At 70.9% G+C, this 53,836-nt stretch carries 63 protein-coding genes and 1 tRNA gene (1 of these 64 cut by a window edge); 29 read left to right on the top strand and 35 right to left on the bottom strand.

The window, feature by feature from the left end; translation table 11 throughout:
• The 10 genes from GN153_RS02185 to GN153_RS02230 form a co-directional block, all read right to left on the bottom strand.
• On the bottom strand, window positions 1-601 hold the 5' portion of the coding sequence (locus tag GN153_RS02185) for an ATP-binding cassette domain-containing protein (RefSeq protein ID WP_159899320.1). It extends 428 nt beyond the left edge of the window; 601 of the gene's 1,029 nt are visible here — the first part of the coding sequence; it begins with the start codon at window positions 599-601; its stop codon lies off the left edge, out of view.
• A gap of 2 nt (window positions 602-603) precedes the next feature.
• On the bottom strand, window positions 604-1,560 hold the full coding sequence (locus tag GN153_RS02190) for an oxidoreductase (RefSeq protein WP_159899322.1): 957 nt from the start codon (window positions 1,558-1,560) through the stop codon (window positions 604-606).
• Window positions 1,561-1,608: 48 nt separating this feature from the next.
• Window positions 1,609-2,592, bottom strand: coding sequence for a hypothetical protein (locus GN153_RS02195; protein WP_201287792.1), 984 nt, complete (start codon window positions 2,590-2,592; stop codon window positions 1,609-1,611).
• A 69-nt stretch (window positions 2,593-2,661) separates the two neighbouring features.
• Complete coding sequence (locus GN153_RS02200; RefSeq protein ID WP_159899324.1) at window positions 2,662-3,210, bottom strand: hypothetical protein; 549 nt, start codon at window positions 3,208-3,210, stop codon at window positions 2,662-2,664.
• A 33-nt stretch (window positions 3,211-3,243) separates the two neighbouring features.
• Window positions 3,244-3,789, bottom strand: a complete 546-nt coding sequence (locus GN153_RS02205) for a mechanosensitive ion channel domain-containing protein (RefSeq protein ID WP_159899326.1) — start codon at window positions 3,787-3,789, stop codon at window positions 3,244-3,246.
• Window positions 3,790-3,857: 68 nt separating this feature from the next.
• Entirely contained in the window at window positions 3,858-4,109 is a 252-nt protein-coding gene (locus tag GN153_RS02210; protein ID WP_159899328.1) for a hypothetical protein, read from the bottom strand.
• 134 nt (window positions 4,110-4,243) lie between these two features.
• A complete protein-coding gene (locus GN153_RS02215; RefSeq protein ID WP_159899330.1) occupies window positions 4,244-4,882 on the bottom strand; it encodes a class I SAM-dependent methyltransferase in 639 nt (212 codons plus the stop codon).
• Window positions 4,883-4,956: 74 nt separating this feature from the next.
• A complete protein-coding gene (locus GN153_RS02220; RefSeq protein ID WP_159899332.1) occupies window positions 4,957-6,594 on the bottom strand; it encodes an FAD-binding oxidoreductase in 1,638 nt (545 codons plus the stop codon).
• 128 nt (window positions 6,595-6,722) lie between these two features.
• Complete coding sequence (locus GN153_RS02225; RefSeq protein ID WP_159899334.1) at window positions 6,723-7,955, bottom strand: ABC transporter permease; 1,233 nt, start codon at window positions 7,953-7,955, stop codon at window positions 6,723-6,725.
• 1 nt (window position 7,956) lies between these two features.
• Entirely contained in the window at window positions 7,957-8,700 is a 744-nt protein-coding gene (locus GN153_RS02230) for an ABC transporter ATP-binding protein (RefSeq protein ID WP_394350871.1), read from the bottom strand.
• 137 nt (window positions 8,701-8,837) lie between these two features.
• Here GN153_RS02230 and GN153_RS02235 point away from each other — a divergent pair, with 137 nt between their 5' ends.
• Window positions 8,838-9,896, top strand: a complete 1,059-nt coding sequence (locus GN153_RS02235; RefSeq protein ID WP_159899338.1) for a LolA family protein — start codon at window positions 8,838-8,840, stop codon at window positions 9,894-9,896.
• The gene (locus tag GN153_RS02240) at window positions 9,893-10,132 is read left to right on the top strand and encodes a hypothetical protein (RefSeq protein WP_159899340.1); all 240 of its coding nucleotides are present in this window, start codon (window positions 9,893-9,895) and stop codon (window positions 10,130-10,132) included. The genes GN153_RS02235 and GN153_RS02240 overlap by 4 nt, the downstream gene beginning before the upstream one ends.
• 19 nt (window positions 10,133-10,151) lie before the next feature.
• Here the strand turns inward: GN153_RS02240 and GN153_RS17620 are convergent, their stop codons facing one another.
• From GN153_RS17620 to GN153_RS02260, 5 genes are all read right to left on the bottom strand, one after another.
• A complete protein-coding gene (locus GN153_RS17620) occupies window positions 10,152-10,271 on the bottom strand; it encodes a C2H2-type zinc finger protein (RefSeq protein ID WP_236544734.1) in 120 nt (39 codons plus the stop codon).
• Between the two features lie 115 nt (window positions 10,272-10,386).
• On the bottom strand, window positions 10,387-10,623 hold the full coding sequence (locus GN153_RS02245) for a hypothetical protein (protein ID WP_159899342.1): 237 nt from the start codon (window positions 10,621-10,623) through the stop codon (window positions 10,387-10,389).
• A gap of 44 nt (window positions 10,624-10,667) precedes the next feature.
• Window positions 10,668-13,076, bottom strand: a complete 2,409-nt coding sequence (locus tag GN153_RS02250; RefSeq protein WP_159899344.1) for a heavy metal translocating P-type ATPase — start codon at window positions 13,074-13,076, stop codon at window positions 10,668-10,670.
• 2 nt (window positions 13,077-13,078) lie between these two features.
• Complete coding sequence (locus tag GN153_RS02255) at window positions 13,079-13,894, bottom strand: sulfite exporter TauE/SafE family protein (RefSeq protein ID WP_159899346.1); 816 nt, start codon at window positions 13,892-13,894, stop codon at window positions 13,079-13,081.
• A gap of 7 nt (window positions 13,895-13,901) precedes the next feature.
• On the bottom strand, window positions 13,902-14,093 hold the full coding sequence (locus tag GN153_RS02260) for a hypothetical protein (RefSeq protein WP_159899348.1): 192 nt from the start codon (window positions 14,091-14,093) through the stop codon (window positions 13,902-13,904).
• 101 nt (window positions 14,094-14,194) lie between these two features.
• Here GN153_RS02260 and GN153_RS02265 point away from each other — a divergent pair, with 101 nt between their 5' ends.
• From GN153_RS02265 to GN153_RS02285, 5 genes are read left to right on the top strand one after another with little or no spacing between them, the layout of a single operon-like run.
• Window positions 14,195-14,443 carry a hypothetical protein gene (locus tag GN153_RS02265; protein WP_236544735.1) on the top strand — a complete coding sequence of 83 codons (249 nt, stop codon included), beginning with the start codon at window positions 14,195-14,197 and terminating at the stop codon, window positions 14,441-14,443.
• Window positions 14,444-14,449: 6 nt separating this feature from the next.
• Window positions 14,450-14,998, top strand: coding sequence for a cytochrome c oxidase subunit II (locus GN153_RS02270; protein ID WP_159899350.1), 549 nt, complete (start codon window positions 14,450-14,452; stop codon window positions 14,996-14,998).
• A complete protein-coding gene (locus GN153_RS02275; protein WP_159899352.1) occupies window positions 14,998-16,767 on the top strand; it encodes a b(o/a)3-type cytochrome-c oxidase subunit 1 in 1,770 nt (589 codons plus the stop codon). The genes GN153_RS02270 and GN153_RS02275 overlap by 1 nt, the downstream gene beginning before the upstream one ends.
• Window positions 16,764-16,979, top strand: a complete 216-nt coding sequence (locus GN153_RS02280; protein ID WP_159899354.1) for a hypothetical protein — start codon at window positions 16,764-16,766, stop codon at window positions 16,977-16,979. Before GN153_RS02275 ends, GN153_RS02280 begins: the two co-directional genes overlap by 4 nt.
• A 4-nt stretch (window positions 16,980-16,983) precedes the next feature.
• Window positions 16,984-17,616, top strand: a complete 633-nt coding sequence (locus GN153_RS02285; RefSeq protein ID WP_159899356.1) for a DUF7546 family protein — start codon at window positions 16,984-16,986, stop codon at window positions 17,614-17,616.
• A 10-nt stretch (window positions 17,617-17,626) separates the two neighbouring features.
• Here the strand turns inward: GN153_RS02285 and GN153_RS02290 are convergent, their stop codons facing one another.
• The 8 genes from GN153_RS02290 to GN153_RS02325 all read right to left on the bottom strand — a co-directional run bounded on the left by GN153_RS02290 (window position 17,627) and on the right by GN153_RS02325 (window position 22,374).
• A complete protein-coding gene (locus tag GN153_RS02290) occupies window positions 17,627-19,246 on the bottom strand; it encodes a molybdopterin-dependent oxidoreductase (RefSeq protein ID WP_159899358.1) in 1,620 nt (539 codons plus the stop codon).
• A 186-nt stretch (window positions 19,247-19,432) separates the two neighbouring features.
• Window positions 19,433-19,507: transfer RNA gene (locus GN153_RS02295), tRNA-Val, on the bottom strand.
• Window positions 19,508-19,536: 29 nt separating this feature from the next.
• On the bottom strand, window positions 19,537-19,800 hold the full coding sequence (locus tag GN153_RS02300) for a DUF7553 family protein (RefSeq protein ID WP_159899360.1): 264 nt from the start codon (window positions 19,798-19,800) through the stop codon (window positions 19,537-19,539).
• A gap of 84 nt (window positions 19,801-19,884) precedes the next feature.
• Window positions 19,885-20,421 (bottom strand): cob(I)yrinic acid a,c-diamide adenosyltransferase, encoded by a 537-nt coding sequence (locus GN153_RS02305; protein WP_159899362.1) that lies wholly within the window; start codon window positions 20,419-20,421, stop codon window positions 19,885-19,887.
• Window positions 20,422-20,453: 32 nt separating this feature from the next.
• Window positions 20,454-20,792, bottom strand: coding sequence for a DUF7521 family protein (locus GN153_RS02310; RefSeq protein ID WP_159899364.1), 339 nt, complete (start codon window positions 20,790-20,792; stop codon window positions 20,454-20,456).
• Window positions 20,793-20,870: 78 nt separating this feature from the next.
• Window positions 20,871-21,158 carry a DUF7521 family protein gene (locus GN153_RS02315; protein ID WP_159899366.1) on the bottom strand — a complete coding sequence of 96 codons (288 nt, stop codon included), beginning with the start codon at window positions 21,156-21,158 and terminating at the stop codon, window positions 20,871-20,873.
• Window positions 21,155-21,532, bottom strand: a complete 378-nt coding sequence (locus tag GN153_RS02320) for a winged helix-turn-helix domain-containing protein (protein ID WP_159899368.1) — start codon at window positions 21,530-21,532, stop codon at window positions 21,155-21,157. The genes GN153_RS02315 and GN153_RS02320 overlap by 4 nt, the downstream gene beginning before the upstream one ends.
• A gap of 122 nt (window positions 21,533-21,654) precedes the next feature.
• A complete protein-coding gene (locus GN153_RS02325) occupies window positions 21,655-22,374 on the bottom strand; it encodes a halocyanin domain-containing protein (RefSeq protein WP_159899370.1) in 720 nt (239 codons plus the stop codon).
• A gap of 191 nt (window positions 22,375-22,565) precedes the next feature.
• Between GN153_RS02325 and nirK the strand changes: the two genes are divergently transcribed.
• The 3 genes from nirK (at window position 22,566) to GN153_RS02340 (ending at window position 25,515) form a co-directional block, all read left to right on the top strand.
• Window positions 22,566-23,684 carry a copper-containing nitrite reductase gene (nirK, locus tag GN153_RS02330; RefSeq protein ID WP_159899372.1) on the top strand — a complete coding sequence of 373 codons (1,119 nt, stop codon included), beginning with the start codon at window positions 22,566-22,568 and terminating at the stop codon, window positions 23,682-23,684.
• Window positions 23,685-23,746: 62 nt separating this feature from the next.
• Complete coding sequence (locus GN153_RS02335; RefSeq protein ID WP_159899374.1) at window positions 23,747-24,433, top strand: CehA/McbA family metallohydrolase; 687 nt, start codon at window positions 23,747-23,749, stop codon at window positions 24,431-24,433.
• Window positions 24,433-25,515 carry an asparagine synthase C-terminal domain-containing protein gene (locus GN153_RS02340; protein ID WP_159899376.1) on the top strand — a complete coding sequence of 361 codons (1,083 nt, stop codon included), beginning with the start codon at window positions 24,433-24,435 and terminating at the stop codon, window positions 25,513-25,515. The genes GN153_RS02335 and GN153_RS02340 overlap by 1 nt, the downstream gene beginning before the upstream one ends.
• A gap of 637 nt (window positions 25,516-26,152) precedes the next feature.
• On the opposite strand, the gene GN153_RS02345 is transcribed toward GN153_RS02340, so the two are convergent.
• Both GN153_RS02345 and GN153_RS02350 read right to left on the bottom strand, forming a co-directional pair.
• Window positions 26,153-26,626, bottom strand: coding sequence for an NUDIX hydrolase (locus GN153_RS02345; RefSeq protein WP_159899378.1), 474 nt, complete (start codon window positions 26,624-26,626; stop codon window positions 26,153-26,155).
• A 44-nt stretch (window positions 26,627-26,670) separates the two neighbouring features.
• Window positions 26,671-26,898 carry a DUF2061 domain-containing protein gene (locus tag GN153_RS02350; RefSeq protein WP_236544736.1) on the bottom strand — a complete coding sequence of 76 codons (228 nt, stop codon included), beginning with the start codon at window positions 26,896-26,898 and terminating at the stop codon, window positions 26,671-26,673.
• Between the two features lie 149 nt (window positions 26,899-27,047).
• On the opposite strand from GN153_RS02350, the gene glyA reads away from it, so the two are divergent.
• The 3 genes from glyA (at window position 27,048) to GN153_RS02365 (ending at window position 30,544) form a co-directional block, all read left to right on the top strand.
• On the top strand, window positions 27,048-28,295 hold the full coding sequence (gene glyA / locus GN153_RS02355) for a serine hydroxymethyltransferase (protein WP_159899382.1): 1,248 nt from the start codon (window positions 27,048-27,050) through the stop codon (window positions 28,293-28,295).
• A gap of 188 nt (window positions 28,296-28,483) precedes the next feature.
• A complete protein-coding gene (locus GN153_RS02360) occupies window positions 28,484-29,944 on the top strand; it encodes a halocyanin domain-containing protein (protein WP_236544737.1) in 1,461 nt (486 codons plus the stop codon).
• Between the two features lie 42 nt (window positions 29,945-29,986).
• A complete protein-coding gene (locus tag GN153_RS02365) occupies window positions 29,987-30,544 on the top strand; it encodes a hypothetical protein (protein ID WP_159899385.1) in 558 nt (185 codons plus the stop codon).
• 346 nt (window positions 30,545-30,890) lie between these two features.
• On the opposite strand, the gene GN153_RS02370 is transcribed toward GN153_RS02365, so the two are convergent.
• Together GN153_RS02370 and GN153_RS17420 are read right to left on the bottom strand one after the other, a co-directional pair.
• Window positions 30,891-33,131, bottom strand: coding sequence for a bacterio-opsin activator domain-containing protein (locus GN153_RS02370; protein WP_159899387.1), 2,241 nt, complete (start codon window positions 33,129-33,131; stop codon window positions 30,891-30,893).
• A gap of 126 nt (window positions 33,132-33,257) precedes the next feature.
• Window positions 33,258-33,407 carry a hypothetical protein gene (locus GN153_RS17420; RefSeq protein WP_201287794.1) on the bottom strand — a complete coding sequence of 50 codons (150 nt, stop codon included), beginning with the start codon at window positions 33,405-33,407 and terminating at the stop codon, window positions 33,258-33,260.
• Window positions 33,408-33,548: 141 nt separating this feature from the next.
• Between GN153_RS17420 and GN153_RS02375 the strand changes: the two genes are divergently transcribed.
• Window positions 33,549-34,442, top strand: coding sequence for a tetrahydrofolate dehydrogenase/cyclohydrolase catalytic domain-containing protein (locus tag GN153_RS02375; RefSeq protein WP_159899389.1), 894 nt, complete (start codon window positions 33,549-33,551; stop codon window positions 34,440-34,442).
• Window positions 34,443-34,479: 37 nt separating this feature from the next.
• Here GN153_RS02375 and GN153_RS02380 read toward each other — a convergent pair whose 3' ends face one another.
• A complete protein-coding gene (locus GN153_RS02380; RefSeq protein WP_159899391.1) occupies window positions 34,480-35,175 on the bottom strand; it encodes a DUF7117 family protein in 696 nt (231 codons plus the stop codon).
• 629 nt (window positions 35,176-35,804) lie between these two features.
• Here GN153_RS02380 and GN153_RS02385 point away from each other — a divergent pair.
• The 3 genes from GN153_RS02385 (at window position 35,805) to GN153_RS02395 (ending at window position 36,684) form a co-directional block, all read left to right on the top strand.
• Window positions 35,805-36,080, top strand: coding sequence for a PadR family transcriptional regulator (locus tag GN153_RS02385; RefSeq protein WP_159899393.1), 276 nt, complete (start codon window positions 35,805-35,807; stop codon window positions 36,078-36,080).
• 58 nt (window positions 36,081-36,138) lie between these two features.
• Complete coding sequence (locus GN153_RS02390; RefSeq protein ID WP_159899395.1) at window positions 36,139-36,378, top strand: hypothetical protein; 240 nt, start codon at window positions 36,139-36,141, stop codon at window positions 36,376-36,378.
• A gap of 69 nt (window positions 36,379-36,447) precedes the next feature.
• The gene (locus tag GN153_RS02395; protein ID WP_159899397.1) at window positions 36,448-36,684 is read left to right on the top strand and encodes a hypothetical protein; all 237 of its coding nucleotides are present in this window, start codon (window positions 36,448-36,450) and stop codon (window positions 36,682-36,684) included.
• 91 nt (window positions 36,685-36,775) lie between these two features.
• Here GN153_RS02395 and GN153_RS02400 read toward each other — a convergent pair whose 3' ends face one another.
• Window positions 36,776-37,099, bottom strand: coding sequence for a hypothetical protein (locus tag GN153_RS02400; protein ID WP_159899399.1), 324 nt, complete (start codon window positions 37,097-37,099; stop codon window positions 36,776-36,778).
• Between the two features lie 68 nt (window positions 37,100-37,167).
• On the bottom strand, window positions 37,168-37,623 hold the full coding sequence (locus GN153_RS02405) for a hypothetical protein (RefSeq protein WP_159899401.1): 456 nt from the start codon (window positions 37,621-37,623) through the stop codon (window positions 37,168-37,170).
• Between the two features lie 221 nt (window positions 37,624-37,844).
• On the opposite strand from GN153_RS02405, the gene GN153_RS02410 reads away from it, so the two are divergent.
• The 5 genes from GN153_RS02410 to GN153_RS02430 all read left to right on the top strand — a co-directional run bounded on the left by GN153_RS02410 (window position 37,845) and on the right by GN153_RS02430 (window position 43,503).
• The gene (locus tag GN153_RS02410) at window positions 37,845-39,359 is read left to right on the top strand and encodes a TraB/GumN family protein (protein WP_201287800.1); all 1,515 of its coding nucleotides are present in this window, start codon (window positions 37,845-37,847) and stop codon (window positions 39,357-39,359) included.
• Window positions 39,360-39,379: 20 nt separating this feature from the next.
• A complete protein-coding gene (locus GN153_RS02415; RefSeq protein WP_159899776.1) occupies window positions 39,380-40,000 on the top strand; it encodes a metalloprotease in 621 nt (206 codons plus the stop codon).
• A 292-nt stretch (window positions 40,001-40,292) separates the two neighbouring features.
• Window positions 40,293-41,372 carry a hypothetical protein gene (locus tag GN153_RS02420; RefSeq protein WP_159899405.1) on the top strand — a complete coding sequence of 360 codons (1,080 nt, stop codon included), beginning with the start codon at window positions 40,293-40,295 and terminating at the stop codon, window positions 41,370-41,372.
• Window positions 41,373-41,424: 52 nt separating this feature from the next.
• A complete protein-coding gene (gene purM, locus GN153_RS02425; protein ID WP_159899407.1) occupies window positions 41,425-42,450 on the top strand; it encodes a phosphoribosylformylglycinamidine cyclo-ligase in 1,026 nt (341 codons plus the stop codon).
• A gap of 108 nt (window positions 42,451-42,558) precedes the next feature.
• A complete protein-coding gene (locus tag GN153_RS02430) occupies window positions 42,559-43,503 on the top strand; it encodes a metallophosphoesterase (protein ID WP_159899409.1) in 945 nt (314 codons plus the stop codon).
• A gap of 13 nt (window positions 43,504-43,516) precedes the next feature.
• On the opposite strand, the gene GN153_RS02435 is transcribed toward GN153_RS02430, so the two are convergent.
• Both GN153_RS02435 and GN153_RS02440 read right to left on the bottom strand, forming a co-directional pair.
• Window positions 43,517-44,059 (bottom strand): CBS domain-containing protein, encoded by a 543-nt coding sequence (locus tag GN153_RS02435; protein WP_159899411.1) that lies wholly within the window; start codon window positions 44,057-44,059, stop codon window positions 43,517-43,519.
• A 62-nt stretch (window positions 44,060-44,121) separates the two neighbouring features.
• Complete coding sequence (locus tag GN153_RS02440) at window positions 44,122-44,475, bottom strand: DUF555 domain-containing protein (RefSeq protein ID WP_159899413.1); 354 nt, start codon at window positions 44,473-44,475, stop codon at window positions 44,122-44,124.
• 309 nt (window positions 44,476-44,784) lie between these two features.
• Here GN153_RS02440 and GN153_RS17425 point away from each other — a divergent pair, with 309 nt between their 5' ends.
• The 3 genes from GN153_RS17425 (at window position 44,785) to GN153_RS02450 (ending at window position 47,231) form a co-directional block, all read left to right on the top strand.
• Window positions 44,785-44,952, top strand: coding sequence for a hypothetical protein (locus GN153_RS17425; protein ID WP_201287795.1), 168 nt, complete (start codon window positions 44,785-44,787; stop codon window positions 44,950-44,952).
• Window positions 44,953-45,030: 78 nt separating this feature from the next.
• A complete protein-coding gene (gene psmB / locus GN153_RS02445; protein ID WP_159899415.1) occupies window positions 45,031-45,759 on the top strand; it encodes an archaeal proteasome endopeptidase complex subunit beta in 729 nt (242 codons plus the stop codon).
• Window positions 45,760-45,887: 128 nt separating this feature from the next.
• Window positions 45,888-47,231, top strand: coding sequence for a phosphomannomutase (locus GN153_RS02450; protein WP_159899417.1), 1,344 nt, complete (start codon window positions 45,888-45,890; stop codon window positions 47,229-47,231).
• 3 nt (window positions 47,232-47,234) lie between these two features.
• On the opposite strand, the gene GN153_RS02455 is transcribed toward GN153_RS02450, so the two are convergent.
• The gene (locus GN153_RS02455) at window positions 47,235-48,287 is read right to left on the bottom strand and encodes a molybdopterin-dependent oxidoreductase (protein ID WP_159899419.1); all 1,053 of its coding nucleotides are present in this window, start codon (window positions 48,285-48,287) and stop codon (window positions 47,235-47,237) included.
• Window positions 48,288-48,428: 141 nt separating this feature from the next.
• Between GN153_RS02455 and cdd the strand changes: the two genes are divergently transcribed.
• Window positions 48,429-48,815, top strand: a complete 387-nt coding sequence (gene cdd, locus GN153_RS02460) for a cytidine deaminase (protein WP_159899421.1) — start codon at window positions 48,429-48,431, stop codon at window positions 48,813-48,815.
• Window positions 48,812-49,675: a nucleoside phosphorylase gene (locus tag GN153_RS02465; RefSeq protein WP_159899423.1), complete on the top strand. Its 864-nt coding sequence runs from the start codon at window positions 48,812-48,814 to the stop codon at window positions 49,673-49,675. The genes cdd and GN153_RS02465 overlap by 4 nt, the downstream gene beginning before the upstream one ends.
• 199 nt (window positions 49,676-49,874) lie before the next feature.
• Here the strand turns inward: GN153_RS02465 and GN153_RS02470 are convergent, their stop codons facing one another.
• Together GN153_RS02470 and GN153_RS02475 are read right to left on the bottom strand one after the other, a co-directional pair.
• Window positions 49,875-51,041 (bottom strand): NAD(P)/FAD-dependent oxidoreductase, encoded by a 1,167-nt coding sequence (locus GN153_RS02470; RefSeq protein ID WP_159899425.1) that lies wholly within the window; start codon window positions 51,039-51,041, stop codon window positions 49,875-49,877.
• A 108-nt stretch (window positions 51,042-51,149) separates the two neighbouring features.
• On the bottom strand, window positions 51,150-51,683 hold the full coding sequence (locus GN153_RS02475; RefSeq protein WP_159899427.1) for an HTH domain-containing protein: 534 nt from the start codon (window positions 51,681-51,683) through the stop codon (window positions 51,150-51,152).
• A gap of 219 nt (window positions 51,684-51,902) precedes the next feature.
• Here GN153_RS02475 and GN153_RS02480 point away from each other — a divergent pair, with 219 nt between their 5' ends.
• Both GN153_RS02480 and rocF read left to right on the top strand, forming a co-directional pair.
• Entirely contained in the window at window positions 51,903-52,820 is a 918-nt protein-coding gene (locus tag GN153_RS02480) for an NAD-dependent epimerase/dehydratase family protein (protein WP_159899429.1), read from the top strand.
• Between the two features lie 68 nt (window positions 52,821-52,888).
• Entirely contained in the window at window positions 52,889-53,803 is a 915-nt protein-coding gene (gene rocF / locus GN153_RS02485) for an arginase (RefSeq protein ID WP_159899431.1), read from the top strand.
• The last annotated feature ends 33 nt before the right edge of the window (window positions 53,804-53,836 follow it).

Consider the following 53,836-nt stretch of genomic DNA (forward strand, 5'->3'; position numbering starts at 1 on the left):
AGAGCGCGTCGGCCTCCTCCATGTAGTGGGTGGTCATGACGACGGTGACGCCGCGGTCGTTGAGCGCGCGGATGTACTCCCAAGTGTCCCGACGGGTCCCGGCATCCAGACCGAGCGTCGGCTCGTCGAGGAAGAGCACCGCCGGCTCGTGGAGAAAGCCCCGCGCGATCTCCAGGCGGCGTTTCATCCCGCCCGAGTAGGTGTCGACGGTGTCGTCGGCGACGTCGGCCAGGTCGACCAGCCCGAGCACCTCGGCCACGCGCTCGCGACGGCGGGCCCGCGAGAGCCCGTAGAGGCGGGCGTGAAAGACGAGGTTCTCGACCCCCGTGAGTTCCTCGTCGAGCGCGGGCTCCTGGAAGACGACCCCGATCGAGCCCCGGACGGCGTCGCGCTCGGTCCGGATGTCGTGGCCGTTCACCGCCGCGGTCCCGGCTGTCGGCCGGACCAGCGTACAGCACATACCGATCAGCGTCGACTTGCCGGCCCCGTTGGGTCCCAGCAGGCCGAACAGCTCACCCTCCTCGACGGCAAACGAGAGGTCGTCGACAGCGACGGTGTCACCGAACTCCCGGCGGAGCCCCTCGACGCTGATCGCCGCCATCGTCAGGCCGGCCGCGGGGCCAGCGCCTCGAAGTCGTAGCCCACCCCGGTCAGCTCCTCGGAAACCGCCCAGAGCCGTTCGGCGGTACCCTCGTCGTAGGAGGCGTCGCTCGACTCCTGTTTCTCGGGCGGGCCGCGCATCCCCAGGAGACCGCCGGGGCCGTAGTAGTCCCCGCCCTCGACGCCCTCGGCGGCCGCGGCGTACAGCATCGGGAGCGCTCCCTTCGCTGCTGACTGGGCGAACACGGTGTTGGCGACTTTCATCAGGCCGTAGCGGACTCGCGAGCCCGACGCTTCCGGGCCCCGGTACTGGAGGTTCGTGTCGGCGTAGCCGGGGTGGCAGGCGACGCTTACGGTTCGCTCGACGCCCGCCTCCTCGAGGCGGCGCTGGAGTTCGTAGGCGAAGAGGAGGTTGGCGAGCTTGGACTGGCCGTAGGCCTCCCACTTGCCATACGAGCCCTCGCGGTGGAGGTCCTCGAAGTCCACCTCGCCCATCTCGTGGGCGCCGCTGGACTGGGTGACGACGCGGCTCTCGCCCGCCGTCCCGACCAGCCGGCCGAGCAGGTGCCCCGTCAGCGCGAAGTGGCCCAGGTGGTTCACGCCGAGCTGGGTCTCGAAGCCGTCTGCGGTCTCCGAGCGGGGGACCGCCATCACGCCGGCGTTGTTACAGAGGACGTGCAGTTCGTCGTAGGTGCCCCGAACTCCCGCGGCGAAGTCCCGCACGGAGTCCAGGTCCGCCAGGTCACACCGCCGCACGTCCAGCGCCGCCCCGGGAACCGCCTCGCGTATCTCGTCGGCGGCCCGCTCGCCGCGCTCGGCGCTCCGGCAGGCCATCACGACGGTCGCACCGGCCCCGGCGAAGGCCCTGGTTCCCTCGAAGCCGACCCCGCTGTTTGCACCCGTCACGACCACTCGCTTGCCGTCCATCGACGGCATGTCCTCGACGCTCCAGTCCGTCATTACCACATCCAGGGGTCGTACGCGTACAAAGCCGTCGCCCCGGCACCCTCACCCCGGCCGGACGGACGTGACGACCGACGGCAGGCTGTCGACCGCTGCGAGGAACGCACGGGCACCCAGACAGGCTGTGAACGCGACCGTGCCGAGCTTGCCGCCGAACCCGCCGAAGTACGGCGTCACGGCAACGAACAGCACGCCACAGAGAACTCCCGTCCCCAGCATGACCCGCTCGTCGGGGAGCCGGTCCGGGCGCGCCATCCCCGCGAAGGAGGCACAGAAGGCGACGGCGGCGACCGCCTCCCCCGCCCCGAGCAGCGGCGGGGCGACCAGCCCGGCGGTCAGGCCGACGACCCCCGACCCGACGACCGGGCCGTGCCCGAGCCGGACGCTCGCCACGAAGGTCGCGACCGCTGCGGCGCCGGCGCTCCCGACGAGCAGGGTCGCTGTCTCCAGCGGCGGGATCGGTGCCGGCGCCGCCGGGGCGGAGCCGGTCGCGAGCACGACGGCCCCGCAGCCGACGAACGCGGTCGTCCCCAGCTTGCCGCCGAAGCCGTCGAACAGCCCGGCGGCGAGGACGAACACCGCGCCGGCGGCGAACCCGGCGGCCGCGACCGCGGCGTAGGACCCGAGCACCTCCGTCCCGGCCATCCCGACGAAGGAGCCACAGTAGACCGGCACCCCGTACTCGGGGAGGGCCAGCCCGGCGACGAGCCCGACGAGCGCCGAGGCCACAACGACGCCGAGGCCGGCCTCGACCGCGAGCCAGCGGGTCACCGGCGCCCCGGCGGCGACGGCGAGCGCGTTCGCCGCGTCCCCCGCGCCCGGCGCGGTCCGGTCGCCGGTCACCACCTGCCGGGTCTCCCGGACGGCGAGATACGCCACCGACGAGAGCACGGCGACGGCCGGAATCACCGACGCGACGAGCGGGGACCCGACGGCCGGCGCTGTCAGTCCGTAGACGCCGGCGACGCCCATCGCGACGGCCGCAGCCGCCAGCAGGCCCGCACCGGCGACCCGAGCGACGGTCCACACGGGAAGGGCTGAGGGACCCTCGTCGAACTGGTTCGTGCCGCACTGTTTTGGGGTTTCACGGGCGAGTGGTCAGCCGCGGGCCGCCGCCAGCTCCCACCGGACGGCGTAGAGCCAGGCGGCGACTCCGAGGGCGCCCGGAACGAGGCGGACGCCGCCGTCGACCAGCAGGAACCCGACCGTCCCGGCCACACAGCCCGCGACCGCACCCACAGCCGCCCACCGCGAGACCCGCGGGTGCGAGCGCCCCGGCTCGAGCAGGTCCGCGACCTCCACGGCTCCCCAGGCGACCATCGCGACCGCGAGACCGGACCCCGCGGTCAACCGGCCGAACGGCCCGCCGGCGCCGGCCGCGCCAGCCACCCAGCCGACGGCGACTGCGGCCGCCAGCCCGCCGGCGACCGCCCCGAGCAGTTGCTCGCCGCGGGTGTGGTCGACGAGCGACACCGCCGCCCCCGCGAGCACCGCAGCGGCGACGACCGCGTCCGCGTCGACACTCCCGACCGGGAGCGCGAGAACGACTGGGTCGCCGCCGACCCGGAGGTACGGAAGCGGTATCGAGGCGACCGCGAGCGCCGCGCCGGTGCCGGCGGCCAGCCGCTCGCCGCCCGGGTACTCCATCGGCTCAGCTCCTCCCGGCCGCCGGCCGTCCCCTCACTCCCCCGACCCGGTCCGGAGTGTCCACTTCGACTCCACGTCGCGGTTGGCGACGACGACGGTGTCGCCTTCTACCTCGAAGCGGCTCTTGCGGAGCCCGATGCTCGTGACGGTTCCGGTGACCGAGCCGGCGGTGACGGTGTCGCCGGGGTTGAAATCGGGGTCCCGGAGCAGGTAGATCCCGGCGACGGTGTCGGCGATCATGTTCGAGAGGGCGTAGGAGACCCCGAGCGCGATGAAGCCGGCGGCGGTGCCGAGGCTGGCGGCGATGTCGCCCAGACCGACGATGTCCAGAAGCGTCAGCGCCGCCCCGAACCACATGAAGAGGCCGACGACGAGCACGCCGAAGTCGGCGATGAGCTGCTGGTCGCCGGGGTAAGCGCGTTCGAGCGCGGCCCGGACCAGCCGCTGGACGACCCGGACCACCACGTACGCCAGGACCAGAAAGATGAGTCCGGAGAGAACCTCCGGCAGGGCGTCGACGACGCCGTCGACGAACTCTGTACCGGTCTCGCGGATCAGTGACGCACCGTCGGCTGCCATCGTCTCCCGGGTCGGACGGGACGGATAAAACAGTCGGGGGTCGGGGAACGAGGGGTCGACGCGCCCGCTCAGGGGTCGAACCGCCACTCCTCGTCGTCCTCGCCCCACTCCCCCTCCGCGCGGTAGTAGATGAAGATGGCTGCCATCGCCAGGGCACAGCCCAGCTCGATGAGGCCGATGACGATGACGAACCCGACTCCCTCGACCCCGACGGCCTCGCCCACCGACGGCGGGATGAAGAAGGCGAGCATGGCGACGGCGGCCAGCCCGAACAGTGCCGCCCAGGCGTGTGTCGGGAGGAAGTCGCGCAGTCCGGCCATGGCTCCGGCGTCGGTCAGGCTCCCGCTCCGGGCTCGGCTGCGGGCCCGCTCGGCCCCGCGACGGCCCGCCCGCGCAGCGGTTCCCCGCCGGTTCCGGTGTCGTTCCCAGCCATGCTGTGTCGTTGGGGTGCGTCTCAGGTGGGCTTTTTGGGTCCGCCGGAGCGGCGTGCGACGACGGCGTAGAACGGGTCGGCGCCAGGCCCGGGCTGCTCGCGGACCACCTCGACGGTTCCGAAGCCGCCCGCCGCATCGACGTACTCGCAGACGAGGTCGGCACGTCCGTCCATCGAGCGCGTCCGCCAGGCCCTGACCGCCTTCGTGGGGAACATCCGGTCCGAGAAGCTCACCACCAGCACGCCGCCGGGGGCGAGCACGCGCCGGAACTCCGCGAACACCGCCGCCGGGTACTGGAGATACTGGACGGAGACTGCACAGAGCACGGCGTCGAAGGCTCCGTCGGAAAGCGGCAGGGACTGGTCGGCGTTGAGGTCCTGGAGGAACCACTCGTCGAGGGCGGGGTTGGCCGCCAGTTCTGTCCGGTTGAGGCCGTGTCCGACGACCCGCTCGAACTCGGCGTCGGGGAGGTGGGAGACGTGACTGCTCATGGCGTCGAAGACCCGGTCGCCCGGCGAGAGCAGGTCCGCGTACAGCGCGGTCAGCCGCTCCAGGAAGGCGTCGTCGACGTGGGTGACGAAGCGGGGCCGGTCGTAGAAGGCCGGGTCCGGGCTGGTGTCGACCTTCTCGCGGTCGGTCTCTGAGAGGACCATACCCACCCCAGGGTCCGAAGCCGATTGAAGCCTGCGCCGGGCAGGCACGACGGCGCTCGGGCCTCGCTGGGCCGGGCGGCTCAGGAGTGCCCGGGCGGGTCGACCAGCACGCCGGGGTTCATCACGTCCGCCGGGTCGAGCACCCCCTTGACCGCCTGCAGGGTCTCCCCGTAGTTGTCGGGGATCTGCTGGGCGTACCACTCCTTGTGGTCACGGCCGACGGCGTGGTGGTGGGTCGGGGTGAGGTCGTACTCCATCACCGTATCGAGGCCGGCGCGCTTGACCGCCCGCCACTGCTCGATACGGCGGTCGGGGTCGCGGTCGGCCGGCGCCATGAAGGTGTAGTATGGGGCGGGCCCGTCCGGGTAGACGTGGGTGAAGCGGGTGGAGACGTGGCCCATCCCGCACTCCTCCTCGACGGCCGCGGTCATCGACTCCAGCATCGCGTCGTGGAAGTCGGGGAAGGCGTCCCAGGTGACCGCCGTTTCGACGGTCCCGCGGACGACAGCAAGCGGGATGTTCGCGCTCGGGGCGCCGCTCATCTGGAAGGCCGCACCCCACCGCGCCACGTCAGAATCCTCCGGGCGTTCGCTGCCGAAGCCGGGGCCGTAGTGGTCCGGTCCGTCCGGACACTCCCCGCCGACCTCCGCACAGAGCTCCAGGGCACGGTCGAGGTCGCCGTCGGTCGGGTGGTCGGCGGACTCGAAGCCCAGCACCACGAGCTCGCGCTCGATGTCCGAGAGGCCGTACATGCTCGTCTCGACGCGGTCGTGCAGCCGGCAGTTGGCCGGCGCCAGCCCCGCCTGGACGACCCGGCGGATCCCCTCCGCCGCTTCGGGGACGCCGTCGAAGTAGACCGCGGCGTCCGAACGGTAGGTGGGGCGGGGCTGGACCTGCATCCAGGCCTCCGTCACCACGCCCAGGGTCCCCTCCGAGCCACAGACGAGCCGGTCGGCGTCCGGGCCGGCGCCGTGGGCGGGCAGGCGCTGGGTCTCGAAGACGCCCGCCGGCGCGACCATCCGCACGCTCTCGACGAGTTCGTCGATGTGGGTGTAGCGGGTGGCGTAGTGCCCCCCCGAGCGGGTGGCGATCCACCCGCCCAGTCCCGACAGCGGGTACGACTGGGGGTAGTGACGGAGGTGGAGGTCGTGCTCGGAGAGCTGGTCGTTCAGGTCCGGCCCGAGCGCACCCCCCTGGATGCGGGCGGCCCGCGAGTCCTCGTCGACCTCCAGCACCCGGTCGAGTTCCCGGAGGTTCAGCGCGAGCGTCCCGTCGTAGGCCGCGCGCAGCTCGCCCTCCGGGGGGCCGCTCCCGCCGACGACGCCGGTGCCGCCGGTGACGGGCGTGACTGCGACGTTCGCCTCTGACGCCCACGCCAGCGTCTCGGCGACCTCGTCTTCGGTCCGCGGGCGCGCGACGAGGTCCGGCGCCGGCGAGAAGTCGCCGTGGAACGCGCGGATGTTCTCCGGCTCGGCCATCCCGTAGGTGTGGCGCATCCGCGGGCCCCGGTCGGCGGTACAGAAGTCGGCCAGGCGGTCGGGGACGCCGACTGTCGGCTCCGGAACCGTCGCCTCCTCCACGGGGACCGGCTCCAGCACCGGCAGCTCCGGGAAACCGAGTTCCTCCTCCATGAACGCCTTCTGCTCGCGGAGGGTCTCTCCGGCTGGCATCTCGCCCTCGAACCCCCACCCCCACCGGCTGCGGGCTTTCGCGCTCATGGTTCGCTCGCTCCTGTCGACCGGGTCGTGTGGCGATTCTGTGTCGTGGTAGCACTCTCCATACCTCGGCTGTCGACGGCGGCCGGAATAAAGGTATGCGGAGCCGGCGGTGTCTCCGGCCCTGCGGGTCACTCCCGTCTGAGCGCGTCGATGGGGTCGACCCGGGCGGCCCGCCAGGCGGGGTACAGCCCCGAGAGCGCCCCGACCAGCAGGCCGACGGCGATGGCGACGGCGACCCATCCCAGGGGGACGGTCAGCCCGATGTCGGCGTACCCGGTGGCCACCCAGGCGCCCGCGAGCCCGACCGGGACGGCGACGAGCGCGCCGACGGCGCCAAGCAGCGTCGCCTCGGTCAGAAAGAGCACGAGCACGTCGCGGTTGCGCCCGCCGACGGCCTTCATGATCCCGATCTCCCGGGTGCGCTCGGTGACGCTGACCAGCATGATGTTGGCGATGCCGATGGCGCCGACCAGCAGCGAGAGCACCGCGAGCCCGGTCACGAAGCGGGTCAGCCGGTTCACGAGGTCCTCGAGGCTGTCGGCGATGTCGCCGCTGGTCCGCGCCGAGAGGTCGTAGCCCGAGGGCTGGAGGGCCGCGGCGTCGGACCCCTCCAGGTACTCGCGGACCGCCGCCTGCGTGGCAGTCAGGCCGCCGGGGTCGGCGACGACGGTCACCTGGAGGTAGACCCGCTGGTTCACACCCAGTGCGGGGCTCTCGACGACGGTGTCGTAGAACGGCTCCGTCGGGAAGTAAAAGCGGGACTGCGAGACGAAGGACTGGAAGGGGAGTTCGGTCCCCGTGCTGTTGACGACACCGACGACGGTCACGTTGGTCGCGTCGCCGTCCCGGCGGGTCACCCGGAGCTCGTCGCCGACCGAGAGGTTCCGGTCGAAGGCCGTCCGGGCGCGCTCGTTGACGACCACCTCCCGGGCCCCGGACTCGAAGGCCCGGCCCGCGAGGAAGGTCGCTCCCTCGAAGGCCGCCGGCGTGGTGGCGGTCACCTGCTGGCGGCCGACGGTGTCGTTGCCGTAGGTCAGCGCACTGACCGGGAGGCTCCCCTGCGGGACCACCCTGACCGCGCCGTCGACCTCGCGGAGCTGGGAGACGTCGTGTTCGGTGAACACGGGACGGGGAGCATCGGGCGGCCCCCCGTCGTCGGCCGGTGTCGAGAGCAGGTAGATGTTGTTGGCACTCGACCCCTCGACCTCCCCGACGATGTCGGCTCTCAGGCTGGCGCCGACGGTCACGAAGGTGACCACCGCAGCGATGCCGACCACGACCCCCAGGACGGTCAGCGCCGAGCGGAGCCTGTGCGAGCGCAGCGACCGGACCGCGATGCTGAGTGTCTCCCGGAAGTCCATCTCAGCCCTCCCCGGGGGGAGTCGGGTCGCCGTCCTCGAGGTCCTCGATGCGTTCGACGACGCCGTCCCGGACGTGGACGACCCGGTCGGCGTGCTCGGCGATGCGGCGTTCGTGGGTCACCAGCAGGATGGTGTTCCCCGCGGCGTGGAGGTCGTCGAGCAGCCCCATCACCCGCGCGCCGGTGTCGGTGTCGACGTTGCCGGTCGGCTCGTCGGCCAGGAGGACGGCGGGGCCCGGCGCGAGTGCGCGGGCGATGGCCACCCGCTGGCGCTGGCCGCCGCTGAGTTCGGTCGGCCGGTGGTTCAGCCGGTCGTCCAGCCCGACGTCGGCCAGCAGCTTCTCGGCGCGGGCGGTGCGCTCGTCTCTGTCCCACCCCTGGAAGACCAGCGGCAGCGCGACGTTCTCGACGGCGGTCAGCCGGGGCATGAGGTTGAACGTCTGGAAGACGAACCCGACCTCGCCGCCGCGGACCGCAGCCCGCTCGCGCTCGGAGAGCGACCCGAGTTCGCGCCCGCCGACGGTCACCGTCCCCTCGCCGGGGGTGTCGAGCCCGCCGACGAGGTTCAGGAGCGTCGACTTGCCCGAGCCGCTGGGTCCCATGACCGCAGTGTAAGACCCCGCCGGGAGCGACAGCGAGACGTCGGCCAGCGCCTCGACGGTCTCGCCGCCGAGCTCGTAGGTCTTCGAGACGCCCTCGAGCGCGACGACTGGCTCCGGTGTGTGTACCGTCTCTGCCACACCCACAGTAGGTGCCGTGGGCGGATATACCTGTATGCCGGCGTCGCTCCCGCCGCATGTCCGCCGGGGCCACGGCCCCACCACAGCCTCCCGCGACTGGCGCCGACAAAGGGTCTATACTCCTGGCGCCCTACCTTGAACTAATGAAGGACGTCCGGGGTTCGGTCAGACGGTACTTCCCGCTCCTGCTCGCGGCGGTGCTGGTCGTGGCGACCGGCGTGGTGGGCGCGAGCCTGTTCGGGTCCGCCGGGGAGCAACTCTCCGGGGAGGACGTTCTGGAGAACGTCGAGCAGCGTTACGACGGCGCGGAGACCGTCGTCGGGACCGCGGAGGTGCTCGCGACCAACGGCTCCGACCGGTACGCCGCGACCGTCGAGTACGCCGTCGCCGAGGGGAACAACAGCCGGGTGACCGTCCACGCCGACGGCAGTACGGTCGTCGCGGGGACCAACGGCACCCACGCCTGGGTGTACGACCCGGCGACCGGGCTGGCACGCGTCTACGACGAGGGGGAACTCGAGCAGCGCCACGCCGAGTACGAGGCCGAGTACGGCAGTTACGAGCAGTTCCGGGAGCGCTACGGCGACAACGTCACCGCCACCCGGGTCGGGACGGAGACCGTCGGCGGCCAGGAGGCCCACGTCCTCAGGGTCGTCTCGACCAACGAGAGCATCGACACGGAGGGCAGGCTGTGGGTCGACCGCGAGGAGTACACGGTGCTGAAGGCCCAGGCGACCGGCGAGAACGGGACGGTCACGGTCCGGTTCAGCGACACGCGCTTCGGCGTGAGCGTCCACGAGAGCACCTACCGGCCGCCGACCGACGGCGGCAGGGAGGTCCCGGACGCCGACCGCGAGACCTACGACTCCTTCGGGGCGGCCCAGTCCGCGACCGCCCTCGACCTGCCGGACCTCCGTGACAGCTACGGCTTCGAGGAGGTGGTCGTCGCGAACTACGACGGCGAGACCACGGCCACGGCGGCCTACGACACCGAGTACGGCACCGCCTACGTCGCGGTGACGACGGCCGACCGCGTCCCCGGGGAGGGCGAGACCCGCCGCGTCGCGGACCGGTCGGTGACCGTCGCCAGCGCCCAGGGGGGCGCGGCGGCCTACTGGACCGACGGCGACGTGACCACGGCAGTGGTCGTCCGCGGTCCCGAATCGTCGGCGCTCGCGGTCGCGGAGACGCTGCTCGAATGAGGCTCGCGACCCCGATCGAACTCGGCGGCGGCCGGTACCTCGAGGCCGTCTCGGTCGGCCGGGACCCGGACTCGGCGACCGTCCGGGACTGCCCGGGCTGTTCGGGTCACTGCTACGAGGACGAGTGGCACCTCGAAGCGACGGTACTCGACCGAACGAGCGGGTCCCGGGCACGGTTTCACTGGTGTAGCGGGGCGTGTCTGCGGGGCTGGCTCCGGCTGTTCCCGGCCACCTGAGCCGCCGTCCCGTTCCCCGCTACCCAACGAACAGTCCGTGGTCCTCCCGGGCGTGCTCCAGAAGTTCCTCGGTCGACTCGAAAGTCTCCCCACAGCCACACCTGTGCGAGGCCGGCGACGGGTCCTCCCGTGTCGCCATACCGCGCGGTAGGACCCGCGATTATAATTGTTTTACGCCCCTTATTTCCGTTGTAGGTTCTGGCAGTCGAGAGGGATGATCGAATGGGCAAAAATGTGGGGCTCGGGGCCACCCTTCACGCGTCGGGGCGGCGCTTCCCGCGGCGGCTGAGCACCGAGGCCACCGCGAGCAACAGCAGCGTGAAGACGGCGGGTGCGAGCAGCTGGGCGGACGGCGCCGGGACTGCCGGCAGGAGGGTGAGCGCGACGACCAGCAGCGCCAGCCCCACCGCGATGACGATGCCCGCGGCGCCGGCGTACTTGAGGAACTGCTCGCCACGCGTGGGCGCGTCGGTCTCGTTGTCCCCTGGCATACGTGCAGATCCGGTCTCTCCCTTCAAAATTACTGGTCCCGTTCTCAGTCGCCGGGAACGACCGCCCGGCTGGAGTTGAGGACCACGAGCAGGCTGCTCGTTCCCATCGCCAGCGCCGCGAACAGGGGGTTCAGCATGCCCGTCGCCGCCAGCGGCACGGCGACGGCGTTGTACCCGAAGGCCCACGCGAGGTTCCCGCGCACCCGCTGGCGGGTCCGGCTGGCGACCTCGAACAGTGTCGGGACGGCTCCGAGCCGCCCGTCGGTCACCACGGCGTCGGCGGCGTCGGTCGCGAGTTCCGTCCCGCGGGCGAGCGCGACGCCGACGTCCGCGGCCGCCAGCGCGGGCGCGTCGTTGACCCCGTCCCCGACCATCGCCACCCGGCCGTCCTCGCGGAGCCGCTGGACGGCGGCCACCTTCCCGTCCGGGGGGACGCCGCTGAACACCTCGTCGACGGCGCCGTGGTCGGCGAAGCGCTCGGCCGCGGCGCTGTCGTCGCCGGTGAGCACGACCACACGGCGGTCCTCGCCCAGCGTCTCGACCACCGCGTCCCAGTCCGCCCGGGGCCGGTCTGCGACGACCAGCACGCCCCGACACCGGCCGTCCCACCCGACGAGCACGGGGACGGCACCCGCCTCGCGGGCCTCGGCCGCCCGCTCGCGGTGGCGCTCCGGGACCGTCCAGCCCCGCTCCTCGAAGAGGTCGGGGTGGCCGACGACCGTCTCGGCGCCCTCCACCGGGCCGGCGACACCCTTGGGCTCGACGTCGACGCTTGCGCCGTCGGCCGCCGGGGCCGCCATCCCGCCGTCCGCGCTCGCGGCCCCGCCGGGGCCGTCGGCACCGTCGACGGTGGGTCGGCTGGCGTCTCCGCCCTCTTCGGCCCCTGCCGCCCCGGCGGCGGAGACGACGGCGTCGGCGACCGGGTGGCTGGAGTACCGCTCCAGGGCCGCGGCGCGGGCCAGCACCTCCGGCTCGCCGACCGTGTCGACGACGGTCATGGCGCCGCTGGTCAGCGTCCCGGTCTTGTCGACGGCGACCGTCTCCACGTCCGGCAGCGTCTCGAAGACGGTCTCCGAGGCCACGACGACCCCCTCCTCGGCGGCCCGGCGGGTCCCCGCCGCCACCGCCAGCGGCGTCGCGAGCCCGAGCGCACACGGGCAGGAGACCACCAGCACCGTCAGTCCGACGAGGACGGCCGCGGTCACGGACCCGCCGAGGACGAGCGTTCCGGCCGCGACGACGACCGCGAGTACCGACACCAGCGGCACGAACACCGTCGCCAGCTTGTCCGCCAGCTGCTGGACGCCCGGGCGCGCGCTCTGGATCTCCCACATCAGGCCGACGATCCGGTCGAGCGTGCTCGCCGCCTCCTCGCCGACCGCGACGACCAGCGGCGCGTCCGTGACGACCGCCCCGCCGACGACCTCGTCGCCGGGCCGTTTTGTGACCGGCAGCGACTCCCCGGTCACCAGCGCCTCGTCGACGGCCGCCACCCCTTCCGTGACCGTCCCGTCAAGGGGGACGCGCTCGCCCGGTCGCACGAGCAGCTCCGCTCCCGGAGTCACGTCCTCGATGTCGAGCGTCTCGCCGTCGGGCGTGCGGGCGGTCTCGACGCGGTCGGCAGTCAGGTCGGCGAGCAGGCCGACCGCCCGCCTTTTGACCCGCTGTTCGTAGTGGGTGCCCGCCGTCACGACCATCACGACGGCGATAGTGACGTCGAAGTAGACGTCGAGCCCGCCGCCGACTGCGACGGCCGTGCTGTAGAGGTACGCCGAGGTGGCGGCCAGCGCCACCAGCAGGTCCATGTTCGGCTGCCCGGCCCGCAGGCTGACGTAGGCCCCGCGCAACAGCGGATACCCCGTGTAGAAGAGCACGACGCTCGCGAACAGCCACACCTGTCCGAGCAGGTAACCCCGCCCGAAGACACCGAAGTCGACGACGGGGTCGAACCCGAAGTGCTGGGGGTAGATGAACAGCGCGTAGGAGACCATCGCCATCATCGCGAAGAAGCCGCCCACGAGCAGCCTGGCGACCCGGGGGTCGCTCTCTTCCTCGCGCTCGACGGCCCGCTCGCGGGCCTCGTAGCCCGTCCCCGAGACCAGCTCCGGCAGCCGCTCGCCGGCCAGCCGGTCGGGGTCGTAGACCACCTTCATCGTCTCCGTCGCGTAGCTGGCGGCGGCGGCTTCGACCCCCTCGTGGTCGGTGGCCGTCGACTCCAGAAAGAGCTCGCAGGTCGCACAGTGCATCCCGTCGACAGAGAGGTAGGCCACCTCCCCCTCCGCGTCGTCCGCGCCGGTCTCGAGCAGGTCCTCCGGCGTCTCGCTCTCGACGTCCCCGACGTCACCCAGCGAGCGGGCGACCTCGAGACAGCCCCGACAGCAGTACTCGCCGTCGACCTCGGGGTCGGTCACGGGCTCGGCCGGCACGTCCAGGTCACAGAGGGTACAGGACATGGTCACAGGGGCTGGTAGAAGGGGACGTCCGGGTACGGGAGGCCGACGCCGAGCAACATCAGCCCGTGGGCCAGCGGCAGGTAGCCCAAAAGCAGGAAGGCGGCGCCCATCGCGCGGTGCAGTACCCGCCGGTGGCCGACAGACAGCGACCCGACCGCGAGCCCGTAGGCAAGCAGCGTGGGAATGGTCCCGACCCCGAGTGCTCCGAGCGCGAGCGCCCCCCGGACCGGGTCACCGACCGCGAAGGCGTAGAGGTACGCGGGATAGAGGATCGGGCAGGGGAGCAGGGCGTGGACGGTCCCGAGGCCGACGATGCCGGCCGAGCCGGCCAGCCGGTCGACCCGCGCGGTCAGGAAGCCCGACACCCGCCGGAACGCCCCGCCGACCAGGGGGGCGTCGGTGAGCGCGCCAGCGCTGCCGGTCCCGCGGGCGAGATATCCCACGCCCGCGGCGACGATGAACAGGCCGACGACGACCCCCACGACCCCTCGAACCGTGGCCGCGACAGGGGTCACCGCCGCGGCCGTCCCGACCACGACGCTCCCGACCAGCCCCAGCAGCGCCCCGACCGCGACGTAGCCGACCGTCCGTCCGAGGTTGAACAGGCCGTGCTGTCGGACGTCGAACAGGGTGACCCGCTCCCGGGTACCCGCCGGGCGCTGGGCGGTTACCCGGTCGGCGTAGGTCGCCACGAGCGGGCCACACATCCCCAGGCAGTGTGCACCCCCGAGCGCGCCCACGACCAGAAACAGCAGGAGGTCGACGTTCCCGCTGAGTCCCTCCCCCACGAGGGCGAGCACCCCGGCTGACAGCCCCATCGTCCGCTTACACCCCGCCCGGGTCCTCCGGGTGGTCCTCGTCGTGGGGGGAGAGCGCGACCGCCAGGCTCCCGGCGATCAGAACGACGTTGACGAGCGTGACGGCCGCGAGCCACTCCGCGCGCACGACGACGAAGGCCGCCGCAGGGACCAGCGCGACCAGCGCGAGCAGGCCGACCAGGCGTGGCGTGATTTCCATACTGTGGTCTATGCAGAACCGCTCTATATTTCAGTTCCCCCCGTTCCAAGCATCTGGGAATCCGCGGCCGTATTAATACACCGAACAGGTGAGGCAGGAGTATGAACGGCGGTTCAGAGACACCAGTCGATACCGTCGACACCACCGACGGGGAGATCGCGCCGGATGCGGAACGGAGCATCTCCGCTCCGGTCACGCAGGAAGGGAACCAGCGGAGCATCTCCTACGAGGAGTTCGACCCCAAGGGGACGCTCGCGCTCATCCTCGCCTACCTCGTCGTCCTCGGCGTGATGTGGGTGTTCATGTACTTCGTCGAGTTTCTCGGCAACGAGCTGGTGGTCGTGGGGTGACCACACATGCACATCCACACCTACGAGAAACTCTGGCTCGGGCTGTCGCTGCTTCTGATCACGGGCTTTGTCGCGACCATTACCTACGGTGCCCTGGGGGCGGGTGTCGAGATGGTCGACGACAGCGGGGAGACCGTCGACCCGGACGCGCTCGGGGAGCACCCCGACTTCGCTGACCCCGGCGTCGAGCAGGTCGGCCCCAACGAGTACGACGTCTACGTCGTCGCCCACCGATTTTACTTCGAACCCGGCTCCTCGACCCAGGGCTTTGCCCCGATCACGGTGCCGGCAAACAGCACGGTCAACTTCTACATCACCTCCGCCGACGTCGTCCACGGCTTCGGCGTGGCCGGCACGAACGCGAACACGATGGTGATCCCGGGAGAGGTGAGCGAGCTGACCGTCGAGGTCGGCGAGCCCGCCGAGTACGGCATCGTCTGCAACGAGTACTGCGGTAGCGGCCACCACACCATGGAAGGACTGATGCAGGTCGTCCCGCCCGAGGAGTACAACGGCACGGGCAGTCAGACTGAGCGTCTGGGGGGTGACAGCTGATGGCGACCGAAGAGGGGACGCCGACGTTCGCGACCAGGTATCCCGAGGAGGCGTCGGTCGTCCGGCGGGCCTTCCTCGTGGCCTTCGTGGCGCTCGGGATCGGCGCGCTGGCGGGGATCATCCAGGCGCTTCACCGCACGAACATCCTCCGGCTCATCCCCTCGGCGGACTACTACACGGTGCTGACGCTGCACGGCGTGTTGCTCGTGATCGTCTTCACGATCTTCTTTCTGGTCGGGGTCTTCCAGTGGGCGATCACCCGCAGTCTCGACCGCTCGCCCCCGAACATCACCTTCACGAAGACCTGGCTGGCCCTGATGTCGCTGGGGTCGCTTCTGACCGGGGCGGCGATCATCTCCGGCGTGATCAGCGAGGTCGACGCCAGCGCGGACGTGCTCTTTACCTTCTACGCGCCGCTGCAGGCCCACCCGCTGTTCTACGCGGGGCTCGCGGTGTTCCTCGTCGGGACGTGGCTCGCCGGGGTGGACTGGTTCCGCACCTGGCTCGGCTGGCGCCGCGAGCACCCCGACGAGCGGATCCCGCTGCAGGCCTTTATGGTGCTGACGACGATGATCATGTGGTATATCGCCACGATCGGCGTGGCCGTCTCGGTGCTGTTTTTCCTGTTGCCGTGGTCGCTCGGGTTCATCGACCAGGTCAACCCGCTTCTCACCCGGACGCTGTTCTGGTTTTTCGGCCACCCGGTCGTCTACTTCTGGCTGCTGCCGGCCTACCTGCTGTGGTACACGGTGATGCCGAAGATCGCCGGCGGCCGGCTGTTCAGCGACCCGCTCGCGCGCGTGGTCTTCGTCCTCTTCGTCCTCCTGTCGACGCCGGTGGGGATCCACCACCAGTACATGGACCCCGGGATCGCACAGGGGTTCAAGTTCATCGCGATGACCAACACGATGTTCCTGCTGTTGCCCAGCCTGCTGACGGCCTTTACCGTCGTCGCCAGCATCGAGCACGGCGCCCGCCAGCGCGGCGGGACCGGCCTGCTGGGCTGGCTGCGGGCGCTCCCGTGGCGCGACCCCGCATTCACCGGGATGGCGCTCGCGGGGCTGATGTTCGCCGCCGGCGGCTTCTCCGGGATGGTCAACGCCGGCATGAACATCAACTACCTCGTCCACAACACGCTGTGGGTGCCCGGCCACTTCCACCTCACCGTCGGGACCGCCGTCGCGCTCACGTTCATGGCCGGCACCTACTGGCTGTGGCCACAGCTGACCAACCGCCGGCTCTACTCCCGGCCGATCGCCCTCGCGCAGGTCGTGCTCTGGTTCGGCGGGATGGCGCTGATGTCAAACGCCATGCACGTCGCCGGCCTGTTCGGGATCCCCCGGCGGACCGCCGAGCCCCAGTACCAGGGCTTCGAGTTCGCGACGACCTTCGGTGGCGTCAGCGAGCTGAACATCCAGCTCGCCCTCGGGGGTACGCTGCTGTTCGTCTCGACGCTGCTGTTCCTGTCGAACCTGGCGCTCTCGCTGGCCCAGCCGACCCGCTCCGGGCTCGGCCAGCGGCTGCCGGCCGCGCTGTCCGGCCCCGAGGACAGCCCCCGGGTGCTCGACAACCTCGCGCTCTGGTCGGGGATCGCGGTCGTGCTGGTCGTGCTGGCCTACGCGCTCCCGCTCGGGTCGATCATCGCCGACAGCGGCCTGCTCGGCCCCGGCGGGGCGGCGTATCCCGCGGCGCTCACCCCCGACTCGCTCGCCGGGCTCCAGGCGGCTGTCGCCGACCCCGTGGTGCGCGCACTGGAGGTGGTCGCATGAGCGACCGCCGGCCACCCGTCCGCACCCGCGGCGGGCTGCTCGTCGCGGTGGTCGTCGGCCTCGTCCTCTGGTTCGAGGCCCGGACCGTCGCCGGGATGTTCTTCGGCGTCACGCTCCCGCCGGTCCCGTACATGCTGGCCGGGGTGGTGGTGGTCGGGGCGCTGGCCATCCTCGCCGACGTCACCCGGACGAGCCACAACGCCCGCTCGTAGGACGATGTACGGACACCGGACTCCCACGCCGCCGCTGCGCTGGGTCGGCGTCGCGGTCGTCGCCGGCCTCGCGCTCGGCTACACCCTCGCCGTCGAGCCGACGGTCGCCTCCGCCGAGCAGGTCGTCTACCCCGTCGTCTGGCTGCTCGCCAGCGCGCTCGCGCTCTGGCGGGTCCGCGACCGCCTCCCCGGCCTCGGCCGCCGGGCGCTCGCTGCCGGCGCCGCGTACACGCTCGTGCTCCTGTTTTCGGCCGGACTCGTCGGCTCCCCCACCGCGAGCCCCGGGGTGGAGGTGTATCTCGCTGCGCCCGGCTGGGGTCCCGCGCTCGTCTACGGCGGCCCGCTTGTGCGGGTGGTCCTGGTCCCCTTCCTCGTCGTCGGCTACGTGACGCTGGGGGTGCTGGGGGCGCTGGCGGTCCAGCGAACCCTCCGGGCGACGGCGCCGGGCGTGCTCGGCCTCTTCGCCTGCGTGAGCTGTACGGCCCCGCTCCTGGCCGGCCTGTTCGGCTCGCTGGGCTCTGGCTCGGTCGCTGCGACGCTGATGCGCGCGCAGTACCCGGTCGCGACGGCGGTCTTTCTCCTCTCAGTGGGGCTCTTCCTGACTGTCCTCCGGCGGCCGCGCCCAGCGGACGGGTAGGCTGCCCGACCTACAGGTCGACGGTCTTGCGGTGCCAGCCGGTCGACCCGGCGGGGTGGGGCTGGCTCGGGATCTTGGTCTGCACCTCGCCGGTCCCGTCGGTCGCGCGGGTCCGGATGGACATCTCGCCGGGGGCGCGCTCGACCACCGCCCGCCAGCGGTGCCAGGCGAACTCCCCCGGCGGCTCCTCGAGGTCGGCGTCCACCCAGGTGTCGCCGCCGTCGAGACTCACCTCGACCCGGTCGACCCCGCGGAAGCCGGCGTAGGCGACGCCGCCGACGGCCACCCGACCCCCGCGGCGCTGGACCGCCCGGATGTACGAGAGCGTGTTGACGACCGCCTCCTCGTCCCAGCCCCGCTCCTCCCAGTAGGCCACGTGGTCGGCCGTGCTGAGTTCGATGTCGGTGAGCCACTTCGTCGAGCGCATCCCGTACCGCCCGGGGACCAGCAACCGCGCGGGGGCGCCGTGTTCCGTCGAGAGGGTCCGGCCGTTCAGCCCGTAGGCGACCAGCACCTCCGGGTGGTCGCGGACGTACGACCAGGGGAGCGCCTCGGTGTAGCCGTCCGCGGATTTGGTGACGACGTCCACGACCTCGCCGTCGGGCACGGCCTGTTCGACCAGCGCCCGCAGCGGGACCCCTCGCCACCGACCCGTGCTGATGAGGTCGCCGCCCACCTGGTTCGAGATGCAGACCATCGTCACCACCTGGCTGGTGCTCTCGGGGTGGTCGAGCAGGTCCTCGAAGGTCAGCTCGTAGGTGTCGCCGGCTGCCCCGCCGACCGACAGCGACCAGTTCTCGTCGTCGATCTCCGGGTCGTCGATGGTCTTGTCGACCACGTAGTGCGAGCCAAGCGGCGTCACCGGCCTGGGCATCCCCTCGAAGCCGAACCCGAACTCCGCGTCGGTCTCGGCCGTCGAGAGCGTCACCTGGCCGTCCCGCTCGGAACGGCTCACCTCCGGCGTCGCGGTCACCGTCGCCCCGGCTCCGGCCCCGTCGGTCGTTCCGGCCTCCTTGGCCGCCTGTGCGTCCTCGCCGTCGAGCGCGGGCAGCGGCTCGGTCTCCCCATCCTCTCCCCCGCTCGCGCCCGGGAACAGCACCGTCCGGGCGCCGGAGACGGCCCCGACGCCCACCAGCCCGAGCACCGCCGCTCCCAGGCTCCCGAGGAAGGGCCGCCGGTCGTCGTCGGCACCCGGCGCGCCGGGAGACACCGCCCCGCCGAGGGCAAGCCCGTAGACCACGAGCGGGAGCGCCCCGAACAGCGTCGCCGCGAGGAGTCCCGGCAGGGGGCCAGCGACCGTCGCGACCGCGGCCGCCGTCCCGGCGAGTGCGACCGGCACCAGCACCGCCGGCCGCCGGAGGCTCCCCGGGACCCGCGACCAGTACGCGCCGAGGGCGGCACCGGCTGCGAGGGCGCCGATGCCCAGGCCCGCGACCAGCGCCGGCTGTGCGCCCTCGCCGAGTGCCTCTATCGCCGTCGTCGAGACGGCCCCCGGACTGGCCTCGATGACGAACTGCGCCACCCCTACCAGCGGGACGCCGCCGGCGAGCGGCGCCACGAGCGCCGTCCCGGCGACCCACAGCAGCGCGCCCACCGCTCCCCGGAACGCGCCACGGAAGTCTGCAGCCATACCTCCTCCATCGGTCTGTTAGCATATAACGGATCCGTCGGAATCCCGGCACCCTCGCACGACCCACCGGGGTTCGAGGCGGATCTGAACTCGATTGCGAGACTCACTCCGTTCGTCTCGCGCGGTTCAAATCCGCCAGCCGCCTCGCACACGCGCCGCTCGAAGGCGAGCGGCGCGAGAACTCAGTGGGCCGGGGCGGATTTGAACCGCCGGCTTCCTCCGTGTGAAGGAGGTATCATAACCGAACTAGATCACCGGCCCTGCCGGTTTCCGATACCGTGGGGCCGGACTTAAGAATTATCTTCGCCTTCGCCCCGCCCGAGTCGCTCGCGGGCCTTGCCGATGGCCTTCTCCGCCTCGCCCTCGGCGCGACCCTGAAGCTCCTTCAGGTCCGCTCTGACCTCCTCGAGCCGGCTCGGCTCCGGCTCCTCCTCGCCGCCGGTCAGCTCCGCGACCCGCTCCTGAAGGGGCTCGAGCTCTTCGCTGATGCCCCGCTTTGCCGTCTCGCCCGCGCGCTTGAGGTAGTACCGGGTGTCCTCGAAGTGTTTGTTCATATCTGTCCGTACGCGAAGGACAGATATATCCCTTGTGGGCGGGAGGCTGCCGCGTCGTACGGCAGTTCGCGGGGCGGGACGCGCTCAGTACTCGGGGTTCTCCTCCCGGACACCCTCGCGCTTGTTGACCACGCGGGCGAGGGTAAACAGCGCATCGGAGAGGCGGTTGAGGTAGACGATGGCGGTCTCGTTGACGGCGGCCTCCTCGGAGGCGAAGGCGACCGCGCGGCGCTCGGCGCGGCGACAGACCGCGCGGGCGTGGTGCAGCCGCGACCCGGGGCCCGAGCCGCTGGGGAGGATGAAGGACTCGAGGGGGTCGAGTTCGTCGTCGTAGCCGTCGATCCACCCCTCGACCTGGTCGACGTGCTCCTCGCGGACGGCGGGGTCGTCCTCGTCGGGCTCGGGGTTGGCGAAGTCAGCCTGGACGATGTGGAGGTGATTCTGGGCCTCCCGGAGCTGGGCGTCGACGTCGTCGTGGCCGGTCGGCCGGACCGTCCCCACTAGGGCGTTGAGTTCGTCGACGGTGCCGTAGGCCTCGATGCGTCCGCTGGCCTTCGAGACGCGGTCCATGTTCCGCAGGTCGGTCATCCCCTCGTCGCCGCGGCCGGTGTAGACCTTCATATACCCTCCTCGGGCGGCACGGACTTAGGCGTTCAGTCGCCGGCCGCGCCGCCGGCTTCCTCGCGGTCGCGGGAGCTGTCGCGGCCGGCGCCCTCGGCGTACAGCGAGTAGGTCATCACGCCGAGGCCGAGGGCGGTGAACACGCTCTGTGCGGTGACGCTGGCGTCCAGCGAGAGCCCGAGATACTGGTGTCCGAGTCCGCCGGCCAGCGCTCCGGCGGTGAGCAGGCCGATCCCGAGCGCAAGCGCGCGCAGGGCGGGCGAGTCAGTCCGTCGTGCGGCCCGGGCGGCGAGCAACGTGAGCGCACCGCCACAGACCAGCGTGACGGTCTTGGCCGCTACGAGGAGGACGCTGACCTCGCCGGCTACCATGACTGCCCCTCCATGCCAGGCTGTCTCCCGGGCTCGTACTTATACTCCGGCGCGCGTTCCTGCGGCCTGAAAATCTGCCTACTCGGTGTACAGCGAGTAGACGATGACCGCGAAGCCGACGGTGACGAGGGCGCTCTCGACCAGCAGACCGACCTGGATCCGGAACTGGAGGACCTGGTCGAGCACCCCCGCAAGCAACGTGCCGAGGGTCACCACCCCGAACCCGATCGACAGCGCCCGCAGGGCGGGGGCGCCGGTCCGCCGGTAGGCCTTGTAGGAGAGGTAGGTGATGAGTGCGCCCAGCAGCAACGTCAGCGTCTTCAGCGCGACGATGGCGACCGGCGTGGTGATCTGGTGTGGACTCATGTTTCCTTGCGCACCTCCGACCAGAGGTCAGCGAGCCGTTCGTCGGCCGACCGGGGCCGGCGCGCGATGTCGGCCTCGAACTCCCGGCTCTCCGAGAGCCCGATGACCACCTCCTCGAACGCGACGGCGTACCGGCTGGCGTGCTGGCCGTCCGGCCGGACCGCGACCCCCTCGTCGAGCAGCGACGCCTCCGTCAGCAGGTCGAGCTTCCGGTAGGTCGTCGAGAGGGGGACGTCCGCGGCCTCGGCGATCTCGTCCGCGGTCATCGGTTCCTCCAGTGCCCGCACGATGGCCCGACAGTCCGGGTCGTCCAGCGCGTCCAGCACCGCTTGCAGGTCCGGCGTATCGTCGTCCGCGAACGGGTCACGGACCATCCTACCCCGCACTCCCCGCGCCACGGATAAAACCGCTCCGACATCGGGGCGGGGCGGAACGGCGACGGGACGCGCGGACGGCGCGGTCGGCCGTCTGTCTCGACCCGCGGTGGTCCACGGTGTCACCGCGTGTAGCGTCTCCGCCGGTCGGACTGCTCGCGCTGCCGGCGGCGCAGGAGGACGAGAAACAGCAGCGGCGAAAGTAACCCGAGCACGATCATCGCAGCCAGGGTCTGGAGCGCGGTGTCGTTCGCGGAGTTGGGCGGGCCGGAATCGCCGCCACCACCCTCGCCGCCGTTACCGCCGCCGCCCTCGCCACCGCTACCGCCACCGTCGCCGCCGCCCTCGCCACTGCCACCGCCGCCGTCCTCGCCGCCGGTGTCGGGCAGGTCGCCGACGACGACGACCCCTTTCATCCCGAGTCCGCGGTGGGGTCGACAGAAGTACTTCACCACGCCCGCGGAGTCGAAGGTTCGCTCGTAGGTGAACCCCTCCTCCGAGGTGAGGTCGCTCTCGAAGTTCCCGGCCTCGTCGACGACGTTGTGCTGCTGGCCCTCGCCGGTCCACTCCCAGCGGACCGTCGTCCCGGGGTCGACCTGGACGGCGGCGGGACCGAAGCCGTAGGCGCCGCCGTTGGCCTCGACGCCGACCTCAACGGTCGCCTCCTCCTGTCCGGTCGCGTCGACGACCGTCCCGTCGTAGTTGCCCACGTCCGAGAGCCAGCCGTCGAAGTCGGTCTGTGCGGCGGCCGGTCCGGCCGCCGAGGCGACGGCGACCGCCGCTGTCGCCCCGCCGGCGGCTCTCAGCAACCCCCGCCGCGTGTACGCGCTCTCTCCGTCCATACCTGTGTCTGCCACGGTCGCCACTCATAAAACCGATTATTCGTCACGGGCTCGCAGACCCGCCCCGCCCCCAGTGTTGCTCCGGGGGTCCTTCGACGCGCGAACATGTTCACGCCCGTTCTCGACGCCTTATACTCCTGATTCTCCTTAAGATGTTCCTCCGCACACGTCCACACGCAAGGTGACCACCAATGTTCGATACTTCGCGGCGGCGGATGCTCCAGGCGCTCGGGATCGGGGGCGTGGCGTCGGTCGCCGGCTGTGCCGGCGCCCCGCAGACTGAGAGTGACCCGCCGTCGACTGGCTCCGCCCCGGTCCAGACGGACACGGGCACGCCTGCGCCCAAACAGACCGACGTGGACTCGGTCGCGGCGGACCCCGCGGACCTGCCAGACCCGGTCGACCGGGACAGCACGGCGACGGTCGAGGTCGACCTCGAGGTCCGGGAGGTGACCGCCGAGGTCGAGCCCGGCGTCACGTTCGACTACATGACCTTCAACGGGACCGTGCCCGGCCCGATGGTCCGCGTGCGGCGCGGTGACACCGTCGAACTCACCATCCGCAACCCCGAGGGCAACGGGATGCCCCACAACGTCGACTTCCACGCCGCCTACGGGACCGGCGGGGGTGCGGAGGCGACCGGCGTCAACCCCGGCGAGCAGAACAAGCTGAAGTTCCAGGCCCGCTACCCCGGCGCGTTCATCTACCACTGTGCGGTCCCGAACCTCGACTACCACATCTCCGCAGGGATGTTCGGGATGATCCTCGTCGAGCCCGAGGACGGGATGCCCGAGGTCGACCGGGAGTTCTACCTCGGCCAGCACGAGCTCTACACGGACAAGGCGACCGGCGAGGAGGGCCACCACGGCTTCGACTTCCAGGCGATGGCCGCCGAGGAGCCGACCTACGTCCTCCTGAACGGCGAAAAGTACGCCTACGCCGCGGCCCGGTACGGCCCGCTCGAGGCCGAAGTCGGCGAGACCGTCCGGGTGTTCCTGGTCGACGGGGGGCCGAACGTCACCTCGAATTTCCACCCGATCGGAAACGTCTGGACGAAGGCCTGGCCGAACGGCGCGGTCGCGGGCGACCCCGACCGGTTCGCCCAGACGATGAAGGTCGCGCCCGGTAGCTGTTTCGTCGGCGACATGGAGCTTCCGGTGACCGAGCGGATCAAGCTGGTCGACCACGCGCTCAGCCGCGTGGCCAGGAAGGGACTGCTCGCCGAGATCGACGTCGCCGGGCCGGAAAACGAAGAGATCTACGACCCCGACTTCGGCGGCTCGCGCCACGACGACCCGATGTACAGCTAAGAACGGACGGTTTCCCCCCGGTGACCCGGGAACCTTTTTTAACTCCCTGCACAAGAGCCGGTGTGCTCTCGGTCGAACTGCACGCCCACTCCGAGGCCTCGTACGACGGCCGTGACCCCGTCGAGCGGCTGCTCGAGCGGGCCCAAACTGTCGGCCTCGACGGCCTCGCGGTCACCGACCACGACGCCATCCAGGCCAGCCTGGAAGCCGCCGACCTGGCCCCGGAGTACGACCTCGTCGGGATCCCGGGGATGGAGGTCACCAGCGCCGCCGGCCACGTGCTCGCGCTGGGCGTGCGCGAACTGGTCCCCGAGGGGCTGTCCTTCGCGGAGACGCTCGACCGGATCCACGACCTCGGCGGCGTGGCGGTGGTCCCCCATCCCTTCCAGACCTCCCGCAGCGGCGTCCTCGCCAACATCTCGGAGGACGAACTAGCGGAGGCTGACGCCATCGAGATCTACAACTCCCGGCTGCTGACCGGGCGAGCCAACCGCCGGGCCGAGCGCTTCGCCCGCCGACGTGGGCTCCCGATGACGGCCGGCAGCGACGCCCACATCGCCGAGATGGTCGGCCAGGCGGTCACCCACGTCGACACCGACGAACGGAGCGCCGCGGCCATCCTTGAGGCGGTCCGCGAGGGCCGGACGACCGTCGAGGGCCGGCGCACTCCCTTCTACATCAGCTTCCGGCAGGCCGCCGGCGGCGTCAAACGCCGGGCGGTCAGCCGCGTCCAGCGCCTGCTCGACTGATGCGCGGCGCCGACCCCGACCTCGTCCGCCGGGCGCTCGCCGACCGCGACCCCCTACCCGGCACGACCGGCTTCGCCGGCGCTCTCGACGGCCGGCTCGTCCGCGACGTGCTCGGCCGGGAACCGCTGTACACCGACCCGGGGAACGGGGACTGGAGTCACGACCCCGCCGACCTCGACGAGCCGGTCCCGGTCCCGGCCGGGCACGTCCGCGAAGGGGTGGAGACCGAGCGCGTCTGGCGCCTTCCCGACCCGGATCCGGTCGGGGACCGGGGAGCGGTCGAGGCGGTCCGGCGGGCGCTCGGTGCGGCACTGGACGGGGTTGCCGCCCGCGGGACCGACGGGCTCGCCGTCGCCTTTTCGGGGGGTGTTGACTCGGCGCTGCTGGCCGCCCGGCTGGACGCGCCGCTGTACGTCGCGGGCTTTTCGGACAGCGCGGACGTGGCCGCCGCCCGCGAGGGGGCGCGCCTGCTCGGGCGCGAGGCGGACCTGCGGGTCGTGAAACTCGACCACGACCGGCTGGTGGCGGCGGTGCCCGAGGTGGTGGCGGCGACGGGCCGGACGGACCCGATGGACGTCGGGATCGCTCTCCCGCTGTTTCTGGTCGCCCGCCGGGCGGCCGCCGACGGCCACGACCGGCTGGCGCTCGGCCAGGGTGCCGACGAGCTGTTCGGCGGCTACGACAAAGTCGCCGGCGCGCCCACCGATTCCCGGGTGGAGGCCACGACCGTCCGTGGGGCGCGCCGCGAGGTGCTGGGGTCGCTGCCCGGGCAGCTCCCGCGGGACGTGCTCGCCTTGCGGGCTGCGGGTGTCGAACCCGTCACGCCGCTGTTGCACGACCGCGTGGTTCGGGCGGCGCTGGCGCTCGACGGCGAGGCGCTCGCGGGCGGCAGCGAGCGCAAGCGCGCGCTCCGGCTTGCGGCCCGTGCGTGGCTCCCCGACCGGCTGGCCTTCCGGAAAAAGCGGGCTGTCCAGTACGGCAGCCACGTCGACCGCGAACTCGCCCGGCTGGCCCGACGGAACGGCTTCAAGCCCCGGATGGAGGACAACGTCCAGCGGTACGTCGAATCGCTGGTGGTATAGTCGCCTCGTTCGTGATACAATCGCCTCATCTCCGTTTCGGCGCGCGCTGTCGCGGCTCCTGCCGCGACAACACTGTGCGAGGGGCGAGTAGCGCAGGAGCGAACGGAGTGAGCGACGAGCAACGCAGTCGGCTGGGGAGGTGTGTGGCGTCGGGCGGGGTCGAGAGGGGCGAGCCGCTGGACGAGCGAGACGACGTAAGCACCGCAACGAGCGACGCGAGTGAGGAGCGCAGCGAGTCGCAGCCGTCCAGCGGCTCGGGGCTCTCTCCGTCAGTAGGCGGAGACCAGAGAAAGCCCCCGCGTTCTCGACTCGCGCGGCTCGCTGCGCTCCTCGTCGTTCCCTCCGGTCACTCCTGTGGTGCTTGCGTCACCGGGAGAGCGAAGCTCTCCCGAGCTCACGGCGGCTCCGCCGCCGTGAACGCCGTGCTTCGTCGAGAACGCGGCCCCTTTCAGTCCCACCCATGCTCGCGGTTACACCGCTCGCACTCGTTGCGCTCACTTCGTTCGCGCAACGCACGCCACACACCTCCCCAGCCGATTCGCTCGTTCGGTCGCATAGCTCCCTCACTCGCTCACCCCTCGCGCGGCATCGTCGCAGCACGAGGCTGCGACAGCGCGCGCCGAAGTGCAATCGCAGTCTACACCGACTCCACGGCCTCGATAGCCCGTTGCCCGACCTCGACCACGTCCGCCTCGAGTTCGTCGGCCCGGTCACGCAGGTCCCCCGGCGTGAGCCACTCCCAGTCGGCGGCGGGCTGCTCGCCCGGTCCGGGGGTGATGTCGCGGCTTTCGACCTGCCCGTAGAAGACGAAGTCGATATGCTGGTGGCCGACCTCGCCGCCGCAGGTGTTGATGTCCTCCAGCAGGAAGTGCTGGGGCTTGGGGATGCTCTCGGCGGTCGGCGAGTCGACCCCGTCCTGCGGCGCGACCAGCTCGACATCCATCCCGAGCTCCTCCCGCACCTCCCGCCGGGCGGCCCCGTGGGGGGTCTCGTCGCGGTCGATGTGGCCACCGGGCGGAAGCCACATGTCGAGCTTGTCGTGGCGGTGCAGCGCGGTCGCGCCGTCGTTGACGACGTAGACCGTCGCGACGAAGTGACGCGTCGTCTCCATGCCTTCCCCTCGGCTGCCGGCGGTTTCAGCGTTGGCCTTGCCACTCAGCGCCGGCCTTGTCCCCCGACCCGTGGCGGCGGCAGGACCGCCGCCCAGGCGCGCTCGTGGGCGTAGTAGACGCCCATCTTCACGAGGCTCGCACCGAGCCCGATGCCCAGCGCCGCCCCGCCGTCACCCACCACGAGGTAGGCGACCGTCACCGTCACCGCCAGGCTCGTCAGCCGGTAGGTGAGGGTCTTGGCAAGAAACCGCCGGCGTGCGACGAATGACAACATAGAACAACATAGAGGTATATATCCTATATATTTAACGGAGCCGCGGACCGCGCGGGCGGTCGCTGCTCCGGCGGGGCCGGTGCCGCCTGGTCCCGGGTGCGCGGGCGGAAAGGCAGATTCTTACCCCCGACGGCCGTGGGTCGGGTATGAGCTACGACAGGGTCAGGGAGACCGACCCCGCGGTCGCGGACGCACTCGCGAGCGAGCGCGAGCGCCAGAACGACACGCTGGCGATGATCGCCAGCGAGAACCACGCCAGCGAGGCCGTCATGGAGGCCCAGGGCTCGGAACTCACCAACAAGTACGCCGAGGGCTACCCCGGCGAGCGCTACTACGCGGGCTGCGAGCACGCCGACACCGTCGAGGAACTCGCCCGCGAGCGCGCGAAGGAACTGTGGGGGGCCGACCACGTCAACGTCCAGCCACACTCCGGTACCCAGGCCAACATGGGCGTCTACCTCGCGATGCTCGAGCCCGGGGACAAGATCCTCTCGATGGAACTCGAGCACGGCGGCCACCTCTCGCACGGCCACCCCGCCAACTTCACCGGCAAGACCTACGAGGTCGAACAGTACGGCGTCGACCCCGAGACGGGCTACATCGACTACGAGGACCTCGCAGCGACCGCCGCCGAGTTCGAGCCCGACATCGTCGTCTCGGGCTACTCCGCGTACCCCCGCGACATCGACTTCGAGCGCATCCAGGGCGTCGCCGACGACGTGGGCGCCTACCACCTCGCCGACATCGCCCACACCACGGGCCTGGTCGCCGCGGGCGTCCACTCCTCGCCGGTCGGCGTCGCCGACTTCGTCACCGGCTCGACACACAAGACGATCCGCTCGGGCCGCGGTGGCATCATCATGTGTGAGGAGGAGTACGCCGACGACGTCGACGCGGCGGTGTTCCCGGGCGCGCAGGGCGGCCCGCTGATGCACAACATCGCGGGCAAGGCAGTCGGGTTCAAGGAAGCGCTGGAACCGGAGTTCGAGGAGTACGCCCAGCAGGTCGTCGACAACGCCCGCGCGCTCGGCGAGCGACTCCAGGAACACGGCTTCTCGCTGGTGTCGGGCGGGACCGACACCCACCTCGTGCTGGTCGACTTGCGCGAGTCCCACCCCGAGACGACCGGCAAGGACGCCGAGACGGCCCTGGAGGAAGTCGGCATCGTCCTCAACGCCAACACCGTCCCCGGCGAGACCCGCTCGGCCTTTAACCCCTCGGGGATCCGCGCCGGCACGCCCGCGCTCACCACCCGCGGCTTCGGCGAGGAGGCCTGCCGCGAGGTCGCCGACCTCATCTCCCGCGTCGTCGACGACTACGACGACGAGAGCGTGAAAGCCGAGGTCGCCGACCGCGTCGACGAGCTCACCGACGAGTACACGCTGTACGACTGACGGCACGAGGAAGTGACAAAATTAAAGACGGCGCTCTCGGTTGGCGTGCCATGGACAGGCGCCGCCGTCGCCTCATTAGCGGTCTCGCAGGGAGTGTCGGGCTATTCGCCGGTTGTTCGAGCGCCTCCGACCTCGTTGGACCGGATGCTACGGGGGGGACCACGACACGAGGTTCTGCCGACGCCCCCGTGGCTATCGACTGGCTTCCTGCTCCCGACTCGGTAACGACGGCGACCGACCCGCCAGCCTTCACCGTCGCCCCACGACGCGTTGCCGCCGTCGATGACGAACTCGAGAATCAGGTGTACCGTTTCTTCGAAACGCTGGTCAGGTACAAACTCCCTGACATCGACTTCCGCCGGCTTGATGCTGTAGCCAGCGGTCCGCAAACGACTGCTGTGGTCGGGCCATACGACAGAGACAACGCTGTCGACGACGACGACCCGGCCCCGGACCCGCCAGGCGGGGCCGACTGGTTCATCAGCGGCGACCCGACGAACAGCCGGACAGAGCTGACCGGCCTCCGCGACTCGACCGTCGTCGTCGCCGAACCGAGCCTTTCGGCGGACCGGGCGACTGTCGGCGAACGCTCCATAGCCGCTGGCACCAGTGAGGCCAACGGCTACCGCGACCAGCCCGGGATGGACGAGGTCCTCACCGGGCTCGCGGACGCCGACTTCCGGCGGCTCCAGCCGGTCGGGTCGACGGTGGACCGGCGGCCGGAGCGGGGCCTGTTTCCCGACGAACTGGCGTACGGCCTCGGTCTCCGGTTCGACGGGGAATCGACTACCGTGACGGTCGTCAGGGTGTTCGACTCGACGCCCCCCGAACAGGACCTGGAGGCGTGGCTGGCGGCCAACGATTCGCCAGGCCTCGACGGCCCGGAGTTACTGGACCAACGCGCGGTGTTCAGCAGAGAACTACCGACCGACGAGGTGACGTTGCGAACGCTTGCCACGCCGGTCAGGCGTATCGAGACGGCTGACCCCGCCGTTGTCCCGTCAGACTCGAAAACGACGGTCTACACGACCGCTAGCCAGTTCTTTTACAAGCCGTTCTACCAGGACGGTCTGACGGTCCCGTCCGACCGCCCGGTGGAGTTCGTCCTCCGGTCGGAGGATGTCGTCCATGGATTCGAGATAACCGGGACGCCAGTTGACCGGACACTCGTTCCCGGCGAGCGCGCACGCGTGTCGCTCTCCCTGGATGCAGGGGAGTACACCGTCCTGACGAGCCGCTACAACGGCGAAGGCACGGACGCGACGAGGGCTCGGTTGACCGTCGAGGGGGTCGGACAGCGGGGTCGTCTCGAGGAGTGGCTGGCGGAGACAAACAACTTCGACGGCAGCGTCACCGACGCAACCGATCGAGACGAAGTCACCGTTCGTGTCGGTGCGGAGGGTAATGGCGGTCCGTTCGCGTTCGACCCGCCCGCGGTCCGCGTCGAGTCCGGCACGACCGTGCGCTGGGAGTGGTCGAGTGAGGGAGCCCAGCACAGTGTCACTCACACCGACGAGGCGTTCGGGACTGGCGTCAAGGAAGCCCCTTTCAGCTACGAGCACGTCTTCGACGAAGCCGGGATGTACCGGTACTACTGTCTACCACACAGGGGGCTGGGGATGAAAGGCGCTATCCTCGTCGGCGGATAGGTCCAGCAACGCCTTTGTGACCCCGTAACCCGTGTCCCTGGTATGGCAAGTACCGGTGACGGATCGCCTGTACTCCGGAGTCGACGGAGGTACCTCGTCGCGGGTGCGACTGTAGTCCTCGCTCTGGCCGGCTGTACCACCTCGGGGTCGGAGACGGACACTCCCCCCGGCGGTGCGACCGACGACGGGGATGCAGACGCGACAGACACCGACCCCGGGACAGGGGACCTCGACCTCCGAGAGGCCAACGTCGTCGGCGTCGACGTCACGACCGACGGCGGTCGCTACACCTTCGACGTGACGCTGCACCACGACGACGAGGGCGAGGAGGGCTACGCGAACTGGTGGCAGGTCGAACGACTCGACGGTACCCGGCTCGGCCGGCGCGAGCTACTCCACCCCCATGCACAGCAGCCCTTCACCCGCTCGGACAGCTACGACCTGCCCGCGGACGTCTCCTGTGTCGTCGTTCGGGGCCACGACGAGACCCACGGTTACGGCGGACGGGCGATGCTCGTCGACCTGGAGTCGGGAGCGGTCCGGGAGATCGACCAGGGGCGTGACCGGCAGCCGATATCGGCGTCGGCCTGCCCGTCCTGACGCCGGACTCGACGGCCCGCCACAGACGGGGTGTCTCACTGCGGGACGGGCGCTGTCTGTGGCACGGAAAGCGAGGACGGCGGTGGTGGCGGGACAACCAGTTGCGATGCCAGACCGTTCCTGTCGCCCAGTCTTCCGCCGTCCAGGGTGGGTGTGGGGTGGTAAGACGGCGACAGCCGGACCGTCCGACGTGCCTCTGACATTCGACCGGTCGTCGTCCTTCTGTCGCCACTCTCCCGTCGGGGCCGGTCGGGTATGGATTCGTTCGCTAGCATTCCAACGGCCGCCCGCGACGGGGGGCTAATTACTGAAACGCCGGCCGCGACGGCCGGAGCCCGTGACCCTCTCAGCGCGCCGTCCCGGCCGGGTCGTCGAACAGGAGCGCGAACACGCGGCGCTGGCCCTCCCGGAGGTGTCGGGTGACCGTCGGCTGCGAGACCCCGAGCAGCTCGGCCAGCTCCGAACCCGTCGTCTCGCGGGGCGACTCGAAGAAGCCACTCTCGTATGCGGTTCTCAGGACCTCGAGCTGGCGGTCGGTCAGCGCGGCGTCGACGTCGGTCCCGAAGCTACGGCGCGTCCGGGCCGGGCCGTCGACCTCCTGGCGCGCGAGTAGCTCCGTCCCGGGGTAGTGGTCGCTCACCCGGGCGACAAACTCCCGGATATCCCGCTCCTGTGGGAGTCTGACGGTCGCCGTGGTCTCCCCGGGGTGAGCGACCACGTCCTCGGGGATGGCGCCACAGGAGAGGAGTGTCGCCGCCACGCTCCCCTCGGCGACGGTCACCCGGAACACGTACTCCGCCCCACTGTTCACCTCGGTCAGTGACTCGACGGCGACGGAGCCGGCCTCGAGGGCGTGAAGCTCCTCGACCGGCGGGTCGGTCAGCGCGAAGACGAGCCGGGTCGACCCAGTCGCATCCGGCGTCAGCTCGTAGTAGCTCACCGGCTCGCCGGCCGTCGCCGCCACGAGATTCATGAACCCCTCCCCGCCCGGGATCCGCAACTCCAGCTCCGTGCTCCGGTCGGCGAGGACACCCTGCCGGGCCTCGGCGACGTTGATCCCGTAGCCGACGGTCTCGCCGAGGTTCACGAGCGTCTCCCCCATCTCGGCGAAGGCGCCGGGGTCGGTCGCGTAGACAGCCAACGCGCCGTACTGGACCCCGCGGTCGGTCAGCGGGACCGCACACGCCGACTGGAACCCCCGCTCGGCCGCCGCCCGCGCCCACTCGCTGCGCTGGAGGTGGTCGGTCACGTCGACGCAGGTCGCTTCCCCGCCTGCCGCCCGCGCGGCCGGTTCACCGACCCCCCCGTTCAGCTCAAGCGGAGCGTCGTCGAGGTAGCCGGCGCCGTCACCGGCCCAGGCCCGGGGTTCGACCCGGTCGCCGTCGGGCGGGACCGAGCCGATCCAGGCGAACGCGAAGGCCTCGTCGGTCAGCCGCCGGCAGACCATCTCCTCCAGTTCGGCGCGCGAGCGGGCGCGGACGAGAACCCGGTTCACCTCCCGGACGAGCCGGCCGGCCACCTCGACCCGCTCCAGACGGCTCGCCTGCCGGGAGAGTGTCGCCTCCCGCTCGCGCGCGGCCCGCTCGTGTGCCACCCGCTCCAGCGCACTCGTCGCGGTCGAGGCGAGCAGGTCCACCAGCGTCCGCTCGCGGGTGTTGAAGGTACCAGGGGTCCGCGAGGCAGCGACGAGGACGCCGTGCTCGTTGAGCGGCACGAAGACGGCGCTCCGGGCGTCGGTGTCGGGGTTCGCGAGCCGGTCGGCCTCCGCGAGGTAGTCGAACGTCCGGGTCTCGCCGGTCGCGTAGGCCTGCCAGACCTGAGCGTCGCCGTTCCCCGGACCGAACGTCAGCGTGTCGCCGTAAAACTCCCTGAGGAGGGCGGTGACGGTCGCCGGTTCGAGGACGTTCTTTTCGGGGTCGAACCGGAAGACGCCGACGGCCTCGACGTCCAGCACGTCCGTCGCGACTTCGACCGCCGTCTCGTAGACTGTCCCGGCGGTCTCCGCACTTTCGAGCCGCTCGGCGGCCGCCTGCAGGAACTCGAGCGTTCGCTCGCGTTTGCGGTGCTGGAGCGAGCCGATGGTCCGTCCGACCGCCGCCCCGAGCCCGTCGAGCGCGTCCCGCTCGTGGACTCCGTAGGCGTCCCGGCGGGCGTCGCCGACGACCAGGAGGCGGTAGACTTCGCCCCGGTGGGCGACGGGGACGAACGCGAGGGTTCCGACCCCGCGTTCCTCGGCGAGACTCCGCCAGGCTGTGGGGGAGTTCTCCCCGCGGGGGTCGGCGACCTGCGTGCGCTCGCGCCCGACCGCGAGCAGGCCGGGGCTGGGACCCTCGGTGGGCACGAGGCTCGTGGCAGTCTCCTCGTCGACCCCCGCCGCCGTCCGGAACGTGAACTCGCGGTCGTCGTAGCAGAAGACGGCCACGAATTCGACGGGTCCGGCGCTTCCGACGGTGTCACGGACCGTCCGGTCGACTCCTGCCCGACTCGTCGCGTCCACGAGCCGTTCCTCGACCCGCTCTGCGAGCAACTCCAGGCGCTCGACCGACGAGACCGTCCGGTCGCCGGCGTCGCCTACGTCTGCTGGCATCGGCCCCCCCGTCGCGCTGCGGTGCGCGCCTCTCTGGAGTGCATGCTACGTGTGACGGCATTGTCGTTATAGAGGGATGATAGTTTGCCATGAGAGCCAAACGTCGCCGGCCGGGTGGGTGCTCTCTCAGCGCTCGACCGGGACCGTCAGCGAGGACTGGACCCAGGCGTACTCGTTGTGCGGATCCGAGACCATCGCCACCGTCGTGTCCCGGAGTTCGAACTCCTCGTACGTCTCGCGGACCGCGGCCCCGCCCGTCGTGTCGACTTCGCTCATACCCTCAGGTGGCGTCACACCGGCATAGCCGTACTTTCAAACATGTGACGCGGCCCGTTCGGCCGACGCTAACTATTGAACCCGGCGGCGACAGACGGGGATTCCGGGACGTTCAAGAGCGGCCGTCCCCCTCCCCCTGACATGACGGAGATACTTGACGGCGAGGCGCTCGCCGCGGAGGTCAGGGAGGGGCTCGTGGCGGCCATCGAGCGCCTGGCCGACGCCGGGGCCCGGCCGACGCTTGCGACGGTGCTGATGAGCGAGGACCCCGCCAGCGAGACCTACGTCTCGATGAAACAGGACGACTGCGCGGAGGTGGGGATCGAGGCCCGCGACATCGGGATCGACCCCGACGCGCCCGCCGCGGAGCTATACGATACCATCGACGACCTGAACGCAGACCCCGAAGTGAACGGGATTCTCGTCCAGATGCCCGTCCCCGACCACGTCGACAAGCGCCGCGTCCTCCGTCGGATCGACCCCGCGAAGGACGTCGACGGCTTCCACCCCGAGAACGTCGGCCGGCTGGTCGCGGGCGACGCCCGGTTCAAGCCCTGTACGCCCCACGGCATCCAGAAGCTGCTGGCAGCGGCCGGCGTCGACCCCGAGGGGAAAGACGCCGTCGTCGTCGGGCGCTCTGACATCGTCGGCAAGCCGATGGCGAACCTCCTGATGCAGAAGACCGCCGGCGGCAACGCCACGGTGACCGTCTGTCACTCCCGGACCGACGACCTGGCCGCGAAGACCCGCGGTGCGGACATCCTCGTCGCTGCCGCCGGCGCCCCGGAGATGATAGACGGCGACATGCTCAGCGAAGGGGTCGTGGTGGTCGACGTCGGCGTCAACCGCGTCGATGCCGACACCGAGAAGGGGTACGAACTCGTCGGGGACGTCGACTTCGAGAGCGCACGTGAGAAAGCGCGCGCCATCACGCCCGTCCCGGGCGGCGTGGGGCCGATGACCCGCGCGATGCTGCTGTACAACACGGTGAAGGCGACCGCCCAGGACGCGGGCGTCGAGGTCGACCTGCCCTGACCTGCCGGCCAACCACTCCGCTGTCGGCCTGTTCGACTCAGACCCGTTCCTGCGCCCGCGCGAGGGCCGTCTCGTCGTCCGCCTCGAGGTAAGCGTGCAGGTCACGGAGCGCACGGACGACCCGCTCCGCACGCTCGGGCTCGACGTCGCCGTCGAGCGCCTCGACACGCTTGCGCTCGGCGCGGACTCCCGAGAGCACCCGGCTCACCTCGCGGTCCGGGTCGTCGTACACCCGCCGGAGGTCGCTCACGTAGGCGTCCGCCGCGGCCGCGACCGCCAGCCCGCGCCCGGCGCGCAGCCCCGCGGGCACCTCCTCCGGGTCGGGGCGCTCGCCGCTGTCGGCGGTCCGCAGCAGCTCCAGCAGGTACAGCTCCGCCGCGTCGTCGACCCGCATCCGGCGCGCGAGTTCGGCCCCGACCCGCCGCAGCTCCGCCGCCGCCAGATACGTGTCGTCGAGCGGCTCCAGCCGGCCGGCGTGGACGAACCCCGCCCGACGGACGTACTCGGCAGACGCCTCGCCGGCTCGCCGTGCCAGCTCGTCGGTCGAGGCGGTGTCGACCGCGTTTCGCACCTCACTCAGGTCGAGTTCGACCGCGCCGCCGGTGTGCTCGGCGCGCTCGCCGACGCCGACGCTTCTGACCGAGCCACACGCCGGACACTGTATCTCCCCGGTCTCGTAGTACGACCAGCGCTCGCCACAGTCGGTACACTCGCGCTCGCCGCGTATCTCCATACGCCACCTACGCGCCAGCCGGGCATAAGCGCCGGCCATCGCTGCCGGCGGCGCCGGGGCTCCCGTCGGCCCGGTCGACACGGCAGACTCCCGGGGGCCCGGTTCGTGTCAACCGAGCGGCCGACATGTTTAAGTTCATCAACCCGGTTGTATCAGGTGACGCTTCGCTTGGAGGGCCGAAGCGTCAGCGGGGACCAATTCAGGGCGGCAAGCGTTCACGCGGGCCTTTTTCCGCCCGCGTGACTTGCTTTCCTTTCGCTGCACGCTCGCGAGCCACAGCCGCGTCTGTCTGCCGACAGCTGCCAGGACAGCTCCGCCACCCGGCCGCCGCGCGCCGCTCCGTCGTCTAGTATTCTGACCCGTCCGTCCGGCTACGCTTGCCCTCTCGTATAATATCGTGTACATGACTGGGTCGGTCGGCCGCCGCAGCTGGCGTCTCCCGTAGATATTCAGTTACCGTGTCACGTCGGTGTATTTACCCCGCTCAGAACTCCTCGGCCGTACTCTCGATATCCAGTCACGCCGGACGACTCCTGGCTTCCTTGCTCGACCCGAGTGACGGCCTGGTTACGTATTTGAAACGCCATATTTAAGATAATCAGACACGTACGGATCGGCAGAGCTCACCGATGTACGACCTGACAGGCTTCCAGCGCGACCTGCTGTACGTCATCGCCGGGAAGGAGGAGCCCCACGGGCTGGCGATCAAGGACGAACTCGAGGAGTACTACGAGAAGGAGATCCACCACGGGCGGCTGTATCCCAACCTCGACACGCTGGTCGACAAGGGGCTCGTGGAGAAGGGCCAGCGCGACCGACGAACCAACTTCTACAGCCTGACGCGCCGGGGCACCCGCGAGATCGAGGCCCGCCGCGAGTGGGAAGACCAGTACGTCGAGATGTAGTCCCGGCGGTGTCGTGGACTCCCTGTGGCTCCCGTTTCCCTCCACCCGTCCCCCACCGATGGACAGCCGCCTGCTGACCGCTGCCGTCGGCGTCGCCGCGAGCCTGCTCGTCAGCGCCCTCGCCTGGGTCGCCCTCGACACCCTCTTTCTGTTCTTTTTCGTCCCGTTCGTCCCCTTCCTGTTCCGACGCGGTGCCGACCGCACCGAGCCGACGGTCCGGCACTGCCCGGTCTGTGACTACCGGACGACCGACGACCGTCACGAGTACTGCCCCCGGGACGGCCACCGCCTGGAGTGAGGTCCCGGGACCGCTACTCCGGCCCGGAAACCGGTGGATACATTTTCCAGGCGTCCGCGCCCGGTTTCAATGGGAGTCGAACAGCTACTCATCGACTTTCTGCTCGGACCGCTCTCGCTGATCGACGTCGTTCTCAATCTCGGGGCTCTCGTCAACGAGATCGAGTTCACGCTGCGCCTGTTCGAGGTCGGACAGGGGGGGAGGTTTTTCGACGCGCTGATCAACGGCCGAACCTTCATCGGCAAGGCTATCACGGGTTTCTTCGGGACGATGTTCTGGCTGGGCGTGCTGGGCTCGGCCGCCTGAGCGGGTCCGGGTCGCGCCGACGCCGCCGGATCCGTGCCGCGGGCATCCGTGCCGCGGGAATCCGTGCCGCGGGGATTCCCTGGTCGCCGGCTCAGAACTGGTAGCGGCGGTCGTCGTTTTGCCCCTGCTGGGGAAAACTCGCCCCCATCTCGTCGAAGGTCATTCCGGAGAGGTATTCGTCGTAGGTGACGTCGTAGCCGCTCCGGAGGTGGAAATCGAGCGTGCCGGTCTCGACGGCGGTCTGGAAGAGCATGTGGACCGCCCGCCGAACCAGCTCGTCGGGGTCTTCGGGCTCCATGGCGGCGACGAGCATCGCCAGCTCGTTGCGGGTCTCGCGGTCCAGGTCCACCGGTAGCTCCTCGCCCAGGTCGCCGTACGTCGACTCGATATCCCCGGTCAGCTCCTCGAGGCTCATACCCCGGACACGGCGACCCCGCCGGAAACCCCTTTCGGGCTTGACGCACCCTCGGTCCACAGAGTCGCTCAGAAGTCCGGCAGGTCGTCGGGGGCCTCGTAGTCTGTCTCCCAGTCGATGTAGTCGGCCTTGAGCACGTCACACACCACCTGGCCGAGTTCGGTCAGGCCGGCGTTGATCGCCGAGACGGTCCCCCAGGAGTCGATGTCGGGGTGGATCTCCCGTTCCTTCCAGTCTTCCGGCAGGCCGGGGGCGTGATATCCCACCCGGTCGGCGTGGGAATCCCAGAAGAAATCGAAGCGCCCGAGCAGGTCCAGGTCGCGCACGACCGCGAAATCCTCCTCGGTCATGCCCGTGTCGGCGGCCCATTCGGCGAACGCTTCCTCCCAGGCCCCCTCACGGAGGAAGGACTCGATCTCCTCGCGTCGGTAGTCGGTGTCGCCGACGACCTCCGCGTCCTCGTACTCGTTGGGGTCCATCGCCTCCAGCTCCGGCGGGTCGGGCACTGCGACGTCGAGGGCCATACCGGAGTCACGGCGGCCACGACTAAGTCCCTTCGGCGGCCGATGCCGTTACGTGTAAACCCGCCGGCCCGCTACACCGGGCAATGACAGACAGCGGGCCGGACGGCGACCCGGCCGACGGGTCGTCCGGCGGGCCGGTCGACGACGGGAACGCCGCTGGCGGGCCGCCCGGAAACACCGCCGGGACCGGCGACGTCGAGGTCGTCGACCCCGCGTCGCCGATGCGGCCGCCCGGCGACGGGAAGGGGTCGGTGACGGTCGTCGGCACCGCCCACGTCTCCGAGGAGAGCGTCCGGGAGGTCGAGGAGACCATCGATCGCGAGCGGCCGGACGTCGTCGCAGTGGAACTCGACGAGTCCCGCTACCGCCGGCTGAAAGGCGGCGAGCCCGACGACATCGACCCGAAAGACCTCATCCGCGGCCGGACCGTCTTCCAGTTCATCGCCTACTGGCTGCTCTCCTACATCCAGGCGAAACTCGGCGAGCGCTTCGACGTCGAGCCCGGCGCGGACATGATGGCCGCCGTCGACACCGCCGAGCGGCTGGGGCTGGGGGTCGCGCTCGTCGACCGCGACATCCAGCTGACCGTCAGGCGGTTCTGGTCACGACTGCGCTTTCGCGAGAAGGCCGGCCTGTTCGCGACCCTCCTGGTCGGCACTGTCGGCCCCGTCACCGCCGGGCTGGGTGTCGGGTTCGCGGTCGGGACCTTCCTCGCACTCCCCGCGGAGATCCTGGCCGGGCCGCTGCTCGTTCCGCCGCTGAGTGTCGGCGTTCCGGTGGTCGGCGGGCTCGTCGGACTGGGCGCGACCGTCGTCGACCTGTTGCTGGTCGCCGGCGTGGTCGCCGCCGTCGTCGGGGTTCCGCTGGTGCTCGTCTTCTCTGCGCTCGGCGACACGGGCACCGACTACGGCGAACTGGAGATGGAGGAGCTGACCGACACTGATGTGGTGTCGGCGATGATGGAGGAGTTCCGGCGGCTCTCGCCGGGCGGGGCGGAGGCGCTGATCGACGAACGGGACGCCTACATCGCCCACCGACTGGTGGCGCTCCGGGAGGCCGGCTACCACGTGGTGGCCGTGGTCGGGGCGGGTCACCGCGAGGGGATCGAGGGGTATCTCGCGAACCCGGAGACGCTGCCGCCGGCGGCGTCGCTGACCGGGGAACCGTCCTCCTCGCGGTGGAAGAGCGCCCTCTACACCGCCGTCGGCTCGCTGTTCACGCTCGGCTTTCTGGCCTTTTTCGTCCTGCTCGCCATCGCCGGCGTCCGCCAGGGGTACCTGCTCACCCTCTTTGGCGTGTGGTTTCTGGTCAACGGTATCGTCGCCGCGGGGCTGGCGCTGGCTGCGGGTGCCCACTGGCCGAGCGCGGCCGTGGGCGGGGCGGTCGCGTGGCTCACGAGCGTCAACCCCCTGCTCGCGCCGGGGTGGTTCGCCGGCTACGTCGAACTCCGATACCTGGACATCAGCGTCGGCGACATCGGCCGGCTCAACGACCTGCTGGCCGACGAGGAGAAGCCGCTGGCCGACCTGTTCCGGTCGATGAAGCAGGTCCCCCTCTTCCGGCTCATCCTCGTCGTCGCGATGACCAACATCGGTAGCTTCGTGGCGAGCATCCTCTTTGCCACCGTCCTCCTCCCCTACCTCTCGGCCGACATCGGCGGGCTCGACGCGCTGGCCGGGCTGATGATAGAGGGGGCCCAGCGCAGCGCCGAGGCCATCTGGGGGGCGCTGACGTGACCCGCGACGGCGCGGCCCGCATCCGCTTCTCGCGGCGTGAACTCCGGGATTTCGCCGCCGCCTGGCTCGCGCTGACCGTCGCCTTCGCGCTCTTTTTCAACCGCGGGCTGCTCCGCGGGCTGCTCGCCGGCTTCGTCCAGCCGGACGTGCTCCTCCGGATCGCCGCCGAGAGCCTGGTCGTCGTCGGCACCGGCTTCCTGTTGCACGAACTCGCCCACAAGGTGGCCGCGGTCCGCTTCGGCCAGGCCGCCGAGTTCCGTGCCGACTACAGCATGCTCGGGCTGGCGGTGGTCTCGGCGCTGGCGGGCTTCCTGTTCGCCGCGCCCGGTGCCGTCCACCACCGCGGCCGCATCACCCCCCGGGAGAACGGCCTCATCGCACTTGCCGGTCCCGCGGTCAACGCGATTCTCGCCGCCGGGTTCCTGGCGGTCGCCCTCCTCGCCGACGGGCTCGTCGGTGCCGTCGGGAACCTCGGCTTCGTCGTCAACATCCTGCTCGCGGGGTTCAACATGATCCCCTTCGGCCCCCTGGACGGGCGGACGGTCCTCGACTGGAGCACGCCGGTCTTCGCAGTCAGTTTCGCGCTCACTGCCGGCGTGGCGGCGGTCGTCCTGTTCGGACCGCTCCTCCCGGCCCTGTAGCTATCGTAGGTCTTGAAGCATTTACACACCGACCACACTGCAGTCGTGCGGTCGAGTGTGCAATGGCTTTCAAGACCTACGATAGGCCCGGCCGGACCTGCCGCTCGAACGACCCGACGCTTCCGGCTGAAGGGAACTCTTACGCGGGCGGCAGCCAGCCGGTAGGGCCGGCGTAATCCGGCCACCCGGAGTGAAATGTCTTGTGGCCGTCAGGGTGATCGGCCCTCCGTATGCGGGTTCCGTGGTGGAAAAGAGAGAGAAAGTATTTATAACTCCCTTTGCAATTAGCTGTATGGAAACCAACAGACGTGCAGTCCTGAAGGCCAGCGGCATCGCTGCGCTGATGGGTTCGACCGGACTCGCGGGCTGTTCCGGCGGGCTCCTCGGCGGCGGCAACGGTTCCGCTGACTCCGGCCCCGCGACCTGGCAGTACGACCCGTCGGTGCTCGGCGAGTCGCCGAACGTCTTCTTCGGGTCGATGGACTACGCCACTATCTACGAGAACCGCGAGTTCTTCCCCGAGGACACGCGCAACAGCCTCGAACAGACCGACTCCAGCACGCCGGTCAATCCCGAGGACATCGACTTCCTGTCCGGCGTCGGCGGCGGGAGCGTCTCGATGATGGACAACTCCGGGAGCGGCGCCGGCTCGGTCGCGGTCGTCGGTTCCTTCGACCGGGACGCGATCGCCGACGAGATCGAGAGCCAGCCGGACTCGAGCCAGGTCGGCGAGTACGAGGGGTACACCCTCTACGAGAGCACCACGGTGGGCCAGCAGATGGGTCCGGACGCCTCGGGGTCGGCCACGGTCGGTGTGGGCGACGGGGCGCTCGTCGCCGGCTTCGCCTTCGCCTCGGGCACGTCGACGAGTTCCTCCGGCCGGGATGCCGTCGAGACGGCCATCGACTCCAGCAACGGCAACGCCGACCGCCTGCGCGGGAACAACGAGTACGCCACGACCGTCGCGGACAACGTCGGGGACGCGACCGCCCGCTTCGGCGGGGTCGGCGACCCCGACCTGATCGACCAGTACTCCGCCATGGCGGACTCCCAGACCCGGACCTACGTCGACGGGATGCGCGCCGGCGGGTTCGGGATGGCGCTCGAGGGCGAGACGACCACGTTCACCGTCGTCATCGCCTACGAGAGCTCTCAGGCCGCCGGTGACACCGGGCTGACCGACCTCGTCGAGGGGTTCGGCCCGCAGTTCGAGCAGGAGGAAGGGATCAACAGCGTCGGCGCGGAGCAAAACGACAGCGCGGTCGTCATCACGGTCGAGGGCGACACCCAGACCCTGCTCCAGCAGGCCAACCAGACCGGCGGGATGGGTGGCGGGGTCGCGTCGATGTCCGCACCCGCGGGCGGCTACTGACGGCAGCCGGCGACCCGACGGACTTTTCACCCGGTGGTCGCTCCCCTGGGCTATGAGTGACGACACCGCCGACGGGGACGTCGACGGAACCGAGGGCGGGGAGCCGGAGGGGCTCACCTACGCCGAGGCGGGCGTCGACATCGCCGACAGCGAGGCCGCAACCGCGGCGCTGGTCGGCGCTGTCGGGGAGTTCGAGGGCGACTACGCCGGCCTCGTCGACATCGGCGACCGGTACCTCGCGCTGGCGACCGACGGGGTGGGGACGAAGCTGCTCGTCGCGGAGGCGGTCGGCGACTACTCGACGGTCGGGGTCGACTGCATCGCGATGAACGTCAACGACCTGGTCGCACAGGGAGTCCGGCCGGTCGCCTTCGTCGACTACCTCGCCGTCGAGGTGCCCGACGACGAGACCGCCGAACAGCTCGGCGAGGGGCTGGCCCGCGGGGCCGAGCGTGCCGACGTCGCACTGGTCGGGGGCGAAACCGCCGTTCTCCCCGACATCATCGACGGGCTGGACATCGCCGGCACCGCCGCCGGGCTGGCGCCGGAGGACGGACTCTTCCCCGGCGAGGCCGAGCCCGGCGACGCGCTCGTGGGGTGGCCCTCCTCGGGGATCCACTCCAACGGGCTGACGCTCGCTCGCGAGGCGGTCACCCGCGCCCACGAGTACACCGACCCGTTCCCGCCCGACCCGGACCGGACTATCGCCGAGGTGCTGCTGGAACCGACCCGCATCTACACGGACCTGCTCGACCCGCTGCGGGCCCACGACGCACACGCGGCCGCCCACGTCACCGGCGGTGGCTGGACGAACCTGACGCGGATGGGTCCCCACCGCTACGAGGTGACCGACCCCTTCGACGCCCAGGCCGTCTTCGAGTTCGTTCAGGCGGAGGGCGGCGTGAGCGACGCGGAGATGCACCGCACCTTCAACATGGGCACGGGCTTCGTGGCTTCCCTCCCGCCAGCCGAGGCCGATGCGCTGGTGGATGCCGACGGGGAGGCGCGCGTGGTCGGGACCGTAGAGGAGGCCGAGGAGGGCGGTGTCGTGGAGGTCCGCGGGCTTTCGTTGCGCTGACGGCCCGGCTCGCGTGGCCGATACGGGGGGTACGCTTTTGTGAGCCCCTCCCGTCGCTGTGACCGACTGGTGGCGGACCGCCGTCCGTCGCCCGGAGCGTGACCGCGCGTGCTGGACGAGACCGAGGGGATCGAGACGGTTGACGGGCCCGCCCGGGACGCCGTCGGCGGACTCGCGGGGGCGCCGACGGTTGTCAGCATCAGCGACATCCACGGCTATCTGGGGGCGGCCCGCAGCGCGCTGTTGACTCTCTCGGACCACCCGGACTACGAGCCGGTCGTCGAGCCCGGACCGGACGGACGTCTCCAGTGGGCCGGTAACGACTACGTGCTGGTGTTCAACGGCGACCTCGTCGACCGGGGGGCCGACAGCGACCGCGTCGTGGCGACGGTCGCCCGCCTGCTCGCGCAGGCCGGCCCGGAGCGGGTCCGGGTGACCTTCGGCAACCACGAGATGGGGGTTCTCACGCCCGACCGCTTCGGCTGGGGCGGGTGGTACTCGGGGAGTCGCTCGGCCGCCGAGCGCCGGGCCTTCGTCGACCGGGTCCGGGCGGGTCACGTCGTCGCCGCCTACGGGGGGTACCGCGTCACCTACGCCCACGCCGGCCGGCCCGACCCCTACGACCCGGGGGTGCTGAACGACCAGCTGGTGGCCGCTGCGGGGGACCTCGGCGCCGCCATCGGGACACCCGAGGACCGCGGGGCACAGCTTGCGGCCATCGAGGCCTATCCCGACGTACTCGGCCTGGGCGGGCGGACCGGCCGCGGCCCCGGCGCGGGCGTCGCGTGGCTCGACTTCGCCCACCTGCCGGCGGACGCACCCCCGCAAGTCGTCGGCCACACGCGCCACGACCAGCCCACCCGGAAGGGGACGGTCGTCTGCCAGAACGTCATCCGGAACAACGTCAACTGGGAGGGCGGCGAGGCGGTGGTGGTCGAGACCCCGGAGTCGCTGGTCGCGCTCGTCCGCGAGGCGGACGGTGGCGTCGGCGTGCAGGAGCTCTCGCTGCCCGGGAGCGGGTCCGGCTCGGACGGCGACTCCGGCGGGACGTAGCCCGGCCGCGCAGTCAGGAGATGTGGCGAGCGACGTCGGCTTCGGTGATGATCCCGACGGTTTCCCCGTCCTCGACGACCAGGACGGCGTCGTTGTGGTCGAGGTGGCTGTCGACGGCATCGAGCGTCGCGTCGGGCTCGACCGCCGTCATCGACTCGCCCATCACCTCGGCGACGGGGAGGTCACCGACGTTCTCCTCCGGACGCTGGCGGATGTCCGAGGTGCCGATAAGCCCCTGAGGGGACCCCTCGCGGACCACCGGAACCTGGGAGTACCCCTTCTCGTTCATCAGCTCGGTGGTCTCGTGGACGGAGTCGTCCGGGGCGACGCTGACGACCGGGGAGTGCATCAGGTCCTGCGCGCGGAGGACACCGCCCTCGGCCTCCTGGAGGGCGTCGACGATCCGCCGCAGTGTCGAGAGTCGCGGGTCGACGTCGCCGCCCTCGATGCGGGCGATCAGCGGCTGGGAGACGTCGGCCCGGTCCGCGAGCTCGCTCTGGGTCAGCTCCAGCTCGGTCCGGCGCTCCCGGAGGTCCTCCGGCGTCGGGAGTTCCATGTCTGCAAATGCGCGACAGTAATATAAAAACCCACCGACCGGCTCCCTGGCCGGGGAGCGGGTTACTCGTCGCCCTCGCCGGTCTCGATGGTGTCGACGACCTTCAGCGGGACGTCCCGGAGCGCGCCGCCGATGTCGCTTTTCGCGATCCGCTGGGCGTGTTCCTCGCTCTCGGCGTTGAACACGTCCATCTCCAGCACCAGCCCCACCAGCGCGGTGTCGGCGGCGACGAAGGCGGAGTCGAACGGTTCCCCGCAGGCCGGACAGTCCGTGAAGCCGACCTCGACCTCCACGTAGTCCATCTCCTCCTCGTTGAGCCGCTTGCCGGCCTCGCTGACGGCCACGCCGATAGCGTCGTCGATGTCCGAGACGTCGTGAACCAGCCAGGCGGCCTCCAGCACGACCGTGTAATCCATACAGGATGTCGCCCGGCCACCTACACGTCTCTTTTGGATTCCTGCCGGCGGGGACGGGCGGTGGATTCCCGGCTATCGGCCCCCCGGTCGGTAACGTCTGCCGCCGCGCACGTCACCCCGATACAACGCATAAGTTATGGAGAGGTCGCCGGTTTCCTCCCGCTCGATTACGCCGTTATCGACTCGCGCCGCTCCCGCCCACCCGTCCCGACGCCGGTTCGAGCAAACCGCAAGACAGCGGCCAGATCATCACGTCCGTTCGCCCGATAGGTTTATATACTACCGGCAGCCGAGGTACGGCTCACACCGATGGCATCCCGCCTGTACACCGCAGCGCTGTTCGTGCTGTACCAGCTGAGCCTGCTCGCCGGCATCCTCCTGTTCCCGGTGGCGGTCCTGACCCGCCGGGCCGGCCTCCGACTGCCCGTCCACCGCGTGGTCAGCCGGCTGGGGTCGGCCTACGAGCAGGCCGCCTGACCGCCCCACCGCCCGGCCGGTCCGGGCTGGCACCCTCTTCCGAAGGTTATTACCCGCCGCCACCGCTAGAAGCGGGTAATGCAGGACAACGACATCACGCCGCCGCGCCACCCCGCCGCGGCCAAGTTCGACCACGGCCCCTACGAGCCCGAACTCGGGTCGCTGCCCGAGCAGGGGGGCGACCGCGAGGAGGACGACCGGACGGTCAACAAGACCGGCACGACGACCATCGGTATCGCCGCCGCCGACGGCGTCGTGGTGGCGACGGACAAGCGCGCCTCGCTGGGCGGCCGCTTCGTCTCCAACAAGAACGTCCAGAAGGTCGAACAGATCCACCCGACGGCCGCGCTCACGCTCGTGGGCTCGGTGGGCGGTGCCCAGTCCTTCATCCGGACGCTGCGCGCCGAGGCGAACCTCTACGAGGCCCGCCGGGGCAAGGACATGTCGATCAACGCGCTGGCGACGCTCGCGGGCAACTTCGCCCGCGGCGGCCCCTTTCTCGCGATCAACCCCATCCTCGGCGGCGTCGACGAGGACGGCACCCACGTCTACAGCATCGACCCCGCCGGCGGCGTGATGGAGGACGACTACACCGTCACCGGTTCCGGGCTGACGGTCGCCTACGGTACCCTCGAGGACCGCTACGAACCGGACATGAGCGTCGAGGAGGCCGTCGACGTGGCCGCCGCCGGCGTCTCCGCGGCCGCCGAACGGGACACCGGCTCCGGCAACGGCATCTTCATCGCCAAAGTCACTGACGAAGGGGTCGACATCTCCGACCACGACCTCGACGAGTTCGCGGGCTGACCGCGCCGGCCTCGGCGTTTTCTCCACGCTTCCGCCTCCCGCGCCGCCAGTCGCCGGTGTCGCTGCCACTCTGGACCCGGCGGTCGGGAACCGCGGTGATATTTGTGGGCCGCTGCTAAAGCGTGGGCATGGAGCTGTTCGGGACGGCGGGGATCCGTGGACCGGTCACCGAGGTGACGCCGGAGCTTGCTGTCCGTGTCGGGCGTGCGGCCGCGACGGCCGCAGACGGCGGCGAGTTCGTCCTCGCCCGCGACGGCCGCGAGACCGGCGAGGCGCTGGCCGCCGGCGTCGCGTCCGGCCTGCTCGCCGGCGGGGCCGACGTCCGCCGCGCCGGGATGCTCCCGACGCCGGCACTCGCCTTCGCCTCCCGCGGGCGCCGCGGTGTGATGGTCACCGCCTCCCACAACCCCCCGGCGGACAACGGGCTGAAGCTGTTCGTCGACGGCGAGGAGTACGACCGGGACGCAGAGCGGGCCGTCGAGGACTGCGTCGACGCCCGGGTCGCCGACTGGGACCAGTGGGGCGGGGCCGAGCGGGTCGAGGTCCTCGAGCGGTATCGGCGGACCGTCGTCCAGTACGCCGCCGGTCACGGTGCCGACGCCGACGGGCTGACGGTAGCCGTCGACTGCGGCAACGGGGTGGCGGGCCTCGCGACCCCGCAGGCCCTGACGAGCGCCGGCGCCGAAGTGCGCGCGCTGAACGCCACCGTCGACGGCCACTTTCCTGCACGGGAGTCCAAGCCGACCCCCGAGAGCCTCGCGGACCTGCGCGCGTTCGTCGCCGACGGCGCCGACCTCGGCGTCGGCCACGACGGCGACGCCGACCGGGTCGTGGTCGTCGACGGCGACGGCGAGGTGGTCCACGAGGACACCGTCCTGGCCATCCTCGCGGAGCACTACACCCGGGAAAGCGACGCCGCCGACCCCGTGGTTGTGACGACGCCCAACGCCTCGGGGCGGGTCGACGAGCGGGTGCGGGCCGCGGGCGGGCGCGTCGAGCGCGTCCGGCTGGGGGCGCTCCACGAGGGCGTCGCGAGCGCCCGCGCGGACGGCGACGAGGGGACCGAGGTCACCTTCGCCGCCGAGCCCTGGAAGCACATCCACCCCCGACTCGGCGGGTGGATCGACGGCGTCGCCTCGGCGGCCGTCTTCGCCCGGCTGGTCGCCGCCGAGGGGCTGGATGCCCTCCGGGCGCCGGTGACCGAGCGGCCCTACCGCAAGGAGTCGGTCCCCTGCCCCGACGAGCGGAAGGCCGCGGCGATGGCCGACCTGGAGGGGTCCCTCCCCGACGTGTTCCCGGAGGCGACAGTCGACACCGACCACGGCGTCCGGCTCGACCTGCCCGACGGCTCGTGGACGCTCGTCAGGCCCAGCGGGACCGAACCCTACGTCCGCGTCTACGCCGAGAGCGAGGACGTCGACGCGCTCGTCGCGACGGTCCGGGAGCACGTCGAGGCCGCCGTCCAGGCGTGAGCCCTACAGGCCGCTGACGAAGATGGCGACCCACTGCGAGAGGTCCTCCCGCTCCGTTACGTCGACGCCCGTGACCCACTTGACCCACTGAAAGCCCCGCCGGCCGGGCGCCACCAATCGGAGCGGAGCGCCGTGGCCGTGGGTGAGCTGGTCGCCGCCGACGTGGGTCGCGAGCAGGCACTCGCGGGCCTCCTCGATGGGGACCGACCACTTGTAGCCCGTCACGGAGCGAAAGCGGACCCACTCGCCCTCCGCAGCGGGCTCCGCGCGGTCGAGCAGGTCGCCGACCCGAACCCCCTGCCACTCCCGCTCGGCGTACCAGCCGCTCGTGCAGTCGAGCACCGCGGTCTCCTCCTCGCTCGCCGCGTCGAGCAACTGGTCGTAGCGGTACTCGGTCGGCGACCCGACCGCGCCGCCCACCGAGAGGCGCCACTCGTCGGTGTCGACGGGCTCGGGGTCGTCGGCGACCCAGGAGGTGACGGGGAAGTCGTTGTCCGCACCGCCGGCCTGCTTCGAGCCGGTAAACCGGCGGCCCGCGCCGGCGATGACCTGCTGGAGCCGCCAGAGGACCGTCCCGCCGGCCAGCAGGGCGCCGAACTGGAGCGCGCTGCGCCGCCCTTCCCTGTCGACCTCGGCCCGGCGGGGCCACCGGAAGCGGTGCCGGAAGTGCCACAGCATGACGGGAACGACCAGCAGCCCCAGGCCCATGTGGACGGTCAGAAGGGTGAAGGGTCCCACCCACACCAGGCCCGCGAACACCCAGTAGACGCCGGTGGCGAGTGCGCCGAGCGCGAGGACGGCGAGGAGTATCGAGACCGGCGTGCCCCGGTCCCAGGCCTCCGACCGGGTCACTCGCGGCCGGACCCGCCGGAGCTTGAATCCCACGAGCACCGCGAGGACGAGCCCGCCCACGGAGTGGACGACGAAGAGCCACGCGCCCGCCGGCGTGCCGGTCACCAGGCTCACCAGGCCGGTCACGACGAGGGCTGCGACCGAGACGAGGATGCCCCAGTCGACGAGGCTCGCGGGCGGTTCGAGGCGGGACCGCTGCGCCATACCCGGCGTACGTGCCGGACGCCCTTGACTCGTCGGGCGGCGGGCGTCCCCGGGACGTGGCCGCTCCTCCGCCGCGGCAGCCGGCCGCCGCACGAACCGCAGGGCGGTGGCTATTTGCCCGGCCGGCCCCAGGACCGGGTCATGCAGGAGCTGCTCGCCGCGGCGCGGGAGGCCCACGAGGCCGCGTACGTCCCCTACTCGGGGTACGCGGTCGGGGCCGCGCTCCGGGCCGCCGACGGGGCCGTCTACACGGGCTGTAACGTCGAGAACGCCAACTACTCCAACAGCCTCCACGCTGAGGAGGTCGCCGTGGGGAGCGCGGTCGCCGACGGTCACCGCTCCTTCGAGGCGCTCGCCGTCAGTTCGGCCGCCCGGGACGGCGTCACCCCCTGTGGGATGTGCCGCCAGACGCTCGCGGAGTTCTGCGGCGAGGACTTTCCGGTCGTCTGTGACGGCGAGGAGCCGACCACGCATCGCCTGGGTGAGTTGCTGCCGGATACCATCACCCGCGAGCACCTGGACGCATGAGCGGGGACGAAGGCAGCTCGGGCGGCGACGCGGACATCAGCGAGGACGATGAGGTCGGCGAGAGCGAGGCGCAGTACCATCTGGACGTTCGCGAAGGCGACGTGGCCGACGCCGTCCTCCTGCCCGGCGACCCGGAGCGCGTGGCGAAGGTCACCGAGGAGTGGGACGAGGCGGCAGTCGTCGCCGACCACCGCGAGTACCGCACCGCGACCGGAACGTACGACGGAACGCCGATTTCGGTCACGTCGACGGGGATCGGCTCCCCCTCGGCGGCCATCGCGGTCGAGGAGCTGGCTCGGGTGGGCGCGGACACGCTCGTCCGCGTGGGCTCGTGTGGGGGGATCCAGCCCGAGACCGACGTCGGCGACCTCGTGATCACCAGCGGGGCGGTCCGCCAGGAGGGCACCAGCAGCGAGTACGTCCGCGAGGACTACCCCGCGGTGGCCGACCACGCGGTCGTCGCCGCGCTCGCCGCGGCGGCCGAGCGGCTGGGCTATGACTACCACGTCGGGCTCACGGCCTCTACGGACTCATTCTACGCCGGCCAGAGCCGCGACGGCTTCGAGGGCTTCCGGGCCCGTGGCAGCGAGGGCGACATCGAGGAGCTGGTCGAGGCGGGCGTGCTCAACTTCGAGATGGAGGCGAGCGCCATCCTCACCCTCGCGAACATCTACGGGCTCCGTGCGGGCGCGGTCTGTACGGTCTACGCCGACCGCACCACGGGGGAGTTCCGCGTCGAGGGCGAGCGCCGTGCGGCCCGCACGGCCAGCCTGGCGGTCTCGCTGCTCGCGAAGATGGACGAGCGGGTCGAGGAATCCGGCGCCGACGCCTGGCACGCGGGGCTGGGCATCGACAGCTGAGCAGGGTCACAAGCATCCGCGAGCGAAGCGAGCGCGGTTCACCGTCAGAGCTTGCTCTGACGAGCCCTCGTTCGCGGCGCTCACGAGGACCCCGGACGCGAGGGAGCGCTGCGACCGAGCGTCCGGCTTTTTTCACTATGTTTTTTGCGCCGAGCGGTGGCGAGCGGCGCGAGCCACCCGAGGCGCAAAAAAGTAGTCGTCACATGTCCGACCAGGCCGACAGCGCCCGGCCGGTCGAGGAGACGTCGCGGATCCAGCGTGCGGCGATCGCTTTCTTGAGGAACTTCGCGGGGAAGCCGCCGAAGGTGTCGACGAACGGGACGATGAACACGTCGTGGGCGACGGCGGACTCGCCGACGGAGATGACCGTCCCCTTGTCCTTGTGGGTCCACTTCGCGAGCGGCTGGCCGCGGATGGCGCGGGCGATGTTCTTGCCGGCGACCTCGGCGGCCTGCCAGGCGGCCTGGGCGGTCGGCGGAGCCTCCTCGTCGCCGGGCTGGTCGACCAGGGCGGCGTCCCCGAGCGCGAACACCCGCTCGTTGTCGGTCTGGAAGTCCTGCCGGGCGTGGAGCCGGTGGGAGCGCTCGTCCTGGTCGACCTCGCAGTTCTCCGCGGCCTCTCGGCCGGTGATCCCGCCGGTCCAGACCAGCACGTCGTAGGGGAGTTCGGTATCTTCGCCGATGTAGACGGTGTCCTCGTCGACCTCGCCGATGAACTCGCCGGTCATGATCTCGACGTCCCGGGCTTCCAGGCGTCTGCGCAGGGCGTTCTGGACGCTGGGGTCATTGCCGGGGAAGACCTCGTCCAGCCCCTCGACGAGGTGGACGTCGACCGGGACGCCGTGCTCGTCGCGGTACTCGGCGACCTCGCCGGCAGTCTGGATGCCCGAGAGGCCCGCACCGCCGACGACCACCTGAGCGGGGTCCTCGGGGGTCGCTTCCTCGGCGGCTCGCTCCAGGTCCTCGTGGATCCCCAGCGCGTCGTCGAGACACTTGAGCGTGTGGGCGTACTCCTTCAGGCCCTCGATGCCGAAGAAGGCGGTCCGCGAGCCGATCGCCACCAGCACGTAGTCGTAGTCGAGCGTCGTTCCGTCCTCGAGGTGGACGGTCCGCTCGTCGACCTCGACGTCGACGGCCCGTCCCTGGATGAACTCGGTGGCGGGGGACTTGATCTCCTCGATGGGGATGGCGACTTTCTCCTTGATGCTCGGGTCGCGGATACAGCGGTGGGACTCGTGGAGGACGAGGTGGTGGTCGACGTCGGACACCCAGGTGACCTCGGCCTCACCGTCGAGTGCGGACTGGAGGCTCTTGACCGCCCCGGCCCCGCCATACCCCGAACCGAGCACGACGACCTGCTCTGTCATACCGTCGACTTGGGATGTGGCGATACAAACCCTACGGAATCCCGGGCCCGGGGGGCGTGGTACCGACCCACGCGGGCGGTCGGCGCCGCTCCGCCCGACCGGCCCGGTTCAGTGGGCGGGCTCCTCGACGGGCGCCTGCATGTCGTCGATCGTCAGGATGAGCACGTTGTTGGTGTCGTCTTTCCCCTCGAGGGTGCCGATGATCTGGAGCTTCGAGAGCGGTGTCGGCCCGACGGTCACCTTGTCGCCCTCGTGGAAGTTCCCGACCGACCCGCGGAGCTTGACCTCCGCGCGGCAGGCTTCGGGGTGGTGGACGCTCGTCAGGTCGATCTCCTCGACGTTGGCCTCCTCGACGAGTTCGCCGTCGTGAAAGAGGGGGACGTCCGCGGCGTGGTCCAGGTCCTGGATCTGCAACGCGTCGTAGGCTTTCGCTGTCGGCTTGTAGCCACCTTTCGGCCCGGGTACTCCTTCGACCAGCTGGAGGGCCTTCAGGCTCTGCATCTGGTTGCGGATCGTCCCGGGGTTGCGGTCGACCTGGTCGGCGATGGCCTCACCCTTCACCGCGGTCTCGTCGTCCTGGTAGAGATTGACCAGCTCCTGGAGGATGTTCTGCTGGCTCGGCGTGAGTTCGATGGATGACATAACGTACCGTTCGCTGTTCGATTCCTTAAACCCGGCGGTGAGCCGACCGAGCCCGTCGAGTCCGGCGGTTTCAGGCGGCGCTCATCCACCCGGCTACGCCGGCCCAGCCACACCCGACCTGCCCGCGACCTCCGCTCCCGATACGGGCGGCCCCGGTCCGTTGCGCTATCCGGAGCCGGGACCCGAACGCTCTTGTCGCGTCCGCCGGTTCCTGTGACCATGCAGGGTGCTCGCGTGCTCGTCACCGGGGGTGCGGGCTTCATCGGCTCCGCGCTCGCCAACCGCCTCGCCGCCGACAACGACGTCGTCGCCGTCGACGACCGCTACCTGGGGACGCCGGCAAACCTCGACGACGGCGTCGAGTTCGTCGAGGCGAGCGTCCTCGACGACGACCTCCCGACCGACGTGGACGTGGTCTTCCACCTCGCCGCGCTCTCCTCCTACGCGATGCACGAGGACGACCCCACCCGGGGTGCCCGGGTGAACGTCGAGGGCTTTGTCAACACCGTCGACCAGGCCCGCCGGGACGGCTGTGAGCGGGTCGTCTACGCCTCCACCTCCTCCATCTACGGCTCCCGAACCGACCCCTCCCCGGAGGACATGCCCGTCACCGTGAACACCGGCTACGAGGCCTCGAAGCTGGCCCGCGAGCGCTACGGGGAGTACTTCCGGAACCACTACGGGCTGGACGTCGCCGGCCTCCGCTTCTTCTCGGTGTACCAGGGCTACGGCGGCAGCGAGGAACACAAAGGCGAGTACGCGAACGTCATCGCACAGTTCGCCGACGACATCGCCCACGGCCGCCCGCCCGAACTGTACGGCGACGGCACCCAGACCCGGGATTTCACCCACGTCTCCGATATCGCCCGCGGCGCGGAACGCGTCGCCGACGAGCGGCTCAACGGGGTGTACAACCTCGGCACCGGCGAGGCGTACTCCTTCAACACGGTCGTCGACCGGATCAACGAGGAGCTGGGGACCGACGTCGAGCCCGAGTACGTCGAGAACCCGATCCCCGAGGACGTCTACGTCCACGACACCTGCGCCGACTACTCGAAGGTCAGCGAGGCGACCGGCTGGACCCCCGAGATCGACTTCGAGGAGGGGATCCGGCGGGTCTGTGCGCAGTACACGTAGCGGGACACGGCGGCCCGCGGGCCGAGACCGCCGACAGCGTCTTTATCTCCGCCCGAACACGCACGGGTATGGACCGCAGGGACCGGACCGTCCGCGTCGTCGGCGCTCCCATGGACCTGGGCGCCGACCGCCGCGGGGTGGACATGGGACCCTCGGCGATCCGCTACGCCGGGCTGGCCGGGGAGCTCGAGGGGCTGGGACTGGCCTGCGCCGACGGCGGCGACATCGCTGTTCCCCGCCCCGAGACCGCCGAAGCCGACCACGACTTCGGCGGCGGCCGCGCGAAATACCTCCGGGCGACCGCCGGAGTCTGTGAGGACGTTGCCGCAGCCGTCACCGCCACAGTCCAGGACGGGGAACTCCCGCTGGTGCTCGGCGGGGACCACACCGTCGCCATCGGGACGGCGAACGGCCTGGCCCGGGACGGCGACCCGGGCGTGCTGTGGGTCGACGCCCACGGCGACTTCAACGTCCCCGCGACGACCCCGAGTGGCAACATCCACGGGATGGCCCTGGCGGCGATCCTCGGGGACGGCCCCTTCGCGAACGAGGCGTGGGCGGACGCCGGCGTCGACCCAGAGAACGTCGCGATGGTCGGCGTCAGGGATCTGGACGGCCGCGAGCGCGAGCGGCTGCGCGACAGCGGTGTGACCGTCTTCCCCGTCGCCGACATCGACGAACGCGGCATCGCGGCGGTGATGCGGCGGGCCATCGACGTCGCGACCGGCGGGGACGCGCTGCAGGTCAGCCTCGACCTGGACGCGCTGGACCCCAACGAGGCCCCCGGCGTGGGGACGCCCGTCCGCGGCGGCATCACCTACCGCGAGGCTCACACCGCGATGGAGCTGGTCCACGAGCGCGCCGCCGGTGACCTCGGTGCCGTCGAGCTCGTGGAGGTCAACCCGATCCTCGACCGGCACAACCGGACCGCCGAACTCGCGGTCGAACTCGCGGCCAGCGTCCTGGGTCAGCGGACGCTGTAACACTCCGGAAAACACGACACGGGTCGTTCCCCT

It is taken from the genome of Salinirussus salinus, from assembly GCF_009831455.1.
Lineage (GTDB): Archaea > Halobacteriota > Halobacteria > Halobacteriales > Haloarculaceae > Salinirussus > Salinirussus salinus.

Coding starts and splice junctions, on each gene's coding strand:
- cdd (WP_159899421.1), top strand. CDS start 48,429: ATGCAGGAGCTGCTCGCCGCGGCGCGGGAGGCCCACGAGGCCGCGTAC.
- GN153_RS17620 (WP_236544734.1), bottom strand. CDS start 10,271: ATGGCGACACGGGAGGACCCGTCGCCGGCCTCGCACAGGTGTGGCTGT.
- GN153_RS02465 (WP_159899423.1), top strand. CDS start 48,812: ATGAGCGGGGACGAAGGCAGCTCGGGCGGCGACGCGGACATCAGCGAG.
- glyA (WP_159899382.1), top strand. CDS start 27,048: ATGAGCTACGACAGGGTCAGGGAGACCGACCCCGCGGTCGCGGACGCA.
- GN153_RS02340 (WP_159899376.1), top strand. CDS start 24,433: ATGCGCGGCGCCGACCCCGACCTCGTCCGCCGGGCGCTCGCCGACCGC.
- GN153_RS02240 (WP_159899340.1), top strand. CDS start 9,893: ATGAGGCTCGCGACCCCGATCGAACTCGGCGGCGGCCGGTACCTCGAG.
- GN153_RS02405 (WP_159899401.1), bottom strand. CDS start 37,623: ATGGCCCTCGACGTCGCAGTGCCCGACCCGCCGGAGCTGGAGGCGATG.
- GN153_RS02190 (WP_159899322.1), bottom strand. CDS start 1,560: ATGACGGACTGGAGCGTCGAGGACATGCCGTCGATGGACGGCAAGCGA.
- GN153_RS02200 (WP_159899324.1), bottom strand. CDS start 3,210: ATGGAGTACCCGGGCGGCGAGCGGCTGGCCGCCGGCACCGGCGCGGCG.
- GN153_RS02305 (WP_159899362.1), bottom strand. CDS start 20,421: ATGAAGGTCTACACCGGCCGCGGCGACGAGGGGATGACCGACCTGCGG.
- GN153_RS02275 (WP_159899352.1), top strand. CDS start 14,998: ATGGCGACCGAAGAGGGGACGCCGACGTTCGCGACCAGGTATCCCGAG.
- purM (WP_159899407.1), top strand. CDS start 41,425: ATGAGTGACGACACCGCCGACGGGGACGTCGACGGAACCGAGGGCGGG.
- GN153_RS02310 (WP_159899364.1), bottom strand. CDS start 20,792: ATGGTAGCCGGCGAGGTCAGCGTCCTCCTCGTAGCGGCCAAGACCGTC.
- GN153_RS02365 (WP_159899385.1), top strand. CDS start 29,987: ATGGCAAGTACCGGTGACGGATCGCCTGTACTCCGGAGTCGACGGAGG.
- GN153_RS02320 (WP_159899368.1), bottom strand. CDS start 21,532: ATGGTCCGTGACCCGTTCGCGGACGACGATACGCCGGACCTGCAAGCG.
- GN153_RS02260 (WP_159899348.1), bottom strand. CDS start 14,093: ATGGAAATCACGCCACGCCTGGTCGGCCTGCTCGCGCTGGTCGCGCTG.
- GN153_RS02220 (WP_159899332.1), bottom strand. CDS start 6,594: ATGAGCGCGAAAGCCCGCAGCCGGTGGGGGTGGGGGTTCGAGGGCGAG.
- GN153_RS02475 (WP_159899427.1), bottom strand. CDS start 51,683: ATGTCATCCATCGAACTCACGCCGAGCCAGCAGAACATCCTCCAGGAG.
- GN153_RS02470 (WP_159899425.1), bottom strand. CDS start 51,041: ATGACAGAGCAGGTCGTCGTGCTCGGTTCGGGGTATGGCGGGGCCGGG.
- GN153_RS02370 (WP_159899387.1), bottom strand. CDS start 33,131: ATGCCAGCAGACGTAGGCGACGCCGGCGACCGGACGGTCTCGTCGGTC.
- GN153_RS02225 (WP_159899334.1), bottom strand. CDS start 7,955: ATGGACTTCCGGGAGACACTCAGCATCGCGGTCCGGTCGCTGCGCTCG.
- GN153_RS02300 (WP_159899360.1), bottom strand. CDS start 19,800: ATGAACAAACACTTCGAGGACACCCGGTACTACCTCAAGCGCGCGGGC.
- GN153_RS02285 (WP_159899356.1), top strand. CDS start 16,984: ATGTACGGACACCGGACTCCCACGCCGCCGCTGCGCTGGGTCGGCGTC.
- GN153_RS17425 (WP_201287795.1), top strand. CDS start 44,785: ATGGCATCCCGCCTGTACACCGCAGCGCTGTTCGTGCTGTACCAGCTG.
- nirK (WP_159899372.1), top strand. CDS start 22,566: ATGTTCGATACTTCGCGGCGGCGGATGCTCCAGGCGCTCGGGATCGGG.
- GN153_RS02440 (WP_159899413.1), bottom strand. CDS start 44,475: ATGGATTACACGGTCGTGCTGGAGGCCGCCTGGCTGGTTCACGACGTC.
- GN153_RS02315 (WP_159899366.1), bottom strand. CDS start 21,158: ATGAGTCCACACCAGATCACCACGCCGGTCGCCATCGTCGCGCTGAAG.
- GN153_RS02455 (WP_159899419.1), bottom strand. CDS start 48,287: ATGGCGCAGCGGTCCCGCCTCGAACCGCCCGCGAGCCTCGTCGACTGG.
- GN153_RS02420 (WP_159899405.1), top strand. CDS start 40,293: ATGGAAACCAACAGACGTGCAGTCCTGAAGGCCAGCGGCATCGCTGCG.
- GN153_RS02385 (WP_159899393.1), top strand. CDS start 35,805: ATGTACGACCTGACAGGCTTCCAGCGCGACCTGCTGTACGTCATCGCC.
- GN153_RS02235 (WP_159899338.1), top strand. CDS start 8,838: ATGAAGGACGTCCGGGGTTCGGTCAGACGGTACTTCCCGCTCCTGCTC.
- GN153_RS02450 (WP_159899417.1), top strand. CDS start 45,888: ATGGAGCTGTTCGGGACGGCGGGGATCCGTGGACCGGTCACCGAGGTG.
- GN153_RS02255 (WP_159899346.1), bottom strand. CDS start 13,894: ATGGGGCTGTCAGCCGGGGTGCTCGCCCTCGTGGGGGAGGGACTCAGC.
- GN153_RS02290 (WP_159899358.1), bottom strand. CDS start 19,246: ATGGCTGCAGACTTCCGTGGCGCGTTCCGGGGAGCGGTGGGCGCGCTG.
- GN153_RS02345 (WP_159899378.1), bottom strand. CDS start 26,626: ATGGAGACGACGCGTCACTTCGTCGCGACGGTCTACGTCGTCAACGAC.
- GN153_RS17420 (WP_201287794.1), bottom strand. CDS start 33,407: ATGAGCGAAGTCGACACGACGGGCGGGGCCGCGGTCCGCGAGACGTAC.
- GN153_RS02435 (WP_159899411.1), bottom strand. CDS start 44,059: ATGGAACTCCCGACGCCGGAGGACCTCCGGGAGCGCCGGACCGAGCTG.
- GN153_RS02250 (WP_159899344.1), bottom strand. CDS start 13,076: ATGTCCTGTACCCTCTGTGACCTGGACGTGCCGGCCGAGCCCGTGACC.
- GN153_RS02205 (WP_159899326.1), bottom strand. CDS start 3,789: ATGGCAGCCGACGGTGCGTCACTGATCCGCGAGACCGGTACAGAGTTC.
- GN153_RS02410 (WP_201287800.1), top strand. CDS start 37,845: ATGCGGCCGCCCGGCGACGGGAAGGGGTCGGTGACGGTCGTCGGCACC.
- GN153_RS02395 (WP_159899397.1), top strand. CDS start 36,448: ATGGGAGTCGAACAGCTACTCATCGACTTTCTGCTCGGACCGCTCTCG.
- GN153_RS02380 (WP_159899391.1), bottom strand. CDS start 35,175: ATGGAGATACGCGGCGAGCGCGAGTGTACCGACTGTGGCGAGCGCTGG.
- GN153_RS02375 (WP_159899389.1), top strand. CDS start 33,549: ATGACGGAGATACTTGACGGCGAGGCGCTCGCCGCGGAGGTCAGGGAG.
- GN153_RS02280 (WP_159899354.1), top strand. CDS start 16,764: ATGAGCGACCGCCGGCCACCCGTCCGCACCCGCGGCGGGCTGCTCGTC.
- GN153_RS02270 (WP_159899350.1), top strand. CDS start 14,450: ATGCACATCCACACCTACGAGAAACTCTGGCTCGGGCTGTCGCTGCTT.
- GN153_RS02265 (WP_236544735.1), top strand. CDS start 14,195: ATGAACGGCGGTTCAGAGACACCAGTCGATACCGTCGACACCACCGAC.
- GN153_RS02400 (WP_159899399.1), bottom strand. CDS start 37,099: ATGAGCCTCGAGGAGCTGACCGGGGATATCGAGTCGACGTACGGCGAC.
- psmB (WP_159899415.1), top strand. CDS start 45,031: ATGCAGGACAACGACATCACGCCGCCGCGCCACCCCGCCGCGGCCAAG.
- GN153_RS02390 (WP_159899395.1), top strand. CDS start 36,139: ATGGACAGCCGCCTGCTGACCGCTGCCGTCGGCGTCGCCGCGAGCCTG.
- GN153_RS02480 (WP_159899429.1), top strand. CDS start 51,903: ATGCAGGGTGCTCGCGTGCTCGTCACCGGGGGTGCGGGCTTCATCGGC.
- GN153_RS02210 (WP_159899328.1), bottom strand. CDS start 4,109: ATGGCCGGACTGCGCGACTTCCTCCCGACACACGCCTGGGCGGCACTG.
- rocF (WP_159899431.1), top strand. CDS start 52,889: ATGGACCGCAGGGACCGGACCGTCCGCGTCGTCGGCGCTCCCATGGAC.
- GN153_RS02325 (WP_159899370.1), bottom strand. CDS start 22,374: ATGGACGGAGAGAGCGCGTACACGCGGCGGGGGTTGCTGAGAGCCGCC.
- GN153_RS02245 (WP_159899342.1), bottom strand. CDS start 10,623: ATGCCAGGGGACAACGAGACCGACGCGCCCACGCGTGGCGAGCAGTTC.